Below are 55991 nucleotides of genomic sequence, written 5' to 3'. Positions count from 1 at the left end.
GGAAGCTGATGTTCGTCGGGTTCGGCATCGCGATCGTGCAGCAGATCACCGGCGTCAACACGATCATGTACTACGGCACGCAGATCCTCACCGACGCCGGTTTCGCCGCCGACAGCGCGCTGACGGCGAACATCGCCAACGGTGTGATCTCGGTGCTGGCCACCTTCGTCGGTATCTGGCTGCTGGGCCGCGTACCGCGCCGCCCGATGCTTATGACCGGTCAGATCGGTACGACCGCCGCCCTGTTGCTGATCGGGATCTTCTCCCTGGTGCTGCCGTCCGGCGACCCGCGGGCGTTCGCGGTGCTGGCGATGACGGTCACGTTCCTCGCCTTCCAGCAGGGCGCGATCTCGCCGGTGACCTGGCTGATGCTGTCGGAGATCTTCCCGATGCGGATGCGCGGCTTCGGCATGGGGGTGGCGGCCGTGGTGCTGTGGCTGACCAACTTCGTGATCGGGCTGGTCTTCCCGTCCCTGGTGTCGGGGATCGGGATCTCCAACACCTTCTTCCTGTTCGTGGTGGCGGGCGTGCTGTCCCTCACCTTCGTGAAGCTGTACGTCCCCGAGACCAAGGGCCGCACCCTCGAGACCCTCGAGGCCGAGCTCCGCACGCGCTTCTCCTGACCGCCTTTCGAGGAGTTCACCATGACCGTACGCGTAGGCGTCATCGGCGCCGGAATGATCGGCCAGGACCACACCCGGCGGCTCACCGAGGTCGTCACCGGTGCCACGGTCACGGCCGTGACCGACATCGACGCCGAACGCGCCGCCGCAGTGGCGGCCCGGGCCGGTGCGACCGCGCTGCCCACGGGTGCCGACGTGATCGCCTCCCCGGACGTGGACGCCGTCCTCGTCACCTCCTGGGGGCCGACCCACGCCGAGCACGTCCTGAAAGCGATCGCGGCCGGCAAGCCGGTGTTCTGCGAGAAACCGCTGGCCACCACCGCCGAGGACTGTCTGCGGATCGTCGAGGCCGAACGGGCGCACGGCCGCCGGCTGGTGCAGGTCGGCTTCATGCGCCGCTTCGACGCCGGCTACCGCCAGATGAGGGAGGTGCTGTCGACCGGTTCGCTCGGGGCTCCGCTGATCGTGCACTGCGCCCACCGCAACCCGACCGTCCCGGAGTCGTACCACTCCCCCATGGCCGCCCAGGACACGGCCGTGCACGAGATCGACGTGCTGCGCTGGCTGCTGGACGACGAGATCGTCTCCGCCCAGGTGGTCACCCCGCGCGCCACGAGCAAGCGGTTCGCGCACCTGAAGGATCCTCAGATCATGGTCTTCGAGACCGCCGAGGGCGTCCGGATCGACCTGGAGGTCTTCGTCAACTGCCAGTACGGCTACGACATCCAGTGCGAGGTGGTCGGTGAGGACGGCCTGGTCCGGCTGCCCGACCCGGCCGCCGTCGGGATCCGTACGGCCGCCCGGCACGGCACGGGTGTGCTGCAGGACTGGAAGGACCGGTTCGCGGAGGCCTTCGACACCGAGTTCCGCGAGTGGGTCGCCGGCGTGGCGGCCGGCACCGGACCGACCGGCCCGTCCGCCTGGGACGGTTACGCCGCCACCGTCATCACCGATGCCGCCGTCCGCTCCCTGGAGTCCGGCGGCGAGACCGTCACCGTCGACATGAAGCCCCGCCCCACCTTCTACGGAGGCACCGCGTGAAGATCGCCCTCGACCCCTACATGTTCCGCGCCCTGCCGATCGACGAGATGGTGCGCACCGTCGCCGAACTGGGCTACGACTACATCGAGTTGTCGCCGCGCGGGGACTTCATGCCGTTCTTCCTGCACCCGCGTGCGGACGACGAGCGGGTGGCGGAGCTGAAGCGGTCGCTCGCCAGGCACGGGGTCCGGTTGTCCTCGGTACTGCCGCTGTACAAGTGGTCCTCGCCGGACGAGACGGAACGGCAGGCAGCGGTCCGCTACTGGAAGCGGATGATCGAGATCACCGTGGAGCTGGAATGCCCGCTGATGAACTCGGAGTTCAACGGTCGGCCCGAGCACGCGGCGCAGAGCGAGGCGGCCTTCTGGCGCTCGCTGGAGGAACTGCTGCCGGTGTTCGAGCGCGAAGGCATCGCGCTGAACCTGGAGGCGCACCCGGACGACTTCTGCGAGGAGAACACCCCGGCCGTCGATCTCGTCCGCGCGATCAACAAGCCGTGGGTGAACTACCTGTACTGCGCCCCGCACTCCTTCCACCTCTCGGGCGCCTCGGAAGCAGGCGCGGACATCGCGGCGATGATGCGCTACGCCGGCGACAGACTCCAGCACGTGCACATCGCGGACTCCTTCAACCACAAGGGTTCGTCCGGCCTGCGCTACATCCTCAACCCGCCGGGCACGCCGGCCCGTATCCACCAGCACCTCGACATCGGTCAGGGCGAGGTCGACTGGGACGCCTTCTTCGGCACGCTGCGCGAGCTGGGCTTCGACGGGGTCGCCACGGCCTGCGTCTTCGCCTGGGAGGAACGGGCCCGGGAGTCGTCGGCGTTCATGCTGGACCGCATCCGCGAGGAGCTCGCCGCCTAGGCCTTGTCAGGGGCTGGTGAGGATGACGAGCTGCCGGGTCGCCCGGGTCATCGCGACATAGCGGTCCACGCCCCCTTCGACGCCCGTGCCGAAGTCCTCCGGGTCGACGAGGACGACCAGGTCGAACTCCAGCCCCTTCGACAGTTCCGGAGTCAGCGACCGGACCCGGGACGACACCGGCCGGAACGTGGGATCGCCGATGACACAGGCGATTCCCTCGGCGTGCGCGGCCAGCCAGGCGTCGAGGACCGTGCCCAGCTCCGCGACGGATCCGTGCACGACGGGGACGCCGCCGGCGCGGACGGAGGCCGGCACATTGGCGTCCGGGAGCACGCTGCGGATGACCGGTTCGGCCTCCGCCATGATCTCCTCAGGGGTCCGGTAGTTGATGGTCAGTGAGGCCAGGTCGATCCGGTCGAACCCGACCCGTTCGAGGCGTTCCCGCCAGGTCTCCGTGAACCCGTGCCGCGCCTGGGCACGGTCCCCGACGATGGTGAAGCTGCGGGACGGGCAGCGCAGCAGCAGCATCTGCCACTCCGCGTCCGTCAGTTCCTGCGCCTCGTCCACCACGATGTGCGCGAACGGTCCGGCGAGCCGGTCCGGGTCGGCGGTGGGCAGGGCGGTCTCGTCGACCAGGGAGTTCCGCATGTCCTGCCCGTGCAGCATGACGAGCACGCCTTCACCGTCGTCGTAGCTGTGGGCGGCCAGCAGGTCGTCGATGACCCTGCCCATGCGCTCGCGTTCGACGGCGACGGCGGCCTCCTGCCGCCGCTTGCGCCGGGACGCCTCCGGGTCGCCGAGCCGGTGCCGTGCCGCGTCCAGCAGTGGCAGGTCGGACACGGTCCAGGCGTGGGCGTCCGGGCGCTGGAGCCTGCGGACCTCGTCGCGGCCGAGCCAGGGGGCACACATCCGCAGGTACGCGGGAACCGACCACAGGTCTCCGACGAGGTCGGTCGCCTCGAGCAGCGGCCACGCCCGGTCGAAGACGGTGAGCAGCTCCCGGTTCCGCGCCATCGACCGGCGGAACAGGTCGGTCGGTACGTCGGCTTCGTGCTTGTCCTCCAGGATGGTGAGCAGTTCCTCCCAGATCTGGTCGCGGGCCTCGTTGTGCGGGGTACCGGGCTCCGCCGCGTCGAACGCCACGGCCCAGTCGCCGGCGCTCAGGTGGATGTCGGACCAGTGGGTGGTGACGGTCATCGCCTCGGTGGGCGGTTCCTCGTAGAACCGGACGGCCTTCTCGATCGCCTTCACCATGCCGACGGACGACTTCAGGCGGGCCACCTCCGGATCCGTCTCGGCCGAGGCCGTGGCCCCTTCGTCGACGAGGTCCCGCAGGACGCAGGTCTGAACGCCCTCCTCGCCGAGGCTGGGCAGGACGTCGGAGACGTAGGACAGGTAGGGCCGGTGCGGGCCGACGAACAGCACACCTCCCCTGCGGTGCTGCCCGAGGCGCGGGTCGGAGTGGAGCAGGTAGGCGGAGCGGTGCAGGGCGACGACGGTCTTGCCGGTGCCCGGGCCGCCGTCGACGACGAGGGCGCCGCGGGAACCGGCGCGGATGATGGCGTCCTGGTCGGCCTGGATGGTGGCGAGCACGTCCCGCATCCGGGGCGAGCGGTTGGTGCCCAGGCTGGCGATGAAGGCGGACTGGTCGTCCAGCGCGGCGTGCCCGGCCAAGCCGTCCGCGGTGAACACCTCGTCCCAGTAGTCGCTGATCCGGCCGTCGGTCCAGCGGTATCTGCGGCGGCTCGCCAGGCCCATCGGGTCGGCGTGGGTGGCTCCGAAGAACGGCTCGGCGGCGGGGGAACGCCAGTCGACCAGCAGTCGGCGTCCCTCGCTGTCCGTGAGACCGAGCCGTCCCACGTACACGGGCTCGGAGTCGTCCGCACCGACCATGTGCCCGAGGCACAGGTCCAGTCCGAAACGGCGCAGGGCGCGCAGCCGGGAGGTCAGCCGGTGGATCTCCGCGTCCCGGTCCATCGCCTGCCGTCCCTTGCCGCCGGGTGCCTTCCGTTCGGCCTCCAGACGGCCCGACAGCTCGGCGATCGACTGCTCCAGACACTCGGCGACGGCAGCGAAGTGCCGCTCGTCGCGGGCGATCGACGCCGGGTCGGCCTTGGCCGACAGGCGGTCGGGAAGATCGAACGCGCTGGTGGTCAGGGGGTTCACGTCAGGCACTCGCATCTCCGCAGGTCCGGGGCTTGGGCCGGTCATTCTGCGGCAGGACGGGGGCCTTGCCGCAAGGCCCCCTGTGCGCTATAAGTTGAAAGTGGCAAGGAGACAGGACTCCTTGCCCTCTTCTTTTCCGACGCTGTGGGCGGGGCCTCGCCAACCGCCGTACGGGAAGGCTGACGTCGTCCACGTTGACGGCCCCGGCCTCCCGTCGCCCGGTCGACGACCTCGACGTAGATCCGCTCACCGATGTGCTCGGACAGGTCCAAGACGACACGGCGGTACTGCTCGGCACCGCGGCCCGTCGCCTTGCCCAGCATCGTGCCGTCGCTCGCGTGGGCCGGTCCTGGCCGAGCTCTGCCTGCCGGCGGGCCGGACCCTGACACTGCGCTTCCCTCCCCCGGGCGGCGATCCCTGGCGGATCCCAGCCCGAGCAGGAGGCGGGCCCGGCTTCGCGTGCGCCGTCAGCGCGTGGAACCTGCGGCCGTACCGCAGGCCGGGTCCGGCCGACGCGGAGGCCGGATCCGCTCTCCCGGACGTCGGCCTCGTCCGTCCCTGACGGGCAGGAATTCTCGCTGTCCGGGCTGCCCGGCGGCCGGTGCCGTATGGCACGCTCTACGCCGAGTGGCGGGTGCGGAACCGGTCGCGCTCAGGTTTCGGCACGTGGAGAGGCGGCGGCATGCGGATAGGACTGCTCGGCACCGGACCCTGGGCGCAGATGGCCCACGCACCCGCGTTGAGCGGGCATGCGGAGCTGGACTTCGTGGGCGTGTGGGGCCGTCGCCCCGAGGCCGCGAAGGAACTGGCCGAGCGGCACGGGGTCAGGGCCTACGACGACGTCGACGAACTGTTCGGCGACGTGGAGGCGGTCGCCGTGGCACTGCCGCCGGACGTGCAGGCCGGGCTCGCGGCGCGTGCCGCCCGGGCCGGGTGCCACCTGCTGCTCGACAAGCCCCTCGCACCGACGGTGGAGCAGGGGCGGGCCGTCGTCGAGGCCGTCGAGGAGGCGGGCGTCGCCTCGGTCGTGTTCTTCACGACCCGCTTCCAGCCGGAGCCGGAGGCCTGGATCACCGAACAGGCCGGGGTGCCGGGATGGTTCACGGGCCGGGCGCAGTGGCTCGGCGCGGTGTTCACCAGCGAGAGCCCGTTCGCGACGCCGTGGCGGCGGGAGAAGGGCGCCCTGTGGGACGTCGGGCCGCACGCCCTGTCCGTCCTGCTGCCGGTGCTCGGCGACGTGCGGAGCGTGACGGCGGCCGCGTACGGCCCCGGGGACACGGCCCATGTCGTCCTCGACCACGCGGGCGGCGCGTCGAGCACTCTCACCCTGAGCCTGACGGCACCGCCCGCCGCGGCCGGGGCCGCCGTGGAACTGCGCGGGGAGGCCGGGGTCGCGGTCCTGCCGGAGAGCTCCGAGGGAGCGGTCCGCGCGCTGACGCGAGCCGCGGACGCCCTGCTCGCCGCGGCCCGGGGCGGCCGCCCGCACGCGTGCGACGCCGCCTTCGGCCTGCGGGTCACGGAGATCCTCACGGCGGCCCAGGGCCTGCTCAGCCGGGGGTGGCCGGAGACGTGAAGTTGAGCCGCTCCCTGACCACCGGGAAACCGGCCTTGGCGAAGTTCTTGGCCATGGGCACATTGCCCCGGTCCGTGGCGGCGGCGACGAACTCGGCGCCGCGTTCGGTCAGGAAGTGCGTGCACTCGGCGAGCAGGTCGTACGCGTAGCCGTGGCCTCGCTGCTCGGGCAGGACCCCGATGAAGCCGATGCACGGCCCCGACGGGTTGTGGGCCGGGATGTGGATGCCGACCGGTTCGCCCCGCGGCGTGTGGGCGACCTGCCACCACTGACGGGGTGAGGGGCACCAGTGGAAGAAGTCGAGTTCCTCCTGGGCCGCCTGGTCGGGTCCGCCCTGCTCGATGGCCTTCAGCGCGTGCGCGTCCAGGGTGACGGAGTGGATCCGGCGCAGCGCGTCGAAGAACACGGCGTCGTCCGGTTCGGCGCGGAACAGCAGGCGCCCGGGCCGCTCGGGCAGGCCGTGGCCGGGAGTCCAGCGGTACAGAAGGCGTTCCACCAGGAGGTCGTAGCCCGCCTTCCGGGCGGCGGTGAAGCGTGAGTCGGCGGCGCTGCGCAGGGCCGGGTCGTCGTGCCATCCGGCGGGCAGGTTCAGCTCGAGCTCCACCTGCCAGGGGGCGGAGCGCAGGAGTGCGGCGCCCGCTTCCTCCTCGCCCTCCGCCACGTCGAACCAGTTGAGGTTGACGGGCTCGGCGTCGTCGGGGCCGCCCCACCAGGCGCCGCGGGCGACGACACGGCCATCGCGCAGCGCCACCCTCTTCCAGTCGGGGCGGTGCCGGGTCAGACAGTGGCCCTCGCGGGCGCCCAGTGGGTCGGGCAGGGTGTCGAAAAGACCGGCGTCGCTCTCGTCGAGCGCGCGGATGACCACATCGGTCACGGAGTTCCTCCGGGATGCTTGCGGCACGGTGCGCTCCCGGTCGGTCAGCAGACACACGCCGGGACAACGGGGAGGGAGCGCGGGAACGGTGTGAACTGCACGGCTCTGCCCTCCTTCCGCTGGTCTCGGGCGTGGCGCGCCACACGTTACGGGACGACCGGTGGGCCGTCCATCGAATTCGCTGCTGAGCTCAAGTGGCCCTTAAGGGGCGGTTAAGCGGCCGTCATGCGCCCCAAGTGGGGCTGTCCGCAAGGGATTTCTACGTGGCGGACGGGTTGGCGGGGGCGCTGCCCGTCCGTAGCATCCGCGGCACACCCCTGCGTGAGAGCGCTCTCAAGCAGATGTCCGTTTACACCAGGAGACCCCCACATGACCTCTCGTCACCAACGCCTTCCTGCCCGCCGTACGCTCCTCGCCGGACTCGGCGGCGCGCTGATCGCCGCTCCGGCCGTCACCGCCCTGGCCCCCCACGCCCTCGCCGGGACGGCCGCGGACGCCTCGGAAGCAGCGGCCGCCCTCCCCCTGACGCTCGTCAACAACAGCGGCTCCTTCGCCAACGGCAGCGTCCACGTCTACGTCGTGGGCAACGTGGACGGTCAGCAGGTACGCCTCAAGCCCGACGGCACCCTGGCGCCGGTGGCCCTGTCGGACAACGGCCCCGACGGCTTCACCGACTACGCGATCGCGCTGGCGGGCAGCGGCGACACCCGGCTGTCCCTGCCCCACATGTCGGGCCGGATCTACGTGGCGCTGGGCGCGAAGCTCAAGTTCAAGGTCGTCACGGACGGAGCCGGCAAACCGGCCCTGCAGTACCCGGCCGGCTGGGTGGCGTCCGACCCCAACTACGGGGTGCTGCACGACTGCGCCGAGTTCACGTACAACTCCGCGGGGATGTTCTGCAACACCACCATGGTCGACATGTTCAGCGTGCCGCTGAGCATCCGGCTGACCGGCGCGAAGGACCAGACGACGGGCACGTTGCGCGACGGAGGGAGGGCGGCCGCGTTCGCCGCGGTGCGTCAGGTGCCGGAGTTCGCGCGGCTCGTGCTGGACGACACCCGGATCATCGCCCCCGGCCACGGCCTGGACGCCGGTCTCTTCGACAAGGACTACTTCGCGCCCTCCATCGACGAGGTGTGGAGCACGTACACCGGCAGGGACCTCAAGGTGACCACCAACGCCGGTACGTTCACCGGCCGGGTGCGCGGCGAGCGGTTCTCCTTCACCGGGCCCGCCGAGGTCTCCTTCCACAGGCCGTCGACCCGGGACGTGCTGTTCTGCGACGGTGCCCTCGCGGCTCCCAACGACGGCACGACGGGACCGGTCGCCGCCGTACTGGGCGCCGGTTTCAACCGCTCGACGCTGACGGCCTCCGCCGTCCAGCCGACGACCGACCCGGCGTCCTTCTACCGCATGAGCCTCACCAACCACTACGCCAAGGCCATGCACGCGGCCACGCAGGACGGCAAGGCGTACGGCTTCGCCTTCGACGACGTGGCCGACTTCGCCTCCTACATCCAGGACCCGGCACCCACGGGGCTGCGGCTGACACTCACACCGTTCTGAGCCGGCGGGGATTCCCGGCGGCCCGGGCCCGGCGTGCGGCGCCGGGTGGGGCGTAGCAGCGTGGTGATGTGAGCAGTGCGCACGGCCTGGTGCCGCGCCGGGGCAGGGACCGGGACCTGGACCGGCGCGGCTGGCTGCGCGGCGCACCGCCGCCACTGTGGGCGCGTGTGCTGCCGACGGCGCTGCTGGTGGGCGTGTGCACGGCGGAACTGATCAGTCCGGAGCCGCTCGACATCGGCTTCCTGCTGGGCGCGATCCCCCCGCTGGCGGTGCTGGCCCACGGACCGGTCGCGACGGCGACGCTGGGCGTTCTCTCGGTGGTCGTGCTGACGGTTCCGTTCTTCCGTCTGGACGACCCGGGCAGCACCGATGTGCTGACCGTGTGCTTCGTCGCGCTGCTGAGCGTGCTGCTGTCGTTCGTCCGCAGCCGGCGTGATGCCCAGCTGGTCTTCGAACGGGCCGTCGCCGAAGCCGCACAGCGGGCTGTGGTACCGCCGCTGCCGGAGCGGGTGGGACCGGTGCGGTGCGCGGGGCTGTACCGGGCGGCGCAGAGCGGGACGCTGGTCGGAGGTGACTTCTTCGACGTGCGGGCGGGCCCTCACGGCGTACGGGCGGTCATGGGCGATGTCCAGGGGCACGGGCTGTCGGCCGTCGCCACGGTGGCATCGCTGTTGGGGGCGTTCCGGGAGGCGGTGCTGGACCAGCCGGATCCGCGGGCGGTGGCCACCCGGCTCGACCGGCGGCTGGCCGTGGACTCCGCGGGCGAGCCGCATGCCGAGTTGTTCGCGACGGCGGCGCTGCTGGACTTCTCCGCCGACGGGGATGTGGTGCGGATCGTGGCGTGCGGGCAGTCAGGGCCGCTGCTGCTGCGTGAGGGCCGGGCCGTCGAGCTGGACGTCGAGCCGGGCACGCCGCTCGGGCTGGGCCTCGCCGAGGTCGTTGCGCCGAGGGTCGTCTCGGTGCGGCTGCGGGCCGGTGACCGCCTCTTCCTGGCGTCCGACGGTGTCACCGAGGCCAGGGACTCCGACGGGGCGTTCTACCCGCTGACCGAGCGGCTGCCGGATCTCGCCGACGCGGACCCGGCCACGCTGGCCGAGCGGGTGTGGACCGATCTGGTGCGGCACTGCCCGGACCTCCGGGACGACGTCACGATGCTCGTGCTCGCCCCCCGTCCGAGGGGCGGTTCCTGACAGCGGCCGACGCCGGCGACCCCGACGGCGTCGGAGCAGGCGCCCGCGGGCCGGGCTCTCCGGGATGCACGCCGGGCTCGCGCGTTGAATGGTGATATCGGACCCTTTTTTCAGCACCGGGGCCGCACCAGCGATCCGGCCGGACCTAGGGAGCAGAGAACATGTCGACGTCACAGTCCCACGCGTCCCCGTCTCCCGAGGAGCGCGCCACCCCGGACCGCCTGCTCCACGCCCGTACCGGCACCGACGTGTCCCCGGAGGACCTCGTCCTCGCCTCCGGGAAGGACCTCACGCCGCACAACCTCGAATGGGCCAGGCGCAAGCTGGCGGCGGAGGGCCCGGCCGCGCTGGAGAAGCTGCTGCCGTAGCCGTGCGCGCCCGCCCGATGCCACAGGCGCCCGGGCGGGCGCGCGGGGGTGCCGGCGGGCTCAGCGGTCCTTGCACCACGTACTAAGCCCTGCCGTCCTCCTCGGGCAGTGCGTCGTCCTCCACCACGTGGACCGCCGCCTCCTCCGCACCGGCCGCGCCCCCGTCGATACCCACGTCCGACGCGACGGTCTCCCTCGTCGTGTCGGGGTGGGCCCCCTCGTCCGGGGCGACCAGACGCCCGGCGCGGGCGGTACCCGCTTCGGGGTCGACCGGTTCGCCGTCGCTGTCGGGCGTGTCACCCACACCGTCCCCGGTGGGTTCGGCCGACACGTCGGGGTTCTCCTGGGACAGGCGTTCGTCGAGGGTCTCGCCCTCACGCTGCTCGGCGGCCGTGGTGCCGCGCTTGGTGACGCCGAGCGGCTTCTCCGGCGGGGAGTAGCCCTCGTCGAGGGTGTCGTCGTAGGTCCGTTCGTCGACGGCGTCCTGAAGGTCCAGCGGCGCGGCGTCCTCCTGCTCCTCGTTGCTCCCGGTGGGCTGGTACGCGTCGTCCGCCATCGGTTCGGAGCGCATCGGTTCCGTGCCCATCACTTCTGCCTCCCTGTCGCGCTGCGTCGACTCGTCGGTCTCCTGTGCCCGATCCGCGTTTCCCGTTACGCGGGCTCTAACCTCGGCCGATGCCGGCCTTTGTGGGGTTGTCATCACTCGCACACATGGCGTGACCGACTGTCGAGGGGCCACGGAGGGTGTCACACCGCGGCGTTCGGCCCGTCCGGCCGGCTGCGGCGCTGCTCGACCGTCTCGCGGCTGAGCTCCTCCGTCTCCGCCTCCGGCAGCCGCTCGAAGCCGTCCTCGGTGATGATGGACACGATGGGGTATATCCGGCGGGTGAGGTCCGGACCGCCCGTCGCGGAGTCGTCGTCGGCCGCGTCGTACAGCGCGTGGAGCGCGGCCAGGGCCGCCTCGCGCCGGGACATGCCGGGCCGGTACAGCTTCTTCAGCGCGCCCCGTGCGTACGGCGAGCCGGAGCCCTCGGCATGGAAGCCGAATTTCTCGTAGCGGCCGCCGACGACGTCGAAACCGAAGATGCGGCCCTGCCGGCCGGCGGGAGCCGCGAGGTCGTAGCCGACGAGGAGCGGGACGACGGCGAGGCCCTGCATGGCCTGCCCCAGGTTGTTCCGGATCATGGTGGCGAGCCGGGTGGCCTTCGCCGCGAGGGTCATGGGGATGCCCTCGATCTTCTCGAAGTGCGCCAGCTCGACCTGATAGAGCTTCACCATGTCCACCGCCAGCCCGACGGTACCGGCGAAGGCCACCGCGGTGTGGTCGTCGACGGGGTGCACCTTCTCCAGGTCCCGCTGGGCGATGAGATTGCCCATCGTCGCCCGCCGGTCGCCCGCGATCAGCACGCCGTCGCGGCAGGTGAGGGCCAGCACCGTGGTGCCGTGCGGGGCGCCCTCGGCGCGGACGCCGTCCGGGAGGAGACGGCGGGTGCTCAGCAGCTCGGGGCGGTGGGCCGCCAGGAACTCGGTGAAGGACGAGGAGCCCGGTGTGAAGAACTCCTCCCCCAGTCGGCCTTCGTGGTCCCTCGCCGCCATCTCGTCTCCCCCTCGTCCGTGGTCGTCAACCGACTCCTACCTGAACCAGGCGGACGGGAAACGCGACTTGAGGTGTCAGGGGCTCGGTGCGACGCGGACGTCCAGGTCCGAGATCCGGTGGACGTGCCAGGTGCGGGCGTAGCCCGGCGGAGTGCCTCCGGCCGGGGCGAGGTGGGCGACCGGGAGACGGTCCGCCGTGCGCAGGATCTCCGCCGGGGTCGTGTTCTCGTTGTTGCCTGAGGTCGCGCCCGACGTGCAGCCGGTGTAGTAGCCGATCGGGATGGCCAGGTGGCCGGTGAGCAGGCAGGGCGGGCGGACGCCGAGACGGTGCAGCGCGTCGGCGGTGCGGTCCCAGTCACGGCGGTTGTCGGTGTTGCGGGACACGGCGCCCTCCAGGACGGCGATCTGCACCGCCAGATGCCCGGCCAGACCGAGCGCCACCAGTGAGGCGGCGACCGGCCGCCACTTCCCGCCCGGGTTCCTGACCAGATGCCACAGGGCGTCGGCGACGGGGATCGCGAGCAGGGCGTAGACCGGCTGGAGGAAGCGGGGTGCCGCGTAGCCGATCATGAACAGGTACGGCAGAGCGGCGGTAGTGGCACAGGCCAGTGGGATCAGGGTCGGGCCCAGGCGCCGGGCCCGGGCGGCGACGACCAGCCCGAGTCCGGCCAGGACGGGCAGGACGAACCACCAGATCATGACCAGGGGGTTGGGCATCGAGCCGGTGCACGGCCGGCACAGGGCCCGCCCGCCCAGGCTGCGCAGCTGGTCGTCGACGGCGATCTGCCAGCCGAGCCCGCCCTGGATGCGGGAGGCCTCCGACAGCCGCTGCCCGAGGCCGCCGTAGCCGGCGTAGGCCTCGACCACCCACGGGACGATGCCCGCCGCGAGACCCACCGCGAGGGCGAGGAGGAGGTGCCGGTGGCGGCGCACCAGGGCGAGGACGAGCAGGGGCACGGTCACGTGGACGGCGTCGGTGGGGCGCATCCACGCCATGAGCGCGGTACCGGCCGCGACGCCCCACAGGACCCGCCCGGCGGAACGTTTCGCCGGGACACGCAGAAAGCAGCCCACGCTGATCAGCGCACCGACCGCCACCCAGTAGTTGGGCATGGCCTGCGGACCGTAGAAGAGGGTCACCCACAGGGAAGCGAAGAGGGCGCCGCCGACGGCCAGGACGCGGGTCGGGAACAGACCCCGCCAGGCACGCAGGGCCAGATAGAGGGCGAGTCCGGACAGCAGGGCGAGGTAGACGCGCAGCAGCGGTACGGACGACGACCAGGACGCGACGGGCGCCACGAGCAGGGAGACGCCCCGGGAACGCGGCGCACTGAAGAAGGCCGCCGGATGGTGGGAGGTGACCTGGCTGACATAGACGATCTCGTCCCACCCGAGGCCCAGCACGGGCCGGACCAGGACGAGCTGCGCGAGGGTGAAGACGGCGGCCACCGCGGCGAGCGGCCGGTCGCCACGGTGGCCGCCCATCACGCCCGGCCCGGTCACCTGTTCGCGTCTTCGCCGTCGGACGAGGATGACGTTCGCGCCGTCGGCCATCATCCACCCTTCCCCTGCGCCGCAGGCCGCTCCGGCCTCCCACCCGCAGGGCTGAAGCCGATGATCAGAAACACGGCCAAGCTAACCCGCGGGGTGGGGGGACGCAGGGTGGAATACGGCCAAGTGCCTGACGCGATCGGTTCAGTGGGTGTTCGGGGCGCGGTGCGGGGGCTGCTCGGGGGCCGGGCGCTGTTTCAGCGGTGGGACGGGACGGGTGACGGTGGCGTCCTCGCTCACCGTGAGCTCGGTGCCGTGGTGACGGATCGTCAGAGGCGGGCCGGACCGCAGGGTGTACGTGGCCTCGTCCGCGGTCACCTCCACGCGCAGGCGCCGCCCCAGGAAGCCCAGCGTGAACGCCAGGCGGCTGTACCGCTCGGGCAGGCGCGGCGCGAACCGCAGGCCACCGTCCGCGCACCGCATGCCGCCGAACCCGGCGACCAGGGCCATCCAGGTGCCGGCCAGCGAGGCGATGTGCAGCCCGTCGCGGGTGTTGTGCTCCAGGTCCCCCAGGTCCATCAGGGCGGCCTCGGCGGTGTAGGCGCAGGCCAGGTCGAGATGGCCGGTGCGGGCGGCCATGACGGCCTGGACGCAGGCGGACAGGGACGAGTCCCGGACGGTCAGCGGCTCGTAGTAGGCGAAGTTGCGGGCGATCTGCTCCTCGGCGTCGTGGTCGAAGTCCCCCTCGAAGTAGCTGCCGCAGGTGTACATCGCCAGCACCAGGTCCGCCTGTTTGATCACCTGCTTGCGGTACAGGTCGAAGTAGGGGAAGTGCAGCATCAGCGGGTACTGGTCCGGGCCGGTGCGGGCGAAGTCCCAGCGCTGGTAGCGGGTGAAGCCGGCGTGCTGTTCGTGCACGCCGAGTTCCTCGTTGTAGGGGACGTGCACGGCCTCGGCGGCGTCCCGCCAGGCGGCCATCTCCTCCTCGTCGGCACCGAGCCGCGCCGCCTCGTCGGGGTGGCGTTTGCAGGCGTCGGCGGCGGCCAGCAGGTTCGCCCGGGCCATGAGGTTGGTGTACGTGTTGTCGTCGGCGACCGCGCTGTACTCGTCGGGTCCGGTGACGCCGTCGATGTGGAAGACGCCCCGGTCGTCGTGGTGACCCAGAGAGCGCCACAGGCGGGCGGTCTCCACCAGCAGCTCCACGCCGACTTCTCGTTCGAACTCCTCGTCGCCGGTGGCCATGACGTACCGGACGACGGCGTCGGCGATGTCGGCGCCGACATGGAAGGCGGCGGTGCCGGCCGGCCAGTACGCGGAGCCCTCCGAACCCTCGATGGTGCGCCAGGGGAACGCGGCGCCGCGCAGCCCGAGCTGGGTCGCGCGCTCCCGGGCGGCGGGCAGGGTGTCGAGACGCCAGCGCAGGGCCTCGGCGGCGGCCTGCGGCGCGGTGTAGGTCAGCAGGGGCAGGACGAACGCCTCGGTGTCCCAGAAGGCGTGGCCGTCGTAACCGGAGCCGGTGAGCCCCTTGGCGGGTATGGCGCGCTGCTCGGCGCGGGCACCGGCCTGGAGGACGTGGAACAGCGCGAAGCGGACGGCCTGCTGGATCTCCTCGTCGCCGTCGATCTCCACGTCGGCGCGGGCCCAGAAGTCGTCGAGGTAGGCCCGCTGGTCCTCCAGGAGCCCCTTCCAGCCGCTGTGCCCGGCCGCCGCCAGCGCCGCCTCGACCTGGTCGCTCATCGCGGGCCGGGAGCGGGCGCCGGACCAGCCGTGCGCGACCAGTTTCTCCACCCGCAGCCGCTCCCCCGGCTCCAGGACGGAGGTGATGGTCAGCCGGGCCACGTCCACGTTGCTCTCGCTGCTGGTGGTGGTCCGTTCGGGGCCGGTGACGTGGTGGTCGGCGGCCACCGCGACCCTCATGCCGCTGCGACGGGTGCGGTGGACCAGGCGCAGCCGGCTGCCCGAGGCGAGGTCCTCCTCCGGTTCCAGCGGCGACTTCAGCGCCTTGGCGGCGCGCGGGTCGCCGTCCGGCTCGGGCAGGCTCTCGTTGGCGACCAGTTCCGACTGGACGACCACACGGGTCCGGCTGTCGACGGGCTCCACCTCGTACGCCACGGCGGCGATCGCCCGCTGGGTGAGGGAGACCAGCCGGGTGGAGCGCACCCGGACGGTCGAGCCTGCCGGTGAGGTCCACTCGCAGACCCGTTCCAGCACGCCGCGCCGCAGGTCGAGGGTCCGCTCGTGGGTGACGAGCCGCCCGTAGCGCAGGTCGAACGGCTCGTCGTCGACCAGGAGGCGCAGCACCTTGCCGTTGGTGACGTTGATGGAGGTCTGGCCGGACTCGGGGTAGCCGTAACCGGCCTCGGCGTACGGCAGGGGGTGCAGTTCGTGGACTCCGTTGAGGTAGGAGCCCGGCAGGCCGTGCGGTTCGCCCTCGTCGAGGTTGCCGCGCCAGCCGATGTGGCCGTTGGACAGGGCGAACACGGACTCGCTCTGTGCCAGGACGTCGAGGTTGAGCCGGGTCTCTCGCACGGCCCAGGGCTCGACGTCGTACGCCCGCTGTGCGATCACTCCGTGCCCCCCAGTTCCGCCAGGTCCTTCACCACGATGTCGGCACCGTGCGTGTACAGCGCGTCCGTCTGTCCGACGCGGTCGACGCCGACGACGTAGCCGAAGCGGCCCGCGCGGCCCGCGTCCATGCCGGCCAGGGCGTCCTCGAAGACGGCCGCTTCGGACGGCTGGACGCCGAGGTCCTCGGCGGCGGCCAGGAACGTGTCGGGGTTCGGCTTGCCGGGCAGCTTCCGCTCGGCGGCGACGACACCGTCGATCCGTACGTCGAAGAAGTGCTCGGCGCCGATCGAGCGCAGCACGTCACGGCAGTTGGCGCTGGACGAGACGATGGCGGTGCTCAGTCCGTGGGCGCGGACCGCCTCCAGATAGCGCAGGGTGCCCTCGTAGGCCTCGACGCCCTCGGTGCGGATCTTCTCCAGGACCAGCTCGTTCTTGCGGTTGCCGAGCCCGTGGACGGTCTGCGCGCCGGGTGGGTCGCCGGGTTCGCCGTCGGGCAGGTCGATGCCCCGGGAGGCGAGGAAGGTGCGGACGCCGTCGGCGCGTGGCCGGCCGTCGACGTACTCGTCGTAGTCGGCCGCGGTGAACGGCCGGAAGTCCTCGCCGTCGCGTTCGCGCAGGTAGGCGTCGAACATCTCCTTCCAGGCGGCCGCGTGGACGACGGCCGTCTTGGTGACGACGCCGTCGAGGTCGAAGAGGCAGGCGTGGATGTCGTCGGGAAGACCGAGCTGCGTCATACAGGACCGGTTCCCCGGCCGAGGGGCATCCACTGAGTGGCGCACGCCACACCGGCGTCAGTCGTGCGGGAAGGAGTGGTGTTCGTGTGCCACCAGCCAGCGCCCGTGCTCCTTGCGCAGACCGAACGTCAGCCGCAGCCGCAGGCTGGGGCATTGGGCCAGTTCCTCGGGGGTGCCGCAGCGCAGCAGGGCGTGTGCGTAGGCGGTGTCGGCACCGGCGGTGACGTCCAGGGTGTCGATCTCGAAGCTCGCGCCCTGGGCCTGCCAGTCGAAGAACGGGGGCCAGGCCGCACCGTAGGCGGCCAGTCCGTGGATGCCTTCGTGGGGCGGCGGTACGTCGTACATGACGATGTCCTGGGCGTGGTCCGCGAGGACGCCGTCGAGGTCACCGTGGTGGACGGCTTCGGCCCAGTGGGTGATCAGTGCGCGGATCCGTGTTTCGTCGTCGGACACGGTGCTGCTCCCTTCTCCCTCCCTCTGTCGGACGGCTTGGGCGCAGGGTGACACACTCTGCTGTGTGCCGCTCACCTTCGACGACCTCGTCCTGCGCGCCCGTGCCCTCTCGCGGGGCGGCCGGCGCGCGGTCCTCGGCATCGCCGGCAGCCCCGGCGCCGGCAAGTCGACGCTCGCCGAGCGTCTGGTGCGGGAGCTGAACGGGCCCGGCGTGCCGTGGGTCGCGCACGTCCCCATGGACGGCTTCCACCTCGCCGACATCGAACTGGAGCGGCTGGGCCGCCGGGACCGCAAGGGCGCACCCGACACGTTCGACGCGGCCGGGTACGCGGCCCTGCTGCGGCGCCTGCGCGAGGAGCCGGGCGATGACGTCGTGTACGCGCCCGGCTTCGAACGTGTCCTGGAGCAGCCGGTCGCGGGGGCGATCCCGGTCCCGGCGACGGCCCGGCTCATCGTGACGGAGGGCAACTACCTGCTCCTGGACACCGGCGCCTGGGCCCGCGTCCGCCGCGAACTCGACGAGGTGTGGTTCTGCGAACTGCCCGAGGCGGAGCGGATCCGGCGACTGGTCGCCCGGCACGAGCGGTTCGGCAAGAGCCATGAGGAGGCGGTGGTGTGGGTGCGCCGCTCGGACGAGCCCAACGCCGAGCTGGTCGCGGCGACCCGGGGGCGGGCCGATCTGGTGGTGCCGGAATCGGCGGTGCGGCCGGTGGAGGTGTGAACCACTCGCACGATCACGCGCGCCGCCCGGGCGGCGCGTCCCTCAGGGCGGTGCCCCGTCCTCCCCTCGCTGGTCACGCCTTCCGAAACCGTGGAGCAGCGCTACCGCCAGAGCGCTGACCAGGAGCAGCACGGTCATGTACAGGACCACCGGCCAGGGCCTCCCGCCGGTCGCCTCCAGCAGCGCGGCCGCGACGAGCGGCGCGGTGCCGCCCGCCAGCGCGGCCGCGAGTTCCCGGCTGAGGGCGACCCCGCTGAACCGGGTCCAGGTCGGGAACAGGTCCGCCAGGGGCCGTGAACACCGCCGCGCTTCCTCTCGCCTCGGCCGGCGAGGGCCATCCGCGCGGCCTGGCGAACTCCTCCGGCCGCCCCCGTTGCCGCCTCCGCCTCCGCCCCTGCCGAGGCCGTGTCCGCGCCGGATTCGGCCGCAGGGCTCGTCCCGGTCGTCCGCGTCCGGGCCGTCTCCGAGGCCCTCGCCCTCGTCGACCGGCTGGTCACCGCGGGGGCGGCCGGTCGACGGCGTGGCCGCACGTGCATCGTGCGTCCGGCCCTCGGGCCCGGCGCCGGTGCGCGCTGGCGCGGGACCGGTAGAGCCTGCGAGGTGAGCCCGGGCCGCCTCACACGGACAGCGTCAGCTCCGGCTCCGCGTGCGCGTCGCCCGCCGGGTCGCCGATCACTGCCCGGAAGGCCTCCGCGCGGACGGTCAAAGCCGTTCCGCTCCGCTCGAACGCGGGCGTGAACGCGCCGTCGTCCGGGCCGTAGCGCACGGCGAAGACATGCAGGTCCTCGGGGGCGCCGGGGGCGGGTCCGGCTTCCAGGGCGGACGAGGCGACCAGGTGGCTCCAGCCCTGGTCCGGGTTGCCGTAGCCACGGGGGTCGGCGGCCAGGGCGAAGGCGGCCTGCTCCTGAGTGGTGTCCGCGCGGGCGTCGAAGTGGTGCGGGTCGTCGGGGGCCGGGTGGGTCAGGCGCAGTTCGCCTGCCGATGTGACGCGCGGTTCGGCGGTCCTGCGGACCCGGTCGCCGTCGTCCGTGGCGTACGGCAGGCCGGCGAGCAGGTACGGCGTGCCCGGGAGCCGCTCCACGGCGACCGTCACCCAGAGGCTCGTGCCGTCGGTGACGTACAGGGACTGCACATGGCGCAGCACGTGGTCGCGGCCGACGACCGGCTTGGTGACCAGTTTGGCCTTCAGCCCGTCGGTGGTGACGTCCCGGACGCGGACCTCGCCCATCGGGCGGCACAGCAGGAAGCCGTCGGTCACCGGGCCGAAGCCGTGCTGGCGGCCCACGGCGGCCGGAAGGTAGTACGTTCCGGCCGCCTCGACCAGCGACGGGGTCATACGGTCGTCGAAGGCCACGGACACCGAGCCCGCGCGCAACTGGTGACGGGCCGGGGCCGTGGACGGGGTGCGGTGCCAGCGGGTGGTGTCCTGGATCTGCCAGACCAGCATCCAGGCGAAGTGGCCGTCGACACCGCCGTCCGCCTTGACCGCGTGCCGGGCCCAGCGGCTGTCGCCGCGGTAGCGGCCCAGGTCGGAGCCGATGCGGGCGCCGAAGTAACGCAGGCCCAGCACCGACTCGAAGGCGGAGTGCTGCTCGCTGTAGCGCGGCCCGCCGTTGTCGAAGCCGCCGCTCGTCAGGCGGGCGTCGATGTAGCGGGCGAGCGCGTCTCCGTCCTCGGCGAAGATCTCCTCGCCGCTGACCCGGTGGGCCTGGGCGAGGAAGGACAGGGAGATCGGGCCGTAGTTGTTGTCGTAGGCGCCGCCGTGCTCGGGGGGCAGGAGCGCGCCGCGGTCCCGGACCCGGTGGGCGCGGATCTCGTCGACGTACAGGCCCATGGCGCGGGAGCGGACCCGCTCCCCCTCGTCCGGCGGCAGGTGGCGGGCCAGCATGAGACCGCCCACGACACAGCCGATGGCCTGGTTGCCGGCCTCCTGCGGGTTGAAGAAGGTCGCCTCGGTCAGCCAGCGCCAGTATCCGTGCGCGACCTCGGTGAGTTCGGCGCGCTGTTCGTCGTCGATCAGCCCGTCGGCGGTGTCCAGCACGTTGACGGCCTGGAGCAGCGTCCACACCGTGCTCGGCCAGTCGCCGATGGGGTGGGCGCCGGCCGCCAGGGTGTACCGGGCGTACGGCAGGCCCGAGTCACGCACCCGGAGGTTGGGGTAGCCGGGGTTGTCCTCGGTGTACACCCGCTCGTCCAGGTGGAAGGCGAGGCTGCGGCGGACCGCCTCCGGCAGGCGCGGGTCCTTGTTCCGCTGCCAGGCCAGCGCCAGCAGGGAGGTGACGCCGAGGGAGGTGTCACCGATGTCGTCGACGCAGTCGGGGTGTTCGAGGCTGCCCTCCGGCGTCATGCGGGCCAGGGCCTGCTCGGTGACGTCGGCGAGGACGGCGTCGTACGCCTCCGGGGTGTCGGGGAGGTCGTGCAACGGGCCGCGCTGGTGAGGGAGGTGCACGGGTGGATCAGCCCTTCAAGCCTGAGGTGGCCATGCCATGGGTTGCCGGGATCACACGAGGGGAGGCGGGCCCGGTCAGTCCTTGAGTCCGGCGTTGATGTCGGCGTTCATGACGTAACGCTGGAACACCAGGAACACGACGATCAGAGGGACCATGGAGATGACCGATCCGCCGAGCACCACCGACCAGTTGATGTTCTGCGCCCCGACGAGGCTCTGGATGCCGATCTGCACGGTGAACTTGCTGGGGTCGTTGAGCATCAGGAGCGGCCAGATGTAGTCGTTCCACCGCCACTGGAACGACAGAATGGCGAGGGTCAGCATGATGGGCCGGGAGATCGGCAGCATGATCCGCAGGAAGATCGACAGTTCGCGGGCGCCGTCGATGCGGGCGGCCTCGATGAGTTCGTCGGGGACCGTCAGGAAGAACTGGCGGAACATGAAGCACCCGGTCGCGGTGAGCACCGCCGGGAGGATGATGCCGCCGAGCGTGTTGTAGAGGCCGAGGTCGCGGACCACCAGGAACTGCGGGGCGAGCATGACCTCGGACGGCAGCATCGTGGTGGCCAGGATGCAGATGAAGAAGACCTTGAGCCACTTGTTGTCGTACTTGGCCAGCGCGTACCCGGTGCAGCAGCTCACTCCCACCGTGAGGATCGTCGCGATCACGCACACGATGGTCGTGTTGATGAAGTACTGGGAGAAGTTGGCTCCCTCCCACGCCGCCTTGTAGCCCGACAGGCTGGGGTCGTCCGGAAACAACGTCAGCGAGGAGAACAGGTCTCCCGCCGGTTTGAAGGAACTGAGGACGAACCACAGGACCGGAAACCCGTAGAGGGCCGCCAGGACCCACAGCAGTGTCGTCGCGGGCACCGCGCGCCGGAGCCCGCCGGTCGCCGCGCCGCGCACCCGCTTGTTGGGAACCGCCCGTCCGGGCCCGGCGTCGACCTTGCGTGGCATGTCTGTGGTAGTCATCGGTTCTCCACCCGCCGGTTGACGATCAGCTGGATGATCGCGACGGCCATCAGGATGAGCATGAGCACGAACGACGCGGCGCTCGCGTAGCCGATCTGGCCCGATTTGAAGCCGGTCTGGTAGATGTACTGGACAAGCAGGTTGTTCGACGTTCCGGGTCCGCCGTTGTTGAGGGAGGCGAACAGCGGGTATTCCTTCATCGCGTGGATCGTGTTGAGCAGGATGACGATGAAGGACGTGGGCGCGATGCTCGGCAGCGTGATGCTGACGAACTGGCGCCACGGACCGGCGCCGTCGAGCGATGCGGCCTCGTAGTACGACGCCGGCACGTTCTTGATCGCCGCGATGAACAGCAGCATCGAGAAGCCCGTCCAGGCCCAGGATGCCGCCACCACCACCACGATCAGCGACAGGTCCGCGTTCGACTGCCACGGGACGGCACTTCCGCCGAGCTTCTCGATGATGTGGTTGACCAGTCCGAAGTTCTCACCGAACAGCCACCGCCACAGGACACCCACGACGATGGGCGACAGCAGCCACGGGATGAAGAAGAAGACCCGGGCGACCGACGCGCCCTTGGCGTGCTTGCTCACCAGCACGTTGGCGATGAGCAGCGAGAACACGAAGTTCAGCGGGACGAAGAGCACGGTGTACAGCAGCGTCCGGGTCAGCGCGTCGAAGAAGGTGGAGTCCCCGACCAGATTGCTGTAGTTGTCCAGTCCGACGAACTGGAACACCCCCACGCCCGTGTAGTTGGTGAAGGAGTAGACGAGCCCGATCACCGCCGGCCAGACGAAGAACAGCGCGAAGAGCACGACGTTGGCCGCGATGAGGACGAGCGGCGCAAGGGTGTACTTACTGCGTCTCCTGGGCGGGCTCGCGGACACGTCCGGGGCGAGTTGGGTCATCTTCCTGACTCCGTGCTGGGGGAATGGGTTCCTGTGCGCTCAGGCCATGAGCCCGGCATCGCGTGGGTCCCGAGGCCGGGCGGCGGTGTCTCGACCCCGCCGCCCGGCCCGCCGGCCTACGATCAGCCGCCGACCTGCTGGTTGTAGCCGGCCACGATGTTCTCCAGGGCCTTGTCGGCCGACTGCTGGCCGTTGATCGCCTTGCCGAGCTCCGTCGGGGTCGGGTCCTCGGTGATGCTCTTGCCCTTCAGCGCCCACTGCGTCTGCGCGCGGTTGAAGTAGCCGGAGATCGGGTCGTAGAGCGGGATCGACTCGTTGTACAGCTTGAACGCCGCCTGCGCCGCCTCGGACTTGAAGGGGTACTTCGGGTTCAGACCGGTCTCGACGGGCAGGAACCCGGAGGCCTCGCACAGCGCCTGGTAGTGGGCCGGCTCGTACAGCCAGGACAGGAACTTCTCCGCGGCGGCGGCCGCGTCGGCGTTGTTGTTGAAGCCCACCGTCATGCCGCCGCTGTTGACGTCACTGGCCTGCACCGGCTCGGCGGGAGTCGGGACGCTCGCCCACTCGAACTTCGTGATGCTCTCCGCGTAGGCGGCGACCTGCCACACGCCGGACCAGTAGGCGACGACGTCACCGCTCTGGAACATGGCCGACGGGTCGGCCTCGCTGGTCCACACCGACTTCGGCATGGTCTTGTCGTCGTTCCATCCGACGAAGGTGTTCACGGCCTTCTTGGTCGCCGCGTCCACCGAGAACTTGCCGGAGTCGTCGGCGTGGACGTACTTCCCGCCCATCTCGTACACCATGGCGCGGAGCCGGGACGGCGACGGGTCGAACGTCAGGGAGTACTTGGCGTCGGTCTTCTCCCGGACCTCGTCCGCCGCCTTGATGAACTCGGTCCAGGTCCAGGTCTTCTCGGGCGAGGTCGGGTAGGAGACGCCGGCCTTCTCGAAGAGCGACTTGTTGATGAACATGCCGGACGCGGTGATGTCCGAGGGGATGGACAGCACCTTCCCGGACGAGTCCTTGGCGACGAAGTTGGGGTTGATCTTGTTGCTCTTCTTGTTGGCGATGGGGCTGAGGTCGATCAGCTTGTTCGCCCAGATCGGGTCCAGCTTCGGCACGGTCGCCACGTCGGGCAGGGAGTTCGCCTGCGCGGCGTTGCGCAGCTTCGCGTCGTAGCCGTCGTAGGGGATGTTGACGAGCTTGACGGCGACGCCGGTTTCCTTCTTGTACTGCGCCACCATCTTCTTCCAGCCCGCGTCCTGCCCCGGAACCGTGGAGATCCAGAACGTCAGCGACTTGGAGGTCCCGCCCGAGCCGGATTCCGACCCGCCGCAGGCGGAGAGCAGGAGGGCACCTGCCGTGGCCACGGCAGCGAGGGGAACAACGCGGCGTATGCCGCCGCGGCCGAGTCGGCTGGAGCGCCGCACACCCACACTGGTCATCTTCAGTCCCTTTTCGTCGTAGCGGAAGAAGCACGGCGCCAGCCGAGGCGGCACGGGTGCATTTTGCAGGAGATTCCGCTTTCCGGGGCACGGCCTCGCCCGGCCGCGTCGCCTTGACGGGTGGGGTCCCCGGCCATGCCGGCCGACGTCGCACAAGCACGCCCTCGTGCGGCTGCCGTACTTCGCGTACGGGCGGGAGGCTCACCCGGAGTCGGCGTCCCGGCCGACTTAGAAAGCGCTTGTCCGGACATTGGCAGACCGGCTACGCAGACGTCAATGCCTCGCCCGCACGGCTCCGGTCACGGTTTGGATTCCATGGGCGACCGCGAGCCTGCTGGCGCCCGCCACCGTGCCGGTGTCGCCCACCACGCTGCTGACGACCTCGGTGGGCCAGCTCAGCCGGGCCAGCTCGGCCCGCACACCGGGCAGGAGCTGCGGATCCGCGCCGGTTCCCCCGCCCAGCACGATCAGTCCGGGGTCCAGTACGGCGGCCACGGCGGCGGCCAGTCTGCCGACGTCCGCGGCGTGCGAGTCGATCACGGCCCGGGCCGTGGCATGCCCCTGCCCGGAGAGGGCGAGGAGCCGCTCCGCGGTCCGCGGGCGCGGCCCGTCGCCGTCCCGCCAGGCCTCGGCCGCCCGGCGGAGCAGGGTACGCGACCCCATGCGCCGCTCCAGACCCTCGTGGCGCGGGGCGTGTTCGTCGTCCCAGGGATAGGGCAGCCGGGCCACCTCACCGGCGGCGCCGTTGGCTCCGCGCAGCACCCGGCCGCCGATGACGACGGCCAGACCGATGCCGACGCCGATGCGCAGGTAGCCGAATGTCTCACGGCCGACGGCGGCGCCCTCGTGCAGTTCGGCGAGGGCGGCGCAGTTGACGTTGTTCTCCAGGTGGACGGGGACGCCCTCGGGCAGCGCGACGGCCATGGCGTCGTAGACGGGGCCGGCCTTGGCGGTCGCCGGGCGTTCTCCGGTGCCCTCCCCGTCGCGCGTGGTGACGTCACCGACGGCCACGACGACGGCCCGCAACGGAGCGCCGGCGGGCAGCGCGTCGAGGACCTCGCGGACGGTGCCGGCCGCCTCCCGGCGGGTGCCGGCGCCCTCGGCGAGCAGGGTGCCGTCCAGGGCGCAGCCGCGCACCCGGGTCACGCTGGGCCCCAGATCGACCGCGAGCACGGCGCCGGCGGCCGGGCCGAGGCGGTAGACGGCGGCGCTGCGGCCGGTGCCTCCGGAGGCCCGCCCGGAGTGGGCGGCGAGCTCGACGGCCTCGAGCTCGGCCACGGCCATGGAGACGGTCGGCTTGGAAAGGCCCGCACCGGCCGCCAGCTGGGGGCGGGTGGCCGTGCCCGTCCCGGCCAGTACGTCGAACACCACACGGGCACTCTCACTCAGGTGCATGGTCTCCCCAGGTCGTGCTGCGGCCGTGCAGAGGGCCGCAAGAGTCGCGCGGCATCGGGAATTCCGTGCCTCTTGACGCGCACCCTACTTCGTTAGTTAACTTCCTAACGAACTTCACGGTACTCGCCTGCCGTGGCACGCAGAAGCCCGTCCCGGGGCTTCCCTACCTCTTCAACTGCCGTGGTCCGACGGTCGGTTCGCCTGCCGTTCGTCGTGACCGCGCGATGACGAAAGAGGACCCGTGCAGGACTCCACGCCTTACGCGGTCGGTATCGACGTGGGCGGCACCAAGACGCATCTGCGTGCCCTCGCGGGCGGCGGGCGCGTCGTCGACCGCGTCCGCGCCAGTACGGGCTGGCGGCCGCACGATCCCGGGGCCGCCGCCGACTGGCTGACCGCTCTGGTCCACGACGCCCTGCCGACCGGGACCCGCCCGTCCGCCGTCGCCGTGGGCGGTCACGCCTGTGAGACACCGCGCCAGTGCGAGGGGATCCGGGCCGCGCTTCAGGAGCGGCTGGGGGCTCCGGCGCTGGTCGTGGGCGATGCCGCACTGCTCGTTCCCGCCGCTGGTCTGGAGAAGGGCGTCGGTCTGGTCGCCGGCACCGGTTCGGTCGCGGTGGGGCGGCTGCCCGACGGCGGTCCGGTCCAGGTCGGCGGCTGGGGCGCCGCACTCGGCGACGAGGGCGGTGCCGCCGGACTCGTCCGTGAGGCCGCGCGGGCCGTCTGGGCGGCACACGATCGCGGCGAGGAGCCCGACGCGCTGGCCACCGGGCTGGTGGCCGCCTTCGGTGTGGCCGAGGTGCCCGCGCTCGGTGCGGCACTGGAGGCCGCCACGGACGTCTCCGCCGAGTGGGGCCGGCACTCCCCGGTGGTCTTCGCCGCCGCCGAGGCGGGGTCGCCACTCGCCCGGGCCGTGATCGCCGACGGGGGCCGGGCGCTCGCCGCACTCGTCGTCCGGCTGGCCGGACGCGGCGTCTCGGTGGACGACGTGGTGGTGGCGGGCGGCACGGTCCTCGCACAGCCCGCGCTGTACCAGGCGTTCACCTCCGCGCTCGCCGAGTCGCTGCCCGGAGCCCGGCCGCGGCCACTGCGCGTGCCGCCGGTCGAAGGCGCGCTGGCGCTGGCCCGTTCACTTCTGTGAGCCGGGCGACCGCCGTTCACGTCCGGGACACCGGCCCGTGGCCGAACCCTCCCCGAAGGGTCACAACACGGCCGTAGATCTTCGCTCGAACGCACCACGTGCCACAGAAGTTCCCAAGAGCACCCTGATTCGCACGCGCACCATCTCCCCTGCCGTACGTACGGCCGGAGCATTCGTCACAGAACTCAAGAGAGGCCCACCCCCCTATGCCGTCATCAGCCGGGCACCCCACCACCGCACCCGTCGACAGGCGGGGCTTCCTCAAGACCTCCCTCGGGGCGTCGGCGGGGCTGCTCGCCGCGCCCACCTTCGCCACGTGGCTCACCGCCGCCGACGCGAAGGCCGCCACGGCGCCCGCCGCGTTCGTCGACGACTACAAGTCCAACGTCCCGACGAACCAGACCCCCGAGACCAACGCCGTCGTCCGGGTTCTGGGTGGCTTCGCCCAGGTGTGGAAGACCGGCGGTGCCTGGAACACGGGCGTGCCGCTCATGCCGGAGGTGCTGCGCGCCAACATCCGCTACTGCGAGCAGATCACGGCGGAGCGCACCGAGGCGGAGGCGAAGGAAGCCTTCGTCATCGACCGCCAGCACCAGAGCTACGCGATGATCGACGGCCTCGGTCCGCTCGCCGCGCTCTACAAGAAGGGCGCCAAGGCGGTCACGTCCGTCACCAGCGCCCCGGACGGCACACCGCCGGGCAAGATCAGCGACGCCGTGCCCGCCGACGCCCCGGCCGGGTCCGCGCTGGGCGCGGGTTCGTACGACTCCGAACTCGCCCAGGTGGCCCGGCTGGTGGACACCGTGCGCGGCAACTGGGCCTCCAGCAACCCGGCCAAGTTCGCCTTCCAGTACCCGCGCCCGTGGCGGCTGAACGAGGAGAGCGAGGTCGTCGACACCGGAAGGACGGACGAGTTCGGTTTCCCGGTGTACGAGTCGAAGGTCGTCGTCGCCCCGCAGCTGCTGCGCCAGCGCGGCGACAAGCCGGCCGACGACGGCGGCTTCCCCAGTGGCCACACCAACGCCCTGCACCTGGCGTCGCTCGCTTACGCGTACGCGGTTCCCGAGCGTTTCCAGGAGCTGGTGGCGCGCGCCCTGGAGCTCGCCCACACCCGGATCGTGGCCGGCATGCACTCCCCCGTCGACGTGGTCGGCGGCCGGATCATGGCCACCGCGCTGGCCGCCGCCACCCTGGCGGACCCGGCGAACGCCGGGCTCAAGGCGGCTGCGCGCGCCCAGGCCCTGGCCTACTTCACCGAGCGGACCGGCACCACGGCCGACACCCTGTACGCGTACGCGCACTCCGCGGGCACCGACACCGACCCCTACGCCGACCGGGACGCCAACGCCCGTGCGGCGCGGCCCCGGCTGACGTACATCCTGCCCCGGCGGGGCCGCGACCGGCCGCTCACCGTGCCCAAGGGGGCGGAGGTGCTGCTGGAGACGCGGCTGCCGTACCTGAGCGCGGCCCAGCGGCGGGAGGTGCTGCGCACCACCGCGCTGCCTTCCGGGTACGTCCTGCTGGACGGGTTCGAGCAGTGGGGCCGGCTGAACCTGTTCGCGGCGGCGGACGGCTACGGCGCGTTCGACACCGACGTCACGGTGACGCTGGACGCGGCGGCCGGCGGGTTCCACGCGGCCGACAACTGGCGCAACGACATCGAGGGCCACGGCGGACTGACCAAGCGCGGCACCGGCACGCTCACCCTCACCGGCCACAACCGCTACCACGGCGGAACGGTCGTAGCGGACGGCACGCTGGTCGCCGCGTCGCCGGACGCCCTGGGACAGGGCGATGTCCGGGTCACGGGCGGCACCCTGCGCGCGGACAAGGTCCTGCGGGTGCGCGGCTCCTACGCGCAGGAGAGCGAGTCGACGCTGGAGCTGGGGCTGCGCAAGAACCACGGCCCGGCCCTCACGGTGAGCCGACGGGTCCTGCTGGAGCGGGGCAGCGTGCTGTCGCTGCGGCTCGACGCCGAGCGGCCGCCGGTCGCCGGCACGACCGTCCCCGTCATCTCGGCCCCGGCACTGCGCGGCCGGTTCGACCGGATCGAGCTGGACTCCGAGACGCTGCGGGCCCTACCCGTGTACACCGCTGACGGTCTGTCGGTGCGACTCGTGCGGCGGTAACGCCCCGCGCGGCGGGGGCTGATACGGAGTGGTTCCATGAGGGGCCTCCGGTTCGCCCCCGCCCTCCCGCGGCCGGCGCCGCTCCGCCCCCGTCACCGGCCGGGGTCGCGCGGCGTTCCGGCAGACGGTGGCCGATGCCGCTCCTCGTGGTCCCGCCGCTCGTGCGGACGGCCTTCGCCCGGTGTCGGACCCGAGCTGCCGCGCAAGCGACGGGGCGGCCGGCCGAGTCGATCGGCGGCAGCCGCCCCGTTGACGACATCGGGCATTCGATCGCGGTCTGTCGCCGTTGAGTTCCGGTTTCAATGGGCCGCGTGGAAGAACCCGTCCACGCTCACGTGCTCCATGACACGACTGGCCACGCGGTAGCGGCCGTTGGGAACGTCGGGGCACCTCGCGACGTGCACCGCGAGCGGGCCGGCGAACTCGTAGCCCCTGCGTTCCGCGTGCCGGGACAGGCTGTCGGTGATGGCCTGGCCCACGTCGGTGCCGTGGCGCGTCAGGTGCTCGTGCACCTCGTCGGCCAGTTCCACGTCGTAGGCGTTGGGCACCATGACCCGGCCGGCCCGGCACACCACGGCGTTGTCGTCGCACTCGCGTCGCAATGCGTCGACGACCTCGACCGGCTCCTTGTCGAGGACTCGGGCCCAGAGGGCCTCCCATCGGTTTTCCAGGGTCTCTTCCAGCGCACTCAGGGCGCCCATCGATCTCACCTGCCGGAAGCGTCGTCGGTTCGGTCGGGCTGGCGTGGGGGTGTGCTACTGCTCGTCGTAGTCGCCGGGCCTGACCTCCGCCTCCTCCAGGGCCTCGCGCATCGTGCGGCCGGTCGCGCCCGACGGCCGGGACCGGTTCTCTTCCGGCTGCTCCAGGACCTCGTCCGTGGTCTGGGTCTTCGGCCGGTTCTCCTCGGGGACGGTCATGAGGTTGGCTCCTCCTAGTCGAGTGTTCGGGATCTTCTGCCGCGGCGGGTTCCCGCCCGGCGCACGGGTATCCCCCTGCGGGGGATCTCATGTGCTGTGCACAGAAGCCCTGGTCACCACAGTGCGTGAGCTATGTTGAACGTCCGTGGGAGACGAAGGAGGCGCACCGGTGCCATCGCCGCAGCAGGCACGCGCACAGGCATCCGCGATCACCTCGGGGAAGGCCGCCCCGGAAGCGGAGGTCTCCCCGTCCGCCCAGCTGCGTACGCTCTTCGACCGGCCCCGCCTGTCTCCGGGCCAGCGGCGCATCGCCCAGTACCTGATCGAGAACATCACCGAGGCGGCCTTCCTGTCGATCACGGATCTGGCCGACCGGGTCGGCGTGAGCCAGCCCTCGGTGACACGGTTCGCCTCGGCGGTCGGCTTCAGCGGTTACCCGGCGCTGCGGGAGAAGCTCCAGTCGATCGCACTCGGAACGCTCGCGAGCGGCCCGGCCGAGGAGAACCAGGGCAACGAACTGCAGGCGGCGGTCGACGCCGAGATCGAGAACCTGGAGAACCTGCGGCGGGACTTCGCCGACCCGGACCGGGTCATCGACATCGGCCGCAGACTGTCGTCGTCGGCGCCGCTCACGGTCCTGGGGCTGCGGATCTCCGTGTCGCTGGCCGAGTACTTCGCCTACGCCGCCCGCCGTATCCATCCGGACGTGCGTCTCGTGACGCGGGGCGGCAGTGTCGCCTACGACGCGCTGCTCCAGTCGCGTGAGGCGGGCGGCACCTGGGTGCTGGCGTTCTCGATGCCCCGGCACGCCCAGGAGACCCTGACGGCCGTCCGGGTCGCGCGCGGCGCCGGGCTCAAGGTCGCCCTGATCACCGACCTGGCGCTCGGGCCCCTCGCGGACGAGGCCGACGCCGTCTTCGCCACCGGGACCGGATCCCGCCTGGTCTTCGACTCCTACGCCGCGCCGGGCGTGGTGTGCTCGGCATTGCTCCAGGCCATGACGGACGCGGACCCGGAGCGCACGCAGGCCCGGCTGGAGGAGTACGAACACGTCGCCGACCAGCACCATTTCTTCCTGAGGGACTGAGCGGGCCGCGTGACAACCGCAGACCGGGGCCTTCCACAACAAAGCGCGCATGAATGTTTTCATGCCGCTTGAAAACCGGATGGCATATATAAATACTGCTCACGGATCGCGACCCGGCCCTTCCGGATCCGTTCCGCACCCCGTGGAGGCCGGGTCCTACCCGCTCCGGCGTCCCGGGTGTCCGTGGCGGCCCCGGTCATCCCCTAGGCCGGGGCCGCCCCGACCCGTCGTCCACCCTCACGACGCCGCACACCCCGGAAGCGATGATCATGCCCCTGACGTCCACGCGCATCAGCCCGGACTGGCCCTGCCAGGTCAAGCCCCCCGGGAGCTACGACTGGGAGCGCTCCGCGGCCAAGTGGCTGCGCGAGCTGGTGCCCGCGCGCTACGCCGGTTACCCCGTGTTCATCCGCCACCCCGTCCTGCTCGCCCGGCACGCGCAGATCCAGGTCCAGCAGGAGATCCGGGTGGCCCGCACCGCGCTGCAGACCGCCCGCGCGGACCTGCCCGGGCTCGGCCTCCACGAGGGGGTCATCGAGCACACGATCAAGCTGTACGCGGCCGAGGTCATGCAGTTGCAGCACATCGCGCGCAGCGTCCGGGCCGTCACCCAGGCCCTGGTCGAGGCGAACCGGCCGTAACGGGCCGGTCAGGGCATGAGCCGCGCCGCGCGTGGCACCCGTGAGTGAATGAGCACCACCGAAGTCCGACGTCGTGAGCCGGTGACCACGGTCCTGACCTGGCAGGTGCGCCCCGGCCGGGAGCAGCAGTTCGAGGAGTGGACACGCGGCATCAGCCGCTGCGCCCGGCAGTTCCCCGGCAACGAGGGCGTCTCCTGGCTGACCCCCGAGGACGGCAACCGCTACCACGCGGTGCTGCGCTGGTCCGACCAGCACCGGCTGGCCGCGTGGCTGGAATCCGAGGAGCGTGCGCACTGGCACCGGCGGATCGAGGACATCGCCACCGAGGTCAGCAGCGAACGCCAGTCGACGACCGGGATGGAAACGTGGTTCAGCCTGCCCGGCACCGCGGTCCAGGCCCCGCCCCGCTGGAAGATGGTCCTCACGACGTTCCTCGGTGCCTACCCCTTCGTCCTGCTCATCCAGTGGCTCGTGACCCCGCACACCACCGGCTGGCCGCTGCCGCTGCGGGCCGCCGTGTTCCCGCTGGTCCTGCTGCCGGTGCTGACGTATCTGGTGATGCCGCGGCTCAGCCGGCTGTTGCGGCTGTGGCTGTATTCACGCGACGTCCCCTGACCGGTTTCCGTGGGACGGAAGTGACCGGCGAGCCTCATGTGATGCGGGAGTGATCCGTGCGCACCAGGCGCTCTTCGAATCGGCCCAGGTGTGCAATGCTCGACGCGTGACGAGCGAGCCCGTGACACCGGCGCAGCCCGGTGCCGCACCGGACCTGGTCGAACTGGCCAAGATCGTCGCCCGGCAACGCGCCGAGATGGACCGGATGCGCGACCAGGCGGCCACGTCGGCTGTCGTGGAGCGGGCCAAGGGCGCGGTGATGGCGCTGACCGGGTGTTCGGCGGACGCGGCGGGAGAGCATCTGCGGGAGCGGGCCAAGACGGCGCGGCACACCCTGCTGGAGGAGTGCTGGATCACGCTCGGCACACTGGCCCCCACGGCGCCCGGCCCGGATCAGGCGGCCGAGGCCACCGACGCCTGCCCACCGGGTTCCCGGTCCGGCGCCCTGGCGGATGCTTCGGCGCCGGACGACGTCGCCGCCGCCCTGGCCCGTCTCGGGCAGGCCCTCGTCCGGGTGACGACGCCGCACGACCTCGCCCGGTGTCTGCTGGGGCATCTCGCCCAGGACATGGCTGCGGACGCCGTCATGATCTACGCCCGCCGGCCCGACGGCGGGCTGGAACTGACCGGGCACGCCGGCATCGACGACAAGCTGGCCGCGCAGTGGAGTCAGGTGCCGCCGCTGAGCGGAATCGCCGCGCTCGACGCGTTGCGGGCGGGCGAGCCGCGCTGGCTGGAGGACTTCGCCGCGGACGAGCAGCGTTACCTGCTGATCGGGGATCCGCCCGAGCGGTGGCGGTCGCGTGCCTGGCTGCCCGTGCTCGTCGGGGACTCGGCCGAGGTCTGCATCGGCGTGCTGCGCGGCCGTGCCGGAGCGTTCACACCGCGTGACCGCGCGCATCTGCGGGGCGTCACCGGGCTGTGCGCCGGCCGGCTGCGCGCCTTCGACACCCCGGCCGAGCGGTCCACCGACGCCGCCACGAACGCGGTGCAGGCGTTGTTCGAGGCGCTGCCGGTCGCGGCGATGCTGCTCACCCCGTTGCGGGCCGCGTCGGGCGAGACCGAGGACTTCCTGGTGGAGGCCGCGACCGCCCAGGTGGGTGAGCTGCTGGGCCGGACCGGAGAGGAACCGGCCGGGCGGCGTCTGCTGGAGTTCCGGCCGGCCCTCGCGGGCGAGCCGCTGTGGCGGGGCCTCCTGGACGTGCTGGCCACCGGGGAGCCGTACGAGGGCGAGCCGTTCGCGCACGAGGAGGTCGTGGACGGCGTCGCCGAGCTGTTCACGTACGCGGCCCGGGTGGCGCCGCTGGGCGACACCCTCGTCGTCTCCTGGATCCGGCACGGTTCCTCCGACCGGCAGGAGCAGCGGCTGGCGGACATCCAGCGGCTGGGCAACCTGGGCTGGGCGAACTGGAACCTGGTCACGCGGGAGGCCTCCTGGTCGACCCAGGTGTTCACCATCGTCGGCCGGGATTCCGCGCGGGGTGCGGTGCCGCTCGACGAGGTGCCGCACCTCGCGCTCCCCGAGGACACTCCGGCGCTGACCCGCGCCGTCACCGAACTCGTCCAGCGGGGGCGGCCGTTCGATGTTCCGTTCCGGATCAGGACGACCGGGGGGATCCGGCATCTGCGGCTCGTGGCCGAGGCGGTGTCCGACCGGCACGGCGCACCCGTCGAGGTGCACGGCTTCATCCAGGACATGACCGCGCGGCGGCGGGCGGAGCTGGCCCTGGTCGAGAGCGAGCGGGCGATCCTCACCCAGCACGACGTCCTGCGGGCCGAGCGGACCCTGGCCTCCCGGTTGCAGCACGCACTGCTCCCGATGGCCAACCGGCCGGTGCACCTGGCCGGCCTGCGTGTGGAGGTCGCCTATCTGCCCGCCCAGTCGGGTGTCCACGTCGGAGGCGACTGGTTCAGTGCCATCGAACTGCCCGACGGGGACGCGCTGCTGGTGGTCGGCGACGTCGCGGGGCACGGTGTCGACGCCGTCGCCACGATGGCACAGCTCCGGTTCACCGCGAAGGGCATGGTCATCACGGGATCGTCGCTGACCGGTGCGCTCGCCCGGCTGAACACCCTGCTCCTGCACTCACGCGACGCGCAGTCGACCGCCACCATGGTGCTGGCCCGCTACAGCCCCCGGCAGCGCCGCCTGGTGTGGGCGCAGGCGGGGCACCTTCCGCTCCTGCTGCTGCGGGACGGGGAGGTGCGGTACCTGCGCCGCCCCCGCGGCATGCTGCTCGGGGCGACCAGCACGCCGGTCTACGAGCAGGCGGAGTGCCGGCTCGGCCCGGGCGACCGGCTCATCCTGTTCACCGACGGCCTGGTGGAGCACCCTCCGGAGAGCATCGACCGGGGTCTGGAGCGTCTCGCCGAGGCGGTGGCGGCCCCGCCCACCGACGGGCCGGGGTCACTGGGCTCGTTGCTCGCCAAGATGCTGCCGGAGGTGCGGCGGGACGACGTGTGCGTGGTGGACGTCCGGGTTCCCGGGGTTCGGGAGCGGTAGGGGCAGCCCCACGTCACCGTTCACGAGTCACCGCGGGGAGGGGGGAGCCGTTCACGGGCGGGGCTTTCGGTTCGCGGCGGCCGGGGCCGGGGGAACCTCAGTCGACCGGGTGACCGGGGTCGATGGCGAGAGCGTCGGAGAGGCGCAGCAGCGGCCCGTCGTAGGCCTCCCTTCCGCCCCACTCGACCGGGTCGAGCACAAAGCCGATGTGGTCGCCGCCGCCGACACGGGTCACGATCCGGCCGACGAACCAGGCCGGCGAGTCCTCCAGGACGAGGGCCCCGCCGTAGGCCTCCCGCAGCCGCAGCCCCCGGAACTTGTCCGTCTCGTCGCCGGTCCGTCCGCCGAACAGCTCGGCGAGACCCTGCTGTTGACGGGCGAGCAGGTGCACGGCGAGCACCTCGGCGCCGCGGGCCACCCTGAAGGTGTGGTTGACCTCGGACAGCCACACCACGAACCGCACGGGCCGCAGCGAGCACTGCGAGGCGAACCCGACCAGGCAGCCGGCCCGTTCGCCGCCCGCGACAGCCGTGACCACGCACATGTCGGGATTCAGCCGGTCGATGAACGTGTCCATGCCCACCATGCTCGCACCCGCTCGCACGCCTTTCGCGGCCGACGCGCCTGGGCCTCGCCTCACCGTGCCGGGGACGGGAGTGCTCCGTCCGGGTCGCTACCGCTTCAGCCGTTGCCGGCAGCCGTGCGGGACTCCAGTGCGGCGCGCGTGTCGTTGCCGTAGACGCCGGTCTCGTCGCCCCGGATGCCGTACCAGAGCTGGAACCGGGCGACCGCCGCGGTCAGCGTGGGGTCGTAGCTGCCGCTGGTGGAGCCGTCCCGGTAGACGTCCGGAATGCGCAGAAGGCGTTCCTGGAGCTCGGTCACCTCGGGGCCACTGGCTCCCTCGCGGAGGGTGCCGGGGCCGTCGGGGTCGGCGGCGGGCGGGGTGGGTGTCACCGCCTGGGCAGGGGCGGACGTCGTGGGGCGGGGAGCCGGGGCCGAGGTGGATGTCGTGGGGCGAGGAGCAGGGGCCGAGGTGGACGTCGTGGGGCTGGGGGCGGGGATCGCTTTGTCGCCGGTGCTCTTGCCGGGGAGGAGGAGGGCGCCGCCGAAGCCGAGCACCGCGGCCGCGACCACTGCCAGCGCGACGGCCGCCCAGCGCAGTCCGGCCCCGGGGCCACGGCGGTCACGGGTCTCGCGCGTGAGCGGCGGGATCTCCTGCGTCAGTTCCTCGGAGCCGGTCGGCGGCCTGCCCGGTGTGACGGACTCGTAGCCGCCGGGCGCGGGGCCGTCCGGTGCGGAGCCGTCCGGTGCGGAGCCGGTCTGCTCCCGGAACTCCCGCATGAGTTCTGCGAGTGCGTCGGTGCGGCGGGGGCGCAGGACCCGGATGGGTTCGAGGGCCGGGTCTTCCTGCGGCTGCCGGGGCTCGGACGGTGTCGACACGCTGCTCTCCTTCCGTCCGGGCTCGGGCGCCCGTCTTCGGCGATCGTCTTGCCGCTACATACGCGGCTGCCGCGCTGGAGGTTCAGGGGGAACTCGGTACCTCCCGAGGAGTGCACTCAGTGCCATGAGTCGCTCTCCGGGTGCTACGTTCCAGCCCATGAGCTCCGAGAAAGCCGAGACCGGGAATGGAAAGCCGCCGATGCGGGACGCCCTGGTGGCGGCGGCCTTCCAGCTGTTCCTCGAGCGGGGTTACGAGCAGACCACCGTCGACGACATCGTGGCGCTCGCCGGGGTCGGTCGGCGCTCGTTCTTCCGCTACTTCCCGTCCAAGGAGGACGTGGTCTTCCCCGACCACGAACGGTGCCTGGCCGACATGACGGCCTTCCTGGCGGCGGGAACCGGCGACGAGGAGCCGGTACGGCGGGTCTGCGACGCGGCGCGGCTCGTGCTGCGGATGTACGCCGAGAACCCGACGTTCTCCGTGCAGCGCTATCGCCTGACCAGGAAGGTGCCCGGGCTGCGCGCCTACGAGCTGTCCGTGGTGTGGCGCTACGAGCGGGCCCTCGCCGACTACCTGCGCCGCCGTTTCGCGACCCGCCGGGACGGGACCCTGCAGGCCGACGTGATCGCGGCGGCGGTGGTCGCGGCGCACAACAACGCGCTGCGCTCCTGGCTGCGTGCGGACGGGCAGGGCGAGGCGAGCGCCACGATGGACCACGCGCTGGCGTACGTGCAGGCCGCGTTCGGCGGCACGCCGGTGCCCCCGGCACACGAGCGGCCCGAGGACGTGGTGGTGGTCGTCTCGCGGCGCGGAGCGCCCCTGTGGCGGGTCGTGCAGGAGATCGAGTCGGTGCTGGGGCGGTCCTGATCGGCCCGCACATCGAGGGTACGCAGTGCCTTTACGAGTGGCACTGAGTGCCATACTCTGTGCTGCGTGCGCGGTGGCACGGCGAACCGGGCACGCGTGTGCGCGGGTGACCGCGTACGCGGATTCCGGCCGAGGGCAGGGAGTTGACCAGCGTGTACCACCACTCAGGAAGCGTCACTCAGCAGGCAGCCGGCTCCGCCACGGGTCTGCTCGACCCAAAGGGCGCGGACACGGACGCCATCCTCTTCCAGCGCTGCACCTGGTGCGGCACCGCCATGTACCACCGGCTGCTGTGTCCGGTCTGCCGGGGCAGCGAGCTGCGCACGGAGCGCAGCGAGGGCACGGGCACGGTGCGCCACTCGACGGTGGTGCACAGGAACACGCCGGCGGCGCGCAACGTGTCCCTGATCGAGATGTCCGAGGGGTTCGTCGTGCGCGGCCGGGTGATGGGACCGCCGATCGGCATCCACAGCGGGGACCGGGTGCGGCTGTCCACCGCCAAGGACCCGGTGCGGGGCGAGCCGGTCTTCCAGCTGCTGGACGAGCCGTACCGCGCCTGGAGCTGACGTCCTCTCAGGTGGTCCGCCGGCCCGCCATCGGTTCGCCGGTGCGCACCGGCGGCGTCGGCCGGCAGCTGGTTGCGGTGGGTCGGGCTGGGGAGCGCCCTCTCCCTCGGACATCTCGCTCAGGGAGCGAGAAGGATCCGCAGGCCCACCGTGCCGTCCGGGCCCCGGCGCAGCCGGCTGCCCAGCAGCGTGAGCCGGCCCATGAGGCCGTACTTGCGCGCGATCAGCCGCCGGTAGCGGGCGGTGGTGTCGGGGTCGCAGATCTCCGCCGTCGCGGGCACCTGCTCGCCGGTGGGGTTGCCGCGCAGGTCGCACGGGCCGACCAGGACGTCGGCGCGGTTGCGGATCCGCTTCACCTTCCAGGAGTCGGCGGCCGTCCAGACGCCGAGCGCGTCCCCGTCGCGCACCACCCAGACCGGGGTGGCGACCGGCGTCCCGTTCCTGCGGTAGCTGGTGATCAGCAGGTACTTGCCCGCACCCAGTTCGTCCAGCGCCCTGTCGTCCATGGCGGGCAGTCTACGAGCGGGCCGTGTGCGGCGCGCCCTCCGGTTCAGCCGAGCGCCGCCGCCATCCGCCGCACCGCCTCCGTGATCACCTCGGGCGAGGCCGCCAGGTTGAGGCGGGCGTGGCCCGCACCGCCGGTGCCGAAGGGGATCCCCGAGTTGAGGGCGACGCGTCCGCGGTGCAGGAAGGCGTCCGCCGGGTCGTCGCCGAGTCCCAGCGCGCGGCAGTCGAGCCAGGCGAGGTAGGTGGCGTCGCCCGGGCGGTAGCGGACCGCGGGCAGGTGCTCGGCCAGCAGGTCCGCGAGCAGGTGCCGGTTGACGTCCAGGCCGGACAGCAGGGCGTCCAGCCATGGGCCGCCGTCGCGCAGGGCGGCGGTGTGGGCGAGGATGCCGACGTGGCTCGGGCCGTGCCCGACCTCCTCGGGCATCCGGGCCAGGTCCGCGGCGGCCCCGGGCCCGGCGATCGCCAGGGCGGCCTTGAGCCCGGCCAGGTTCCACGCCTTCGAGGCCGACATCAGCGACAGACCCCGCTCGGCGCCCGGCACGCTCAGGTACGGCACGAAGTCCGCGCCGATCGCGAGCGGCGCGTGGATCTCGTCGACGACGACCCGCACGCCGTACCGCTCGGCGAGCTCGGCGACGGCTGACAGCTCCTCGGCCGTGTGGACGGTGCCGGTCGGGTTGTGCGGACTGCACAGGAGATAGGCGGCCCGCTTCCCGCCCGCGACGGCCTGCCGGAAGGTCTCCTCCAGCACCCCCTGATCGATGCGCCCGCCCTCCCCCAGCGGAGCCTCCACCACCCGCCGGTCCATGTGTGCGACGAAGTGGTAGAACGGCGGGTACACCGGCGAGTTCACCACCACCGCGTCCCCGTACCCGGTGACCAGCTTGAGCATCTCGACGACGCCCAGCATGACGTCGGGCACGATCGCGGTGTGCTCCACGGCGAGCCCGTCCCAGTTCCACCGCTTCTCGGCGAAGGCGGCCAGCGCCTCCGCGTAGGCCGTGCCGACCGGGTAGCCGGTGTCCCCGAGTTCGAGCGCGTCGGTGACGGCGCGTATGACGGGCTCAGCGAGCGGTACGTCCATCTCCGCCACCCACACAGGCAGCACGTCCTCGGGGTAGGTGCGCCACTTCATGCTCGTACGGCGGCGGAGACGGTCGAGCGTGAGGGCTTGCAGAGGGTTCGGTTCACCGGACGTCTCGTGCGGGATCCTGGTCATGAGCACACGATAGGGGGCCGTGCAGTGAGCGGGAATCGTGAGGACGGGGAGCGGGGCGCGGCGGGCCCGTGCCTGGAGATCGCGTGCGACGAGTCGGGGTCGGACGGCGAGAACCTCACCGGCGGGAACACCGACGTGTTCGCGCACGCCGGTGTGTCGCTGCCGTTGGCGGAGGCAGCGTCTGCCGTACGGGAGATCCGCGACCGGATCCGCTCTCCGGCCGAGGAGTACAAGGCGAACCACCTGCTGCGGGAGAAGCACCGCGCGGTGCTGGAGTGGCTGCTCGCGCCGGAGGGGCCGATCCACGGGCGGGCGCGGGTGCATCTGATGGAGAAGACGTACTTCGTGGTCGACCGGGCAGTGAGCCTGCTGCTGGGTGACCCGGCCGAGGCCGCCGCCCTGTTCCGGGCGGGCCACCGGACGTTCGGGGAGGACGGCTGGCGGGTGTTCCTGGAAGCGGCCAACCACCTGCTGCGGGTCCGTCACGACGGGGATCCCGTGGAGGCCTTCTACGGCACGGTCGACGCGCTGTGTGGCGCACATCCGGGCACGGACGCGGCCCGGATCCTGGAGCGGCTGGCCGCGACCCGGTTCCGTGCGGAGGCCTACCGGACGGGTTTCCTGGACGGGCCTCCTCTGATCCCCGTACTCAACCCGCTGCTCCCGGCGATCGTGCGGACGGCCGCGCTCTGGGGCGGCGACGGGCGCCCGGTCCGTCTGGTGCACGACCGGCAGAACATGCTCACCCCGGACCGCATCGCATGGATCCTGGAGGCGGCCCGGCAGGCAGGGGTGGGACTGGCCGGGGTCCGGCTGGTCGTCGCGCGTGACGACGCGCGGGTGCAGGTGGCGGATTTCCTCGCCGGAATCGCCCGCAAGATCGCCTCCGACGAGCTGAACGGGCGCGGGGACCCGGCGCTCACCGCCCTGCTGCGGCCCTACGTCGATCCCGCCTCGGTGTGGGGGGATGTGCGCAGCCGTACCCTGCTCACCGTCCAGGTGTCCGGCCGGTGCTGAAGAGATCACGCGCACGCTGAACACGGCACGCCTCCGCCCCGTATGGGAAGACGGGCGCTCAACTCAAGGAGGGCCCTGCGGTGTTCGCACTGTGATGTTCGGGTTCGGGAGCCATGCATGAGGCACGCACGACGACGGGTCGTCCGGCGAGTGACACGGCTGGCGGCCGTCGGCGGACTCCTCCTCGGAGGAGCGATGGTCACCACCGCCGTGGCGAGCGAGCCCCCGGACCCATCGATCGGCGTCCCGTACTCCGCCCGGCCCGCCACCAGCATGGGTGCCGACCTCGTGTCCCGGCTGGGCAGTTCCCGCACCGCGGGCAGTTGGGTCGACTCCGCCGGCCGGCCGGTCGTCGCGGTCACGGACGACGAGGCCGCCGCCGAGGTCAAGCGCGCCGGTGCCCGGCCGAAGATGGTGCGCCACAGCATGAGCGACCTCAAGTCCGCCACGGCCACACTGCGTTCGGCACCCAGGGTGTCCGGCACGTCCTGGTCCCTGGACTACAAGAACAACCAGGTCGTCGTCCGCGGGGACAGCACCGTGTCCGCCGCCGACTGGTCCCGGATGACCGAAGCGGCGAAGGACATAGGCGGCTTTGTGCGCATGGAGCGTACCGAGGGCACGTTCACGACGCGCCTCAACGGCGCGCAGCCGATCCTGTCGACCGCCGGGCGCTGTTCGGCCGGCTTCAACGTGACCGACGGGAAGACCGACTACATCCTCACGGCCGGGCACTGCGGGCCCGACGGTTCGGTCTGGTTCGCCGACGACCGGGGCCGGCAGCAGGTCGGTACGTCCCTCAGGGGAAGCTTCCCGGGCGACGACTACTCCCTCGTGAAGTACGACAGCGGCCGTGCGGGCAAGGGCGCGGAAGTGGTGTCGATCGGTGACCGCGAGGGCGTGCGGATCACGGGCGTGGCCGATCCGGAGGTCGGGCAGAAGATCTTCCGCAGCGGCAGCACCACCGGTCTGCGCGAGGGTGAGGTGACCGCGCTGAACGCGACGGTCAACTACCCCGAGGGCACGGTCACCGGCCTCATCGAGACGAACGTGTGCGCCGAACCCGGTGACAGCGGCGGCCCGATGTTCGCCGACGGCATCGCGCTCGGTGTGACGTCGGGTGGCAGTGGCGACTGCTCGGCGGGCGGTACGACGTTCTTCCAGCCGGTGACGAAGGCGCTGACCGAGCTGAACGTCAAGCTGATCGTGTCGAAGCAGGCCGGTGGCACCGCACCCGCGCCGGCGGCCTCCCAGGAAGCGTCACCCGGCTCGTCGGCACCGGTGACGGGCGAGGACGTGTCGAGCCTCCTGACCCGCCTCACCGACCCACGCAACGTCGGCCCCGGCCTGCTGGTCATCGCCGGCAGCCTCCTGGCCCTGGTGGCGACCCGGTGGATCCGCTCGGAGCAGGACCGCAAGGCCTATCGGCAGTATTACTCGGCCACTTGGGGATGAGGGCCCGCCCGGGACCGGCGCCCTCAACCGAGCGTGAGCAGGACCGTCGCGACCCCTGCCCCCAGCAGCCCCAGCGCCTGACGTCCGCTGACCCGCTCGTGCAGGAGCGCGAGGCCGAGGATGACGGGAAGGGCCGGGTAGAGCGAGGCGATGACGACGGCCACGGCGAGCAACTGCCGCTGCGCGGCGAGCAGGTACAGCACGAGTCCGAGGGCAGCCCCGGCCCCGATGAGGAGCGCCTGCACGCAACGGCCCGGCGGCAGCCGCAGCCGGCGGGCGTGGCGTACGGCGTCCGGCAGGAGGACGAGGACGGCGGCGGCGCGCCCCGCGGCGACCGGCCAGAGCCCGCTCCCGGGCCCGGCCTGGCCGAGGGCGAGGTACTGCACGGCCACGCCCGCGCTGGCCAGCAGTCCGTCCGCCGTCTCCCTGCCCGCACCCGTCCTGCCCCCGGAGACGAACCACAGCGCGGGCACCGTGACGGCGATGCCCAGCCAGGCGACGGCCCCCGGACGGTCACCGAGGACGAGCACGCCGCACAGCACCGACAGGGCGACGCCCGTGACGGCGCTCACGGGCACCACGACACTCATCGCGCCACGGCTCAGGCCACGGTTGAGGAACCGCATGGCGACGCCGCTGCCGACGCCGGACAGCGCCCCCCACAGCAGGTCGGTGAAGCGGACGGCGCCTGTGGGCATCAGGAGCGCGGCGGCGCAGGCGAGCAGCAGCCCGCCCAGCTGGCCGAGGAAGGTGACCGCGGTGTGGTGGAGGCGGCGGGACAAGAGACCGCCCGCGAAGTCGACGATGCCGTAGACGACGGCCGAGGAAAGTGCGAGAAGGGCACCCATTGGATCAAGGGTGCCCCGGGACGAGGGTCCGATGCCTCAGCGGACCTGCGCGACGCTCAGGCGGCAGGCGCCGGCTGCGGGACCGCGGCGGCCCACTCCAGGACGAGCCGCTGGTACTCCTCACGCTGCTCGACGCTCAGTGTCCCGCCCGACCGGCGCCACAGGGCACGGATCTCCTCGTTGACCTCGTCAGCCGATCGCTCGGAAGAGGGTTCAACAGTGGTGGACATGCTGTGAAGCATACGACCCCGAAGGTGAAGGCGATGTGAGTAATCACGAGCCAAAGGGGCATTCCGGACAGTGTTACTGATCACGTCCATCTCCCGGTAAACGTGAGCCTGTTCACGCTTCGGCCGATCCCAGCACGAGCACCTGGATGGCGAGAACGGCCGCGCCACGCGCCCAGTCGTGAAAGTCGGACACTTTCGTCTCCAGGTCGAGCGAGGCCGCCAAGGGGTGCCGGTTGTCGCGGACGGTCTCCTCGACCGTCTTGCCCGCCACGTCCATCAGCCCGACCCCCTCCCCCGCGAGCAGGATCTTCTGCGGCATCACGAAGTTGGAGATCTGGGCGAGGAGCGCACCCAGAGCGCGCGCGGCCTCGTCCACCACCCGGGCGGGCATCGGATCCCCGGCCGCGGCCAGCGCGAGGATCTCCTCGTAGGTGTGGTCGCGGCCGGTGGCGGCCCGGATCTGGTAGCGGATGCTGGGGATGCTCAGCAGCGAGACGGCACTGCCGCGCCGCCCCTCCGGGGTGAGCGGACCGTTCGGGTCGATGATCCAGTGGCGTCCGAAGCCGCGGTCCTCCTCGGCGAAGGGCACCCGCTTGCCGCCCAGGACGAGTCCGTAGCCCACGCCGGCGCCGATGGTGAGGACGACGAAGCGGTCCAGGCCCCGCCCGGCCCCGAACCAGGTCTCCGACTCGACCAGGGCGGCGACGTCGTTCTCGACGACCACGGGAAGCCCGGTGCGCTCCTCGACGAGTTCGGCCAGCGGGACGTCCTGCCACAGCAGGAAAGGGGATTCGCCGACGACGGCCCGGTCCTGGACGAACCCGCCGATCCCGATGCCGATCGCGGCGAGCCGGGGGTGGTCGCGGGCCAGCGCGGCGGTCATCTCACCCAGTACGTCGGCTACTTCGGCGGGGTCATGAGTGGTGAGCGGACGGTCGTGGCGGGCGACGATGTCGCTCCTGAGTGTGGTGACGACGGCGTAGACCATGTCCTCGGTGATCTTGAAGCCGAGGAAGTACCGGGAGTCGGCGACGACGTCCAGCGGAGTCGAGGGGCGACCCTGGCGCGCCTCCGCCGACACCCCCGCCTCGGCCACCTCGACCAGCAGACCCGACTCGATCAGCGGCTTGGTCAGCCGGGTGAGGCTGCCGGCCGACAGGCCCAGCCTGCGGGCGAGCTCGGTGCGCGACAACGGACCGTGGACGAGCACCTCGATCGCCACCGAGCGCTCCCCTGGGCTCAGCGGCAGCCAGCTGGCGATGCCTGCGGTCATGTGCGCGGTCTCCCCTCGCCCTTTTTTTTGCACTGAAACCAACATGACCACCCTAAGACGATGATGGTCGCCGCGAAAAGATGTTTGCACCCCTCTTGACGCAGCAATTGTTTCGCACCAAAAGTAAGTCCCGCCAGAGGACGAGCCGCCGCAGCGAGGGAGTCTCCCGATGACCATCGCCTCCAGCAGCCCTCCATCGCGTCTGCCCGCGGGCGGCGCCGCGGAGGCACTCAGCAAACCCATGACAGGACGGACCGAGACGCGTGAGAACCAGGGGGACGGGCGGCTTGCCGCGATCTTCATCGCGCCGGCGCTGCTCGGCTTCGTGGTCTTCCTGCTCTGGCCGACCCTGCGGGGCATCTACCTGAGCTTCACCCGGTTCAACCTGCTGACGCCGGCGGAGTGGGTGGGCCTGGACAACTACGTCCGCATGGTCAACGACCCCATTTTCTGGGGCTCGCTGTGGGTCACGGTCGAGTACGTCGTCATCAACATCGGTGTGCAGACGGTCTCGGCGCTCGCGATCGCCGTGCTGCTGCAGCGGCTGACCCAGTCGGCCGTGCTGCGCGGGATCGTGCTCACGCCGTACCTGATGTCGAACGTCGTGGCCGGTCTCGTCTGGCTCTGGGTCCTCGACACCCAGCTCGGCATCGGCAACGAGATCATCAGCGCCCTCGGCGCCGACCGCATCCCCTTCCTCGCCGACGAGACCTGGGCGATTCCGACGATCGCGCTCATCAACGTGTGGCGCCACGTCGGCTACACCGCGCTGCTGCTGTTCGCCGGTCTCCAGGCGATCCCGAACGACATGTACGAGGCGGCCAGGGTGGACGGCGCGAGCGAGTGGCGGATGTTCTGGCGGATCACCATGCCGCTGCTGCGGCCGGTGCTGGCGGTCGTGCTGATCATGACGGTGATCGGGTCGTTCCAGGTGTTCGACACCGTGGCCGTGACCACCGCGGGCGGTCCGGCCAACGCCACCAACGTGCTGCAGTACTACATCTACGGCTCGGCCTTCGGGCGCTTCCAGTTCGGCTACGCCTCGGCCATGTCGGTGGCCCTGCTGGTCGTGCTGAGCGCGATCACCGTCCTCCAGTACCGGCTCACCAGGGCCGGCCGGACCGACCTCGGCTGACGGAAGGGAGACACCGCCATGGCTACCGTGACGACCACGACGACCGCACGACCGGTGCGGCGCGGATTCCCCTTCGGACGGGCCGCCGCCTGGACCGTGATGGGACTGATCGTCCTCATCACCCTGCTGCCGTTCTACTGGATCCTGCGCACCGCGCTCTCCACCAACGCGGGACTGAACGCCGACCCGACCAACCCGCTGCCCGTGGACCTCACCACGAGCGGCTTCGAACGTGCCCTGGGCCTGCAGTCGGCCGAGGAGGCCGTCGCACAGGGCGGCGCGGGCGGCGGGCTCGACTTCTGGCGCTATCTGCTCAACTCGGTGCTGGTCTCCACCCTGATCACCGGATGCCAGCTCTTCTTCTCCGCGATGGCCGCGTACGCCTTCTCCCGGCTGCGCTGGCGCGGGCGGGACAAGGTGTTCGGCCTGTTCCTCGCCGGGATGATGGTGCCGGCCATCTTCACACTGCTGCCGAACTTCGTGCTCATCAAACAGCTCCACCTGGTGGACACGCTCCTCGGCATCGCCCTGCCCACCCTGTTCATGACCCCGTTCGCGGTGTTCTTCCTGCGGCAGTTCTTCATGAACATCCCCCGGGAGGTCGAGGAGGCCGCGCTGCTCGACGGCGCCGGGAAGACCAAGATCTTCTTCCGGGTGGTGCTCCCGATGGCGTCGACGCCGATCGTCACGCTGGGCGTGCTGACGTACATCACCTCCTGGAACGACTACTTCTGGCCGCTGATGGTCTCCTACAGCGACAGCTCGCGGGTGCTGACCGTGGCGTTGGCGATCTTCCGGGCGCAGACCCCGGCGACCGGCGTCGACTGGTCCGGGCTCATGGCGGCGACGCTGATCGCCGCGCTGCCGATGCTGGTGCTGTTCGCCTGCTTCGCGCGCCGCATCGTCAGCTCCATCGGCTTCACCGGGATCAAGTAAGGGGACTGTGATGCGAATTCGTACGCTCGTCGCGGCGACCGGAGCGCTGGCGCTGTCCCTGGTCAGCGGATGCGCCCAAGGAGGCGCCGCCGGCTCCTCCGCGAACACGGTCACGTACTGGCTGTGGGACGCCAACCAGCTGCCCGCCTACCAGGCCTGCGCCAAGGGGTTCGAGAAGGAGAACCCCGGGCTGAAGGTCAGGATCACGCAGTTGGGCTGGAGCGACTACTGGACCAAGCTCACCGCCGGGTTCATCGCGGGCACCCAGCCGGACGTGTTCACCGACCACATCCAGTACTTCGGCCAGTTCTCCGATCTGAAGGTCCTCGAACCGCTCGACGACCTCGGCATCAAGGACTCGGACTACCAGCCGGGCCTCGCCGCCAACTGGGTCGGGAAGGACGGCCACCGCTACGGCGCCCCGAAGGACTGGGACACCGTCGCGCTGTTCTACAACTCGAAGATGGCCGAGGAGGCCGGTCTCAGCGCCGAGCAGCTCAACGACCTCTCCTGGAATCCCGAGGACGGCGGCACCTTCGAGAAGGCCATCGCCCGCCTGACCGTCGACCGGAACGGCAAGCGGGGCGACGAGCCGGGCTTCGACAAGAACAACGTCAAGGTGTACGGCCTGGCCACGGGTGGCGGCGGCTTCGGTGACGGCCAGACCCAGTGGAGCAACTTCGCCGCCTCCGCCGGGTGGAACTACCTGGACAAGCCCCGCTGGGGCACGAAGTACCAGTACGACAGCAAGACCTTCCAGTCGGTCATCCAGTGGTACTTCGGACTGGCCGAGAAGGGCTACATGCCGCCCCTGTCCGACTACAACATCCAGTCCAACCAGCAGAACACGCAGATCGCCGCGGGCAAGGCGGCCACCGCGTTCGACGGGGCCTGGATGATCTCCACCTACACGGGCTTCAAGGGCAAGGACATCAAGACCGCCCTGACGCCGGCCGGCCCGACCGGCAAGCGCGCCACCATGATGAACGGCCTCGCCGACTCCGTCACCAAGGCCTCCAAGAACAAGGCGGGCGCCAAGAAGTGGGTGGCGTACCTGGCCTCGGACAAGTGCCAGACCGTCGTCGGCAGGTACGGCGTCGTCTTCCCCGCGACGAAGGCCGGGACCGAGGCCGCCGTCGCCGCCTACCGCAGGAAGAGCATCGACGTCTCGTCCTTCACCGATCCCGTGGCCGACAAGAAGAACTTCCGGACGTTCTCGTATCCGATCGCCAGTTACTCGGCGGACATGACGGCGCTCATGCAGCCGGCGATGGAGGACATCTACGGCAACGGCAAGCCGGTCAGCAGCCTCGACCAGACCAACGAGCAGATCAACCTGATCCTCTCTCAGTGATCCCCCGATTAGTGAAGGGCACGCATTTCATGACGTTCTCGCTCGGCATCGTCGGCGCCGGCCAGTTCTCCGGCCAGTTCGCCACGCTGTTCCAGGCCCACCCCGGCGTCAGCGACGTCCATGTCACCGACCTGCTGCCCGAGAGGGCCGAACAACTCGTCGCCTCCCAGGGGCTGGCGGGCACCTTCCCGTCGTACCAGGCCATGCTGGAGTCGGAGGAGGTCGACGCGGTCGCGATCTTCACACAGCGCTGGACGCACGGGCCGCTGGTGCTCCAGGGTCTCAACGCCGGCAAGCACGTGTACTCCGCGGTCCCGATGGCGATCAGCACGGAGGAGATCGCGGCGATCATCGACGCCGTCAAGGCCACGGGTCTCACGTACATGATGGGCGAGACCAGCGAGTACAACCCGGCCACGGTCCACGCCCGCAACCAGATCGCCGAGGGCGCCTTCGGGCGGCTGTTCTACGCCGAGGGCGACTACGTCCACGACATGGACCTCGGGTTCTACGAGGCGTACCAGTACAGCGGCGGCGACAACTGGAAGGCGACCGCCAGCTATCCCCCGCTGCTGTACCCGACGCACGCGGTCGGCGGGGTGCTGGGCGCCTGGCGGACGCACGCCGTCAGCGTGTCGGCGATCGGTGTCGTCGACGACCGGGGCGACGGGGTCTTCGACAAGGAGGTCAGCCAGTTCGGCAACGACTTCTCCAACGCCACCGCGCTGTTCGAGGTGGCGGGAGGCGGTTCGTTCCGTACCAACGAGTTCCGGCGGGTCGGCTACCCCTCGCACATACGGGAGTCGCGTTTCCGCTTCTTCGGGACCGAGGCGAGTATGGAGCAGCTCGCCACGGTCGCCCTGTGGCAGGACAGGCAGGGTGTGAAGGACATCAGCGAACTGCTGGAGCCCAAGCCCACCATGGCTCCCGACGACCCGTCGCTCCAACACATCGCGCCGGAGCTGCGGGCCGCGTTCACCTCCGGGTCCGCTCCCGTGCACGACCGGGCACGGCTGCCGCGGGAGTTCGACAACCTGCACAACGGCCACGAGGGCAGCCACCACTTCCTGGTGGACGACTTCGTGACCGCCGTCAACACGCGCACCCTGCCGTCGGTGAACGCGTGGGTGGCCGCCCGCTACACCCTGCCGGGCATCATCGCGCACGAGTCCGCGCGGCAGGGTGGGGTGCGGCTGGAGATCCCGGACTTCGGGGACGCGCCCCTGTAAGGCCGGTGCGGGCCGGGTACCTGGGATCAGGTGCCCGGCTTGCGGCCGTACACGAAGACGTCGTCGCCCTTCTTCAGCAGCGACCAGTACTTCTTGGCGTCGGTCTTGGTCATGTTGACGCAACCGCGCGAGCCGGGCGGGTTCCACATGCTGACGCCGGCCTGGTGGAAGGCCTGGCCGCCGTCGAAGAACTGGGCGTAGGGCATCGGCACGTCGTAGATCGACGAGACGTGGTCGATGTTGCGCCAGTAGATCTTCTTCAGGCCGGTGCGGGTCTCGTCGCCGTCGCGGCCCGTGCGGACCGGGACGGGACCGTACACGAGCTTCTCGCCGTCCTGGATCCAGCTCAGCTGGAGGGTCAGGTTCACGCAGGCGATCCGGCCCTTGTTCACCGGGCACTTGCCGTCCTTGTTGGGGTTCTTGCCGACGGCCTTCTGCTTCTGCATCAGGTCCATCACGCCCCAGGTGACAGGTCCGGCGTAGCCGGCGTTCGGGGAGATTCCGTGCTTGGTCTGGAAGGCGCGGATCACCTTGCAGTCCGCGGCGGACTGCTTGCCGTCGACCGGACGGCCCAGGAACTTCTCCACCTGCTTCTGGTACGGGCCGGTCTGGGTGGTGCAGCTCGCGGCCTGCGCCGGCGAGGCGCCGAGCGCGAGGGTGAGCGGTGCCACCAGTCCGGTGATCCCCAGTGCGACGGCGCCCCGTCTGCGTACGTCCCCCATGGCTGTCATGCCCCTTCGCGGAAGTGGTCACATGGTCTGCGATCCCTGCCAGCTAGACGGGCGAGCGCCGGGGTTGGTTGTACGAAGTCGCTGTCTGCGACGAAACGGTGACACTTCCCTCTCAGCGGTAGCCGGCCGTGTCGGCCGGCTTGCCGGCGTCCTGGACCTCGACGAGGTACCGCCAGGCGTCCGGGCGGCTGCCGTCCAGGTCGGTGAAGCCGTACGTCCGGGCGAGGCCGCCGCTGGAGAGGGACTGTCCGTTCCAGCGCGCCACGTCCGGGTCGCCGGCGAGCGCGGCCACGGCCCGGCCGACGTAGCGCGGAGTCTCCGAGATGGCGAAGTGAGGCACCTTGTCGAGGGCGTCGCGCCAGTTCTCCTCGCGTACGCCGAAGGCGTCCAGCATGATCTCCGAGCGCATCCAGCCCGGAGTGAGGGCCACGGCGGTGGCGCCGCGCGGGCCGAGTTCGTGGCCGAGGGAGAAGGCCATGCGCAGGACGGAGGCCTTGGCCAGGTCGTAGAAGAAGCTCACGCGGTAGTTGCCGCCGTTGTAGTCGGCGGTGCCGTCGGTGACCTCGACGACCAGGCCGCCGGGGGTGCGCAGCAGCAGGGGCAGGGCGTGGTGGCTGGTGATGGCGTGCGTCTCCACCGCGAGCCTGAGCAGGCGCAGGCCGTTGTCCAGGTCGTGCTCCCAGAGCGGGGTGTCCCACGCGAAGAGCTTCTCGCCGCCCCAGATGTCGTTGACGAGGACGTCGAGGCGGCCCTGTTCGTCGGCGATGCGGTTCACGAGGGCGCGGACCTGGGCCGGGTCGAGGTGGTCGGTGGGGACCGCGACGCCCCGGCCGCCTGCCTCGGTGACCAGGTCGGCGGTGTCCTCGATGGTCTCGGGCCGGTCGTACTCCGAGCGGCGGGCGCGTGTGGTGCGGCCGGTGACGTAGACCGTGGCGCCGGCCGCGCCGAGTTCGACGGCGATCCCGCGTCCGGCGCCCCGGGTCGCTCCGGCGACCAGTGCGACCTTGCCCTTCAGTGGAGCTGACATGTCCGGCCTCCCGTGCCGTTGGCTGCTTGTCGCCCCAAGGATCACGGGTAAGCCGGACATCTCCTGTCGCCTTTTTCCGGCGACACGCGGTCAGTGGCCCCGGGCGATCCATTCCTCCAGCTGCGGGGCCTCCGCGCCGATGGTCGTGGCGTCCCCGTGGCCGGTGAGGACCTTCGTCTCCGGCGGCAGGGTGAGCAGCCGGTCGCGGATCGAGTCGATGATGGTGGGGAAGTGCGAGAAAGAGCGGCCGGTGGCGCCGGGGCCGCCCTGGAAGAGGGTGTCCCCGGTGAAGACGGTGGCGAGGCCTGGGTCGTACAGACATACCGCGCCGGGCGCGTGCCCGGGGGTGTGCAGGACCCGCAGGGCGGCGCCGCCGGCCTCGATCGTCCGGCCGTCGACCAGCCAGGCGTCGGGCTCCCGGTCCGGGTGGGTCTGCTTCCACAGCGGCAGGTCGTCGTGGTGGAGCCAGACGGGGGCCCCGGTGCGCTCGGCGAGGGCGGGGGCGGCGTCGATGTGGTCGTTGTGGGCGTGGGTGCACACGATGGCCGTCAGCCGGCGGTCCCCGAGGGCCTCGGCGATGGCGTCGGCGTCGTGGGCGGCGTCGATGACGATCGCCTCGTGGTCGTCGCCGACGATCCACACGTTGTTCTCGACGTCCCAGGTGCCGCCGTCGAGGCTGAACTGGCCGGAGGTGACGAGGTGTTCGATGCGGGCGGCCATCACAGCACCACCACCGAGCGCAGGACGTCGCCGTGGTGCATGCGCTCGAACGCCTTCTCCACCTCGTCGAGCTGGATGGTCTCGGTGACGAACGCGCCCAGGTCCAGGCGCCCTTGCAGGTGCAGGTCGATCAGCATGGGGAAGTCACGGGAGGGCAGGCAGTCGCCGTACCAGCTCGACTTGAGGGCTCCGCCGCGGCCGAAGACGTCCAGCAGCGGCAGTTCGAGCTTCATCTCGGGCGTGGGCACACCGACGAGGACGACCGTGCCGGCCAGGTCACGGGCGTAGAAGGCCTGCCGGTAGGTCTCCGGGCGGCCGACGGCCTCGATGACGACGTCGGCGCCGAATCCGCCGGTCAGTTCCCGGATCGCCTCGACCGGGTCGGTCTCGCGCGAGTTGACGGTGTGGGTGGCGCCCATGGTGCGCGCCTTCTCGAGCTTGCGGTCGTCGACGTCGACGGCGATGATCGTCGCGGCCCCGGCCAGGCGCGATCCGGCGATGGCCGCGTCGCCGACACCGCCGCAGCCGATGACGGCGACCGAGTCGCCGCGGCCGACGTCGCCGGTGTTGATCGCGGCGCCGATGCCGGCCATGACGCCGCAGCCGAGCAGCCCGGCCACCTGCGGGGCCACGGCCGGGTCGACCTTGGTGCACTGCCCGGCGGCGACCAGCGTCTTCTCGGCGAAGGCGCCGATACCGAGGGCCGGGGACAGCTCGGTGCCGTCGGTGAGGGTCATCCGCTGCTTCGCGTTGTGGGTGTCGAAGCAGTACCAGGGCCGCCCGCGCAGACAGGCGCGGCACTTGCCGCACACCGCACGCCAGTTGAGGATCACGAAGTCACCGGGCCCGACGTCGGTGACGCCGTCGCCGACCGCCTCGACGACGCCCGCGGCCTCGTGGCCGAGCAGGAAGGGGAAGTCGTCGTTGATGCCGCCCTGCTTGTAGTGCAGGTCCGTGTGGCACACCCCGCAGGCCTGGACGCGCACGACCGCCTCCCCCGGACCGGGGTCGGGCACGACGATGGTCTCGATCCGCACCGTCTCGTCCTTGCCGGGTGCGATCACACCACGTACTTCCTGCGCCATGCTGACTCCTTCGTCCGGCGGGGATCCCGTCCTTTCCGACCCTACGCGCGACTGATCGGCGAGGGATACGGTTCGGGCACCTGCGCCACGTGTCTCACCAGGTCGCGCCGGAGAGAAGCACGGGCGCCGCACCCCGCGGCCCCCGTAGCCTGAGCCTTCCGCCCGACGCCGAAGGAGCCATGTGAGCATCGCAGAGACGGAGACGGCCACACCCCCCTGGCGGCTGCTCCTCGGATACGTACGGCCGCACCGCTGGTCGCTGCTCGCCGGTGCCGTGCTCTCGCTGGTGACCGGGGCGACCGGGCTGCTGCTGCCGCTCGTGGCGCGGGGCCTGATCGACGATCTGTCGCACGACCGGGCCATCACCGGCGCGCTGCTGGCGATGTCGGCGCTGGTGATGGCCAACGCGGCGGTGGGCGCGCTGGGTTCGTTCGTGCTGCAGCGCACCGCCGAGTCGGTGGTGCTCGGCGCGCGGCGCGCCCTGTCGTCGTATCTGCTGCGGCTGCGGATCACGGCCGTGGACCGCAGCGAACCCGGGGACCTGATGGCCCGCATCACGTCGGACACCACCCTGCTGCGCCAGGTCACCACCCAGTCGCTGGTCGGTCTGGGCACGGGCGGCCTCACGCTCGTCGCGACCGTGGTGATGATGGGCCTGGTGGACGCCGTGCTGCTGGGTGTCACCCTGGCCGTCGTCCTGGGCGCGGGCGTGATCCTGGGGGTGATCGTGCCGCGCATCAACAGGGCGAGCCGGCAGGCGCAGGACGCGGTCGGCGCCATGGGGGCCTCTCTGGAGCGGATCCTCGGCGCCCTGCGCACCGTGAAGGCCTCCGGTGCCGAGCACCGGGAGGAGCGCACGCTGCACGAGGCGGCGAAGGAGTCGTGGCGGCAGAGCGTGCGGGCCGCCAAGTGGTCGGCGGCCGCGGGCAACACGGCGGGGCTGGCCATGCAGACCGCCTTCATCACGGTGCTCGCGGTGGGCGGCGCACGGGTGGCGACGGGCGCTGTCGACGTGGGCACGCTGGTCGCGTTCCTGCTGTACGTCTTCTACCTGATGTCGCCGATACAGCAGGTCGTCGGCGCCGTCACGCAGTACCAGACGGGCGCCGCGGCCCTCACCCGCATCCAGGAGGCGCTGCGCCTGCCCGCCGAACCGGTGTCCACGTCGGTCCCCCTCCCCTCCCCCGGCGCGCAGCCCGCCGCCGTCGCTTTCGACGACGTCCGTTTCCGCTACGCCGACGACCTACCGTACGTCCACCACGGTGTGACGTTCGCCGTGCCCGCGCAGGGCATGACGGCGTTCGTGGGTCCGTCCGGAGCGGGCAAGACCACCGTCTTCTCGCTGATCGAGCGGTTCTACGACCCCGACTCCGGCGTGATCACGCTCGACGGGATCGATCTGGCCGACTGGGAGCTGTCCCGGCTGCGGGCCGCGATCGGCTACGTGGAGCAGGACGCGCCGGTCCTGTCGGGTTCCCTGCGGGACAACCTGCTGCTGGGCAACGCGGAGGCGGACGAGGACGCTGTGGCGCGGGTGCTGAAGACGACCCGGCTCGACGGCCTGGTCGCCCGCCTGCCCGGCGGCCTCGACACGCTCGTCGGGCATCGCGGCACCAAGCTGTCGGGCGGGGAACGGCAGCGCGTCGCCATCGCCCGCGCCCTGCTGCGACGGCCACGGCTGCTGCTCCTCGACGAGGCGACCTCGCAGCTGGACGCGGTCAACGAGGCGGCGCTGCGCGACACCGTCGCGGACGTGGCGCGGACGACGACGGTCCTCGTGGTGGCGCACCGGCTGTCCACGGTGACGACGGCCGACCGGATCGTGGTGATGGACGCCGGTCGCGTCCGGGCGGTCGGCACCCACCGGGAACTCGTGACCTCCGACCCGCTCTACGCGGAACTGGCGGCGACCCAGTTCCTGGCCGCGGCGGACTGAACCACGGCGTGAGGACACGGGCGGGACTCGGTACTCCGGCTGCGCTTGCCGTGCCCGCCGGGTGGGAGGAGGCTCGAGGAGTAAGGCTCCTCGCGGCCCGCTGCCGACCGGGTCGCGCTCGTACGGAGGAGGTCATCATGGGAACCGCGGCAGACCCTGCCTTCGACAGAGAGACGCTCCGCCGGGGCCTGGAAGAGCACCCGGAGATCCTGCTGTCGCTCTACGCGGACGACGCGGAGTTCCGCATCGTCGACCACACGACCCAGCCCAGCCACCCCAAGGTCCTGCACGGCCGGGAGGAGATCGGCCGGATGCTGGAGGACGTCTACAGCCGCGACATGACGCACAAGCTGGAGCGGTGCGTCATCCAGGGTGACGCGGCCGCCTACAGCGAGAGCTGCGAGTACGCCGACGGTGTGCGCGTGCTGTCCGAGTCGATGCTCTCCCTGAGCGACGGCAAGATCACCGAACAGACCCTGGTGCAGGCCTGGGACGAGTAGGGGGAGCCGCACGGCCGGCATCGTGGTGCCGGTGCCGGGCGGCGTCGGCCGGATGGCCATCGCCACGCTGCTGGAGCGGACCGTGGAGGGCGCCGCCCGGCGGTCAGGGCTCCCGCTGTGATCAGCGCAGCCAGGCACTGTACGACATGACGTCGCCCTGCTTGACGCCGTACTCGGGTTCAGCGGTGGTGAAGGTGGTCTCCAGGCCGAGGACGGCGCCGGTGACCGGGTCCATGATCAGCATCCGGCGGGCGCCGGGACCGTCGCACACGTACGCCTGACCGTGGCGCCCGAGACGGTCGGTCACCCGGCCCACGGGCCGCAGCCCCTCGGTGCCGGCCAGGAGGCGGGCAAGTGTCGCGCTCTCCCGGGCGCCGAGGGTCCAGTGATCGAGGAGTTCCCGCACGGCGTCGAGCAGTTGGGGCGTGGTGAGCGGGATGTCGGTGTACTGAGCCTCCGTCAGGTAGGCACGCAGGCGGGTTGGGTCGTTCGGCGGCGGGGACTGGGGCGGGGCGTCGCTCCAGCTCGGCGGGTAGGTGTGGTCGCTGATGACGTGCCCGTCGTCGACGAGGCGCGGCTCGCCTCCCTCGTCGGAGAGGACCGGGCGGCCCGGATGCTCCGGGTCGGTGGCCACGACGAGTTCCGTGTGGCTGCCGTCGGCCCGCCAGCGGACGATGCGCTCCTCGGGCACGGTGACGGGGGGTTCGTCCTCCGACATACCCATGCTCCAGGACCGCACATGCGTGCCCTTGCGCAGCCGTGGCGAGCCGTCGGCAGCGGCCTGTGCGGCGCGTTCGGCCAATCGGTCCAGGGGGACAGGGGCGGTTCCGGTCTGCACCACCAGCGGACGGGGTGCGGCGACCGCCGGCGTGGTGTCCGGACCGCTCAGTACGAGGGTCAGCGCCAGGGCCGCGACGACCGCCGTGGCGACGAGCCCCCAGGCGAGGCGGGGCCGGCCGGGGACGGGCGGCGTCCGGCGCGCCGGACGACCGGGGGGTCGCTCCCGCAGCAGTCGCTCGAGCCAGCGTTCGGCGTCGTGGTCGAGCGGGCCGTCGCCGAAGTGGGGACCGTCGGGCGGCACCGGGTTGGCGCTGCGCAGCAGTTCGAGTTCGTCAGCCATGGCCGACCCCTTTCACGCGGTGAGTGTCCGCCACGGTCGCGGGACGCACGCGGTCGATCTCGGTCCTGAGGCGGCGTCGGGCCCGGTGCAGCCGCATGGCCGCGGCCCGCCTGCCGCAGCCGAGAGCGACGGCGACCTCGTCCACGCCGAGTTCCTCCCAGACCGTCAGACGCAGCACCTCCTGGTCGGCAGGGGAGAGCCGGGCGAGGGCCTCGTGCACCCAGGCGCCGGGGGTCTCGGCCTCGGGGCCCGCCGTGATGTGCCGTCCGTGCGCGGTGTGGTCGTTGCCGAGCCGGTCGACGAGCCGGCGGCGGCGCCCGTGGCCGCGCACCGCGTTGGCCAGGCAGTTGCGTGCCACGCCGTACAGCCAGGGCAGCGGGGAGGACGGCAGGTCGGCCCGGCGCCGCCAGGCCACCGTGAACACCTCCGCCACCACTTCCTCCACGTCGCCGGCCCGCCCGTCCAGTCGCCGTGCGACATAGCGGCTGACCGCCCAGTAGTGCTCGCGGTAGGCAGCGGCGAAGATCTCGTCGTTGCTCATGTCCCGTTCGTGTCCGGCACCTTCTCGATCGTCACATCCGGTTTCGTGACGCTCGTCGCATCGGTGCAGTGTGACGTCCGGGCGGGGCGCGGACACAGGCGGGGCATGAGGCACCTGAAGTGGCTGACGACCACGGACCACAAGACGATCGGCACGCTGTACCTGGTGACGTCGTTCGCGTTCTTCGTCATCGGTGGCGTGATGGCGCTGTTCATG

At 71.5% G+C, this 55991-nt stretch carries 52 protein-coding genes (1 of these 52 running past the window's edge); 24 read left to right on the top strand and 28 right to left on the bottom strand.

The annotated features are described in order from the left end of the window. The 3 genes in view from IE97_RS0124900 to IE97_RS0124890 are tightly spaced (at most 21 nt apart) and all read left to right on the top strand, a layout consistent with a single transcriptional unit that may run on beyond the window. Positions 1-623, top strand: partial view of a sugar porter family MFS transporter gene (locus IE97_RS0124900; protein ID WP_030244708.1) — the 3' portion only. The gene continues 817 nt to the left of window position 1, outside the view; the window shows 623 of its 1440 coding nt (coding positions 818-1440); the start codon falls outside the window, past its left edge; the stop codon is at positions 621-623. Between the two features lie 21 nt (positions 624-644). Next, entirely contained in the window at positions 645-1664 is a 1020-nt protein-coding gene (locus tag IE97_RS0124895) for a Gfo/Idh/MocA family oxidoreductase (protein WP_030244706.1), read from the top strand. Next, on the top strand, positions 1661-2530 hold the full coding sequence (locus tag IE97_RS0124890) for a sugar phosphate isomerase/epimerase family protein (protein ID WP_030244704.1): 870 nt from the start codon (positions 1661-1663) through the stop codon (positions 2528-2530). The genes IE97_RS0124895 and IE97_RS0124890 overlap by 4 nt, the downstream gene beginning before the upstream one ends. 6 nt (positions 2531-2536) lie before the next feature. On the opposite strand, the gene helR is transcribed toward IE97_RS0124890, so the two are convergent. Beyond that, positions 2537-4696 carry an RNA polymerase recycling motor ATPase HelR gene (helR, locus tag IE97_RS0124885; protein WP_030244701.1) on the bottom strand — a complete coding sequence of 720 codons (2160 nt, stop codon included), beginning with the start codon at positions 4694-4696 and terminating at the stop codon, positions 2537-2539. Between the two features lie 682 nt (positions 4697-5378). Here helR and IE97_RS0124880 point away from each other — a divergent pair. Continuing rightward, on the top strand, positions 5379-6269 hold the full coding sequence (locus tag IE97_RS0124880; protein WP_030244699.1) for a Gfo/Idh/MocA family protein: 891 nt from the start codon (positions 5379-5381) through the stop codon (positions 6267-6269). Here the strand turns inward: IE97_RS0124880 and IE97_RS0124875 are convergent. Continuing rightward, complete coding sequence (locus tag IE97_RS0124875; RefSeq protein WP_030244695.1) at positions 6244-7143, bottom strand: GNAT family N-acetyltransferase; 900 nt, start codon at positions 7141-7143, stop codon at positions 6244-6246. The genes IE97_RS0124880 and IE97_RS0124875 overlap by 26 nt on opposite strands. Positions 7144-7512: 369 nt before the next feature. On the opposite strand from IE97_RS0124875, the gene IE97_RS0124870 reads away from it, so the two are divergent. The 3 genes from IE97_RS0124870 (at position 7513) to IE97_RS0124860 (ending at position 10267) form a co-directional block, all read left to right on the top strand. Beyond that, positions 7513-8709 (top strand): glycoside hydrolase family 64 protein, encoded by a 1197-nt coding sequence (locus tag IE97_RS0124870; protein WP_030244693.1) that lies wholly within the window; start codon positions 7513-7515, stop codon positions 8707-8709. A 68-nt stretch (positions 8710-8777) separates the two neighbouring features. Further along, the gene (locus IE97_RS0124865; protein ID WP_051705095.1) at positions 8778-9899 is read left to right on the top strand and encodes a PP2C family protein-serine/threonine phosphatase; all 1122 of its coding nucleotides are present in this window, start codon (positions 8778-8780) and stop codon (positions 9897-9899) included. Positions 9900-10060: 161 nt separating this feature from the next. Further along, positions 10061-10267 carry a hypothetical protein gene (locus IE97_RS0124860; protein WP_030244683.1) on the top strand — a complete coding sequence of 69 codons (207 nt, stop codon included), beginning with the start codon at positions 10061-10063 and terminating at the stop codon, positions 10265-10267. Positions 10268-10349: 82 nt separating this feature from the next. Here the strand turns inward: IE97_RS0124860 and IE97_RS0124855 are convergent, their stop codons facing one another. The 6 genes from IE97_RS0124855 to IE97_RS0124830 form a co-directional block, all read right to left on the bottom strand. Continuing rightward, the gene (locus IE97_RS0124855) at positions 10350-10838 is read right to left on the bottom strand and encodes a DUF5709 domain-containing protein (protein WP_030244681.1); all 489 of its coding nucleotides are present in this window, start codon (positions 10836-10838) and stop codon (positions 10350-10352) included. Positions 10839-11014: 176 nt separating this feature from the next. Further along, positions 11015-11863 (bottom strand): proteasome subunit beta, encoded by an 849-nt coding sequence (gene prcB, locus IE97_RS0124850; protein ID WP_030244678.1) that lies wholly within the window; start codon positions 11861-11863, stop codon positions 11015-11017. Between the two features lie 75 nt (positions 11864-11938). Next, positions 11939-13417 (bottom strand): hypothetical protein, encoded by a 1479-nt coding sequence (locus IE97_RS0124845; protein WP_030244676.1) that lies wholly within the window; start codon positions 13415-13417, stop codon positions 11939-11941. Between the two features lie 141 nt (positions 13418-13558). Further along, on the bottom strand, positions 13559-15922 hold the full coding sequence (locus IE97_RS0124840) for a glycoside hydrolase family 65 protein (protein ID WP_030244672.1): 2364 nt from the start codon (positions 15920-15922) through the stop codon (positions 13559-13561). Further along, complete coding sequence (locus IE97_RS0124835) at positions 15919-16656, bottom strand: HAD family hydrolase (RefSeq protein ID WP_030244670.1); 738 nt, start codon at positions 16654-16656, stop codon at positions 15919-15921. The genes IE97_RS0124840 and IE97_RS0124835 overlap by 4 nt, the downstream gene beginning before the upstream one ends. A 57-nt stretch (positions 16657-16713) precedes the next feature. Then, positions 16714-17109 (bottom strand): YybH family protein, encoded by a 396-nt coding sequence (locus IE97_RS0124830; protein WP_030244668.1) that lies wholly within the window; start codon positions 17107-17109, stop codon positions 16714-16716. A gap of 64 nt (positions 17110-17173) precedes the next feature. Here IE97_RS0124830 and IE97_RS0124825 point away from each other — a divergent pair, with 64 nt between their 5' ends. Next, complete coding sequence (locus IE97_RS0124825; RefSeq protein ID WP_030244665.1) at positions 17174-17830, top strand: nucleoside/nucleotide kinase family protein; 657 nt, start codon at positions 17174-17176, stop codon at positions 17828-17830. A 616-nt stretch (positions 17831-18446) separates the two neighbouring features. Here IE97_RS0124825 and IE97_RS0124815 read toward each other — a convergent pair. The 5 genes from IE97_RS0124815 to IE97_RS0124795 all read right to left on the bottom strand — a co-directional run bounded on the left by IE97_RS0124815 (position 18447) and on the right by IE97_RS0124795 (position 25005). Continuing rightward, entirely contained in the window at positions 18447-20279 is a 1833-nt protein-coding gene (locus tag IE97_RS0124815) for a hypothetical protein (protein ID WP_030244662.1), read from the bottom strand. A 75-nt stretch (positions 20280-20354) separates the two neighbouring features. Continuing rightward, positions 20355-21254 carry a carbohydrate ABC transporter permease gene (locus IE97_RS0124810; RefSeq protein ID WP_030244654.1) on the bottom strand — a complete coding sequence of 300 codons (900 nt, stop codon included), beginning with the start codon at positions 21252-21254 and terminating at the stop codon, positions 20355-20357. Beyond that, on the bottom strand, positions 21251-22162 hold the full coding sequence (locus IE97_RS0124805; protein ID WP_030244652.1) for a carbohydrate ABC transporter permease: 912 nt from the start codon (positions 22160-22162) through the stop codon (positions 21251-21253). The genes IE97_RS0124810 and IE97_RS0124805 overlap by 4 nt, the downstream gene beginning before the upstream one ends. Positions 22163-22284: 122 nt before the next feature. After that, entirely contained in the window at positions 22285-23610 is a 1326-nt protein-coding gene (locus IE97_RS0124800; RefSeq protein ID WP_030244650.1) for an extracellular solute-binding protein, read from the bottom strand. 273 nt (positions 23611-23883) lie between these two features. Then, positions 23884-25005: an ROK family protein gene (locus IE97_RS0124795; protein WP_030244647.1), complete on the bottom strand. Its 1122-nt coding sequence runs from the start codon at positions 25003-25005 to the stop codon at positions 23884-23886. A gap of 241 nt (positions 25006-25246) precedes the next feature. Between IE97_RS0124795 and IE97_RS0124790 the strand changes: the two genes are divergently transcribed. After that, the gene (locus IE97_RS0124790) at positions 25247-26146 is read left to right on the top strand and encodes an N-acetylglucosamine kinase (protein ID WP_030244644.1); all 900 of its coding nucleotides are present in this window, start codon (positions 25247-25249) and stop codon (positions 26144-26146) included. Positions 26147-26352: 206 nt separating this feature from the next. Further along, on the top strand, positions 26353-28275 hold the full coding sequence (locus tag IE97_RS0124785; RefSeq protein ID WP_030244642.1) for a phosphatase PAP2 family protein: 1923 nt from the start codon (positions 26353-26355) through the stop codon (positions 28273-28275). Positions 28276-28574: 299 nt separating this feature from the next. Here IE97_RS0124785 and IE97_RS0124780 read toward each other — a convergent pair whose 3' ends face one another. Both IE97_RS0124780 and IE97_RS42595 read right to left on the bottom strand, forming a co-directional pair. Further along, complete coding sequence (locus IE97_RS0124780) at positions 28575-28976, bottom strand: DUF3662 domain-containing protein (protein ID WP_030244640.1); 402 nt, start codon at positions 28974-28976, stop codon at positions 28575-28577. A gap of 54 nt (positions 28977-29030) precedes the next feature. After that, positions 29031-29192, bottom strand: a complete 162-nt coding sequence (locus IE97_RS42595) for a hypothetical protein (RefSeq protein WP_199807048.1) — start codon at positions 29190-29192, stop codon at positions 29031-29033. Between the two features lie 169 nt (positions 29193-29361). Here IE97_RS42595 and IE97_RS0124770 point away from each other — a divergent pair, with 169 nt between their 5' ends. The 4 genes from IE97_RS0124770 to IE97_RS0124755 all read left to right on the top strand — a co-directional run bounded on the left by IE97_RS0124770 (position 29362) and on the right by IE97_RS0124755 (position 34038). Further along, positions 29362-30279, top strand: a complete 918-nt coding sequence (locus tag IE97_RS0124770; protein WP_030244638.1) for a MurR/RpiR family transcriptional regulator — start codon at positions 29362-29364, stop codon at positions 30277-30279. A gap of 263 nt (positions 30280-30542) precedes the next feature. Then, positions 30543-30920, top strand: coding sequence for a hypothetical protein (locus tag IE97_RS0124765; protein ID WP_030244635.1), 378 nt, complete (start codon positions 30543-30545; stop codon positions 30918-30920). A gap of 48 nt (positions 30921-30968) precedes the next feature. After that, positions 30969-31535, top strand: coding sequence for an antibiotic biosynthesis monooxygenase (locus IE97_RS0124760; protein WP_030244633.1), 567 nt, complete (start codon positions 30969-30971; stop codon positions 31533-31535). A 106-nt stretch (positions 31536-31641) separates the two neighbouring features. Continuing rightward, positions 31642-34038 (top strand): SpoIIE family protein phosphatase, encoded by a 2397-nt coding sequence (locus IE97_RS0124755; RefSeq protein WP_051705094.1) that lies wholly within the window; start codon positions 31642-31644, stop codon positions 34036-34038. A 97-nt stretch (positions 34039-34135) separates the two neighbouring features. Here the strand turns inward: IE97_RS0124755 and IE97_RS0124750 are convergent, their stop codons facing one another. After that, a complete protein-coding gene (locus IE97_RS0124750) occupies positions 34136-34624 on the bottom strand; it encodes a flavin reductase family protein (RefSeq protein WP_030244627.1) in 489 nt (162 codons plus the stop codon). A 95-nt stretch (positions 34625-34719) separates the two neighbouring features. Next, positions 34720-35478, bottom strand: coding sequence for a peptidoglycan-binding domain-containing protein (locus IE97_RS0124745; protein ID WP_030244625.1), 759 nt, complete (start codon positions 35476-35478; stop codon positions 34720-34722). Between the two features lie 157 nt (positions 35479-35635). Here IE97_RS0124745 and IE97_RS0124740 point away from each other — a divergent pair, with 157 nt between their 5' ends. Together IE97_RS0124740 and IE97_RS0124735 are read left to right on the top strand one after the other, a co-directional pair. Next, a complete protein-coding gene (locus IE97_RS0124740; RefSeq protein WP_063752213.1) occupies positions 35636-36346 on the top strand; it encodes a TetR/AcrR family transcriptional regulator in 711 nt (236 codons plus the stop codon). Between the two features lie 152 nt (positions 36347-36498). Further along, complete coding sequence (locus IE97_RS0124735) at positions 36499-36912, top strand: Zn-ribbon domain-containing OB-fold protein (protein ID WP_030244620.1); 414 nt, start codon at positions 36499-36501, stop codon at positions 36910-36912. A 119-nt stretch (positions 36913-37031) separates the two neighbouring features. Here the strand turns inward: IE97_RS0124735 and IE97_RS0124730 are convergent, their stop codons facing one another. Both IE97_RS0124730 and IE97_RS0124725 read right to left on the bottom strand, forming a co-directional pair. Beyond that, on the bottom strand, positions 37032-37418 hold the full coding sequence (locus tag IE97_RS0124730; RefSeq protein WP_030244617.1) for a PPOX class F420-dependent oxidoreductase: 387 nt from the start codon (positions 37416-37418) through the stop codon (positions 37032-37034). A gap of 44 nt (positions 37419-37462) precedes the next feature. Beyond that, entirely contained in the window at positions 37463-38638 is a 1176-nt protein-coding gene (locus IE97_RS0124725; protein ID WP_030244614.1) for a MalY/PatB family protein, read from the bottom strand. Positions 38639-38662: 24 nt separating this feature from the next. Here IE97_RS0124725 and IE97_RS0124720 point away from each other — a divergent pair, with 24 nt between their 5' ends. Further along, positions 38663-39655 carry a hypothetical protein gene (locus IE97_RS0124720; RefSeq protein WP_030244610.1) on the top strand — a complete coding sequence of 331 codons (993 nt, stop codon included), beginning with the start codon at positions 38663-38665 and terminating at the stop codon, positions 39653-39655. A gap of 117 nt (positions 39656-39772) precedes the next feature. Next, complete coding sequence (locus tag IE97_RS0124715; RefSeq protein ID WP_030244608.1) at positions 39773-41110, top strand: S1 family peptidase; 1338 nt, start codon at positions 39773-39775, stop codon at positions 41108-41110. Between the two features lie 23 nt (positions 41111-41133). On the opposite strand, the gene IE97_RS0124710 is transcribed toward IE97_RS0124715, so the two are convergent. The 3 genes from IE97_RS0124710 to IE97_RS0124700 all read right to left on the bottom strand — a co-directional run bounded on the left by IE97_RS0124710 (position 41134) and on the right by IE97_RS0124700 (position 43461). Beyond that, a complete protein-coding gene (locus tag IE97_RS0124710; protein ID WP_030244605.1) occupies positions 41134-41958 on the bottom strand; it encodes an EamA family transporter in 825 nt (274 codons plus the stop codon). A 56-nt stretch (positions 41959-42014) separates the two neighbouring features. Then, positions 42015-42200, bottom strand: a complete 186-nt coding sequence (locus IE97_RS0124705) for a hypothetical protein (RefSeq protein ID WP_030244603.1) — start codon at positions 42198-42200, stop codon at positions 42015-42017. A 100-nt stretch (positions 42201-42300) separates the two neighbouring features. Continuing rightward, on the bottom strand, positions 42301-43461 hold the full coding sequence (locus IE97_RS0124700; RefSeq protein WP_030244601.1) for an ROK family transcriptional regulator: 1161 nt from the start codon (positions 43459-43461) through the stop codon (positions 42301-42303). Between the two features lie 169 nt (positions 43462-43630). Between IE97_RS0124700 and IE97_RS0124695 the strand changes: the two genes are divergently transcribed. From IE97_RS0124695 to IE97_RS0124680, 4 genes are read left to right on the top strand one after another with little or no spacing between them, the layout of a single operon-like run. Then, complete coding sequence (locus IE97_RS0124695; RefSeq protein WP_030244599.1) at positions 43631-44596, top strand: carbohydrate ABC transporter permease; 966 nt, start codon at positions 43631-43633, stop codon at positions 44594-44596. A gap of 18 nt (positions 44597-44614) precedes the next feature. After that, a complete protein-coding gene (locus IE97_RS0124690) occupies positions 44615-45532 on the top strand; it encodes a carbohydrate ABC transporter permease (RefSeq protein WP_030244596.1) in 918 nt (305 codons plus the stop codon). Positions 45533-45542: 10 nt separating this feature from the next. After that, on the top strand, positions 45543-46886 hold the full coding sequence (locus IE97_RS0124685; RefSeq protein ID WP_030244593.1) for an ABC transporter substrate-binding protein: 1344 nt from the start codon (positions 45543-45545) through the stop codon (positions 46884-46886). A 29-nt stretch (positions 46887-46915) separates the two neighbouring features. Further along, a complete protein-coding gene (locus IE97_RS0124680; protein ID WP_030244590.1) occupies positions 46916-48115 on the top strand; it encodes a Gfo/Idh/MocA family protein in 1200 nt (399 codons plus the stop codon). 26 nt (positions 48116-48141) lie between these two features. On the opposite strand, the gene IE97_RS0124675 is transcribed toward IE97_RS0124680, so the two are convergent. The 4 genes from IE97_RS0124675 to IE97_RS0124660 form a co-directional block, all read right to left on the bottom strand. Next, positions 48142-48837 (bottom strand): L,D-transpeptidase family protein, encoded by a 696-nt coding sequence (locus tag IE97_RS0124675; protein WP_030244588.1) that lies wholly within the window; start codon positions 48835-48837, stop codon positions 48142-48144. Between the two features lie 121 nt (positions 48838-48958). After that, positions 48959-49873: an SDR family oxidoreductase gene (locus IE97_RS0124670; protein WP_030244585.1), complete on the bottom strand. Its 915-nt coding sequence runs from the start codon at positions 49871-49873 to the stop codon at positions 48959-48961. Between the two features lie 90 nt (positions 49874-49963). Next, positions 49964-50593 (bottom strand): MBL fold metallo-hydrolase, encoded by a 630-nt coding sequence (locus IE97_RS0124665; RefSeq protein ID WP_030244583.1) that lies wholly within the window; start codon positions 50591-50593, stop codon positions 49964-49966. Next, positions 50593-51678, bottom strand: a complete 1086-nt coding sequence (locus tag IE97_RS0124660; protein WP_030244580.1) for an S-(hydroxymethyl)mycothiol dehydrogenase — start codon at positions 51676-51678, stop codon at positions 50593-50595. Before IE97_RS0124660 ends, IE97_RS0124665 begins: the two co-directional genes overlap by 1 nt. A 181-nt stretch (positions 51679-51859) precedes the next feature. On the opposite strand from IE97_RS0124660, the gene IE97_RS0124655 reads away from it, so the two are divergent. Both IE97_RS0124655 and IE97_RS0124650 read left to right on the top strand, forming a co-directional pair. Then, the gene (locus IE97_RS0124655; protein WP_030244577.1) at positions 51860-53614 is read left to right on the top strand and encodes an ABC transporter ATP-binding protein; all 1755 of its coding nucleotides are present in this window, start codon (positions 51860-51862) and stop codon (positions 53612-53614) included. 137 nt (positions 53615-53751) lie between these two features. After that, positions 53752-54114, top strand: coding sequence for a nuclear transport factor 2 family protein (locus IE97_RS0124650; protein ID WP_030244575.1), 363 nt, complete (start codon positions 53752-53754; stop codon positions 54112-54114). Between the two features lie 121 nt (positions 54115-54235). Here IE97_RS0124650 and IE97_RS0124640 read toward each other — a convergent pair whose 3' ends face one another. Both IE97_RS0124640 and IE97_RS0124635 read right to left on the bottom strand, forming a co-directional pair. Beyond that, on the bottom strand, positions 54236-55234 hold the full coding sequence (locus IE97_RS0124640; protein WP_030244572.1) for a CU044_5270 family protein: 999 nt from the start codon (positions 55232-55234) through the stop codon (positions 54236-54238). After that, a complete protein-coding gene (locus tag IE97_RS0124635) occupies positions 55227-55775 on the bottom strand; it encodes an RNA polymerase sigma factor (RefSeq protein WP_030244570.1) in 549 nt (182 codons plus the stop codon). The genes IE97_RS0124640 and IE97_RS0124635 overlap by 8 nt, the downstream gene beginning before the upstream one ends. Positions 55776-55991: the final 216 nt, after the last annotated feature.

This window comes from Streptomyces sp. NRRL S-455 (genome assembly GCF_000717875.1).
Taxonomy (GTDB): domain Bacteria; phylum Actinomycetota; class Actinomycetes; order Streptomycetales; family Streptomycetaceae; genus Streptomyces.
Note: the sequence above shows the minus strand (reverse complement) of the source record. Positions and strands in the feature narration are given on the sequence as shown.

What these genes read in the sequence shown, in the direction of transcription:
- IE97_RS0124895 (WP_030244706.1), top strand. Translation starts at nt 645, where the DNA reads ATGACCGTACGCGTAGGCGTCATCGGCGCCGGAATGATCGGCCAGGAC.
- IE97_RS0124880 (WP_030244699.1), top strand. Translation starts at nt 5,379, where the DNA reads ATGCGGATAGGACTGCTCGGCACCGGACCCTGGGCGCAGATGGCCCAC.
- IE97_RS0124870 (WP_030244693.1), top strand. Translation starts at nt 7,513, where the DNA reads ATGACCTCTCGTCACCAACGCCTTCCTGCCCGCCGTACGCTCCTCGCC.
- IE97_RS0124860 (WP_030244683.1), top strand. Translation starts at nt 10,061, where the DNA reads ATGTCGACGTCACAGTCCCACGCGTCCCCGTCTCCCGAGGAGCGCGCC.
- IE97_RS0124855 (WP_030244681.1), bottom strand. Translation starts at nt 10,838, where the DNA reads ATGCGCTCCGAACCGATGGCGGACGACGCGTACCAGCCCACCGGGAGC.
- prcB (WP_030244678.1), bottom strand. Translation starts at nt 11,863, where the DNA reads ATGGCGGCGAGGGACCACGAAGGCCGACTGGGGGAGGAGTTCTTCACA.
- IE97_RS0124845 (WP_030244676.1), bottom strand. Translation starts at nt 13,417, where the DNA reads ATGGCCGACGGCGCGAACGTCATCCTCGTCCGACGGCGAAGACGCGAA.
- IE97_RS0124835 (WP_030244670.1), bottom strand. Translation starts at nt 16,656, where the DNA reads ATGACGCAGCTCGGTCTTCCCGACGACATCCACGCCTGCCTCTTCGAC.
- IE97_RS0124810 (WP_030244654.1), bottom strand. Translation starts at nt 21,254, where the DNA reads ATGACTACCACAGACATGCCACGCAAGGTCGACGCCGGGCCCGGACGG.
- IE97_RS0124805 (WP_030244652.1), bottom strand. Translation starts at nt 22,162, where the DNA reads ATGACCCAACTCGCCCCGGACGTGTCCGCGAGCCCGCCCAGGAGACGC.
- IE97_RS0124800 (WP_030244650.1), bottom strand. Translation starts at nt 23,610, where the DNA reads ATGACCAGTGTGGGTGTGCGGCGCTCCAGCCGACTCGGCCGCGGCGGC.
- IE97_RS0124795 (WP_030244647.1), bottom strand. Translation starts at nt 25,005, where the DNA reads ATGCACCTGAGTGAGAGTGCCCGTGTGGTGTTCGACGTACTGGCCGGG.
- IE97_RS0124785 (WP_030244642.1), top strand. Translation starts at nt 26,353, where the DNA reads ATGCCGTCATCAGCCGGGCACCCCACCACCGCACCCGTCGACAGGCGG.
- IE97_RS0124780 (WP_030244640.1), bottom strand. Translation starts at nt 28,976, where the DNA reads ATGGGCGCCCTGAGTGCGCTGGAAGAGACCCTGGAAAACCGATGGGAG.
- IE97_RS42595 (WP_199807048.1), bottom strand. Translation starts at nt 29,192, where the DNA reads ATGACCGTCCCCGAGGAGAACCGGCCGAAGACCCAGACCACGGACGAG.
- IE97_RS0124765 (WP_030244635.1), top strand. Translation starts at nt 30,543, where the DNA reads ATGATCATGCCCCTGACGTCCACGCGCATCAGCCCGGACTGGCCCTGC.
- IE97_RS0124760 (WP_030244633.1), top strand. Translation starts at nt 30,969, where the DNA reads ATGAGCACCACCGAAGTCCGACGTCGTGAGCCGGTGACCACGGTCCTG.
- IE97_RS0124750 (WP_030244627.1), bottom strand. Translation starts at nt 34,624, where the DNA reads ATGGTGGGCATGGACACGTTCATCGACCGGCTGAATCCCGACATGTGC.
- IE97_RS0124740 (WP_063752213.1), top strand. Translation starts at nt 35,636, where the DNA reads ATGAGCTCCGAGAAAGCCGAGACCGGGAATGGAAAGCCGCCGATGCGG.
- IE97_RS0124730 (WP_030244617.1), bottom strand. Translation starts at nt 37,418, where the DNA reads ATGGACGACAGGGCGCTGGACGAACTGGGTGCGGGCAAGTACCTGCTG.
- IE97_RS0124725 (WP_030244614.1), bottom strand. Translation starts at nt 38,638, where the DNA reads ATGACCAGGATCCCGCACGAGACGTCCGGTGAACCGAACCCTCTGCAA.
- IE97_RS0124715 (WP_030244608.1), top strand. Translation starts at nt 39,773, where the DNA reads ATGAGGCACGCACGACGACGGGTCGTCCGGCGAGTGACACGGCTGGCG.
- IE97_RS0124710 (WP_030244605.1), bottom strand. Translation starts at nt 41,958, where the DNA reads ATGGGTGCCCTTCTCGCACTTTCCTCGGCCGTCGTCTACGGCATCGTC.
- IE97_RS0124705 (WP_030244603.1), bottom strand. Translation starts at nt 42,200, where the DNA reads ATGCTTCACAGCATGTCCACCACTGTTGAACCCTCTTCCGAGCGATCG.
- IE97_RS0124700 (WP_030244601.1), bottom strand. Translation starts at nt 43,461, where the DNA reads ATGACCGCAGGCATCGCCAGCTGGCTGCCGCTGAGCCCAGGGGAGCGC.
- IE97_RS0124695 (WP_030244599.1), top strand. Translation starts at nt 43,631, where the DNA reads ATGACCATCGCCTCCAGCAGCCCTCCATCGCGTCTGCCCGCGGGCGGC.
- IE97_RS0124690 (WP_030244596.1), top strand. Translation starts at nt 44,615, where the DNA reads ATGGCTACCGTGACGACCACGACGACCGCACGACCGGTGCGGCGCGGA.
- IE97_RS0124685 (WP_030244593.1), top strand. Translation starts at nt 45,543, where the DNA reads ATGCGAATTCGTACGCTCGTCGCGGCGACCGGAGCGCTGGCGCTGTCC.
- IE97_RS0124680 (WP_030244590.1), top strand. Translation starts at nt 46,916, where the DNA reads ATGACGTTCTCGCTCGGCATCGTCGGCGCCGGCCAGTTCTCCGGCCAG.
- IE97_RS0124675 (WP_030244588.1), bottom strand. Translation starts at nt 48,837, where the DNA reads ATGGGGGACGTACGCAGACGGGGCGCCGTCGCACTGGGGATCACCGGA.
- IE97_RS0124670 (WP_030244585.1), bottom strand. Translation starts at nt 49,873, where the DNA reads ATGTCAGCTCCACTGAAGGGCAAGGTCGCACTGGTCGCCGGAGCGACC.
- IE97_RS0124665 (WP_030244583.1), bottom strand. Translation starts at nt 50,593, where the DNA reads ATGGCCGCCCGCATCGAACACCTCGTCACCTCCGGCCAGTTCAGCCTC.
- IE97_RS0124660 (WP_030244580.1), bottom strand. Translation starts at nt 51,678, where the DNA reads ATGGCGCAGGAAGTACGTGGTGTGATCGCACCCGGCAAGGACGAGACG.
- IE97_RS0124650 (WP_030244575.1), top strand. Translation starts at nt 53,752, where the DNA reads ATGGGAACCGCGGCAGACCCTGCCTTCGACAGAGAGACGCTCCGCCGG.
- IE97_RS0124640 (WP_030244572.1), bottom strand. Translation starts at nt 55,234, where the DNA reads ATGGCTGACGAACTCGAACTGCTGCGCAGCGCCAACCCGGTGCCGCCC.
- IE97_RS0124635 (WP_030244570.1), bottom strand. Translation starts at nt 55,775, where the DNA reads ATGAGCAACGACGAGATCTTCGCCGCTGCCTACCGCGAGCACTACTGG.